Source organism: Acidovorax sp. NPDC077693, assembly GCF_044542805.1.
Lineage (GTDB): Bacteria > Pseudomonadota > Gammaproteobacteria > Burkholderiales > Burkholderiaceae_C > Acidovorax.
Window position 1 is genome coordinate 1 of sequence record NZ_JBITVD010000010.1, and the last position, 57,671, is coordinate 57,671.

At 62.4% G+C, this 57,671-nt stretch carries 52 protein-coding genes and 1 pseudogene (1 of these 53 running past the window's edge); 19 read left to right on the top strand and 34 right to left on the bottom strand.

Features of this window, described 5'->3' with window-relative positions:
* From ACIGHN_RS15125 to ACIGHN_RS15165, 9 genes are all read right to left on the bottom strand, one after another.
* Nucleotides 1-393 (bottom strand): 3-keto-5-aminohexanoate cleavage protein (locus ACIGHN_RS15125; protein WP_396505021.1); only part of this gene is annotated, 393 nt, incomplete at its 3' end.
* A gap of 239 nt (nt 394-632) precedes the next feature.
* Nucleotides 633-1,892: an acyl-CoA dehydrogenase family protein gene (locus tag ACIGHN_RS15130; protein WP_396505022.1), complete on the bottom strand. Its 1,260-nt coding sequence runs from the start codon at nt 1,890-1,892 to the stop codon at nt 633-635.
* Complete coding sequence (locus tag ACIGHN_RS15135) at nt 1,889-4,015, bottom strand: acetyl/propionyl/methylcrotonyl-CoA carboxylase subunit alpha (RefSeq protein WP_396505023.1); 2,127 nt, start codon at nt 4,013-4,015, stop codon at nt 1,889-1,891. The genes ACIGHN_RS15130 and ACIGHN_RS15135 overlap by 4 nt, the downstream gene beginning before the upstream one ends.
* Nucleotides 4,012-4,821, bottom strand: coding sequence for an enoyl-CoA hydratase/isomerase family protein (locus ACIGHN_RS15140; RefSeq protein ID WP_396505024.1), 810 nt, complete (start codon nt 4,819-4,821; stop codon nt 4,012-4,014). The genes ACIGHN_RS15135 and ACIGHN_RS15140 overlap by 4 nt, the downstream gene beginning before the upstream one ends.
* 1 nt (nt 4,822) lies before the next feature.
* Nucleotides 4,823-6,019: an acyl-CoA dehydrogenase family protein gene (locus ACIGHN_RS15145; RefSeq protein WP_396505025.1), complete on the bottom strand. Its 1,197-nt coding sequence runs from the start codon at nt 6,017-6,019 to the stop codon at nt 4,823-4,825.
* A gap of 53 nt (nt 6,020-6,072) precedes the next feature.
* Complete coding sequence (locus ACIGHN_RS15150; protein WP_396505026.1) at nt 6,073-7,203, bottom strand: DNA alkylation repair protein; 1,131 nt, start codon at nt 7,201-7,203, stop codon at nt 6,073-6,075.
* A gap of 32 nt (nt 7,204-7,235) precedes the next feature.
* Nucleotides 7,236-8,849: an acyl-CoA carboxylase subunit beta gene (locus ACIGHN_RS15155; protein ID WP_396505027.1), complete on the bottom strand. Its 1,614-nt coding sequence runs from the start codon at nt 8,847-8,849 to the stop codon at nt 7,236-7,238.
* Nucleotides 8,846-9,799 carry an SDR family oxidoreductase gene (locus ACIGHN_RS15160; RefSeq protein ID WP_396505028.1) on the bottom strand — a complete coding sequence of 318 codons (954 nt, stop codon included), beginning with the start codon at nt 9,797-9,799 and terminating at the stop codon, nt 8,846-8,848. The genes ACIGHN_RS15155 and ACIGHN_RS15160 overlap by 4 nt, the downstream gene beginning before the upstream one ends.
* Before the next feature lie 26 nt (nt 9,800-9,825).
* On the bottom strand, nt 9,826-10,557 hold the full coding sequence (locus ACIGHN_RS15165; RefSeq protein ID WP_396505029.1) for a TetR/AcrR family transcriptional regulator: 732 nt from the start codon (nt 10,555-10,557) through the stop codon (nt 9,826-9,828).
* 1,363 nt (nt 10,558-11,920) lie between these two features.
* On the opposite strand from ACIGHN_RS15165, the gene ACIGHN_RS15170 reads away from it, so the two are divergent.
* The gene (locus ACIGHN_RS15170) at nt 11,921-12,418 is read left to right on the top strand and encodes a heme-binding protein (RefSeq protein WP_396505030.1); all 498 of its coding nucleotides are present in this window, start codon (nt 11,921-11,923) and stop codon (nt 12,416-12,418) included.
* 129 nt (nt 12,419-12,547) lie between these two features.
* Nucleotides 12,548-13,252 carry an ankyrin repeat domain-containing protein gene (locus ACIGHN_RS15175; protein ID WP_396505031.1) on the top strand — a complete coding sequence of 235 codons (705 nt, stop codon included), beginning with the start codon at nt 12,548-12,550 and terminating at the stop codon, nt 13,250-13,252.
* 326 nt (nt 13,253-13,578) lie between these two features.
* Here ACIGHN_RS15175 and dbpA read toward each other — a convergent pair whose 3' ends face one another.
* Nucleotides 13,579-14,997: an ATP-dependent RNA helicase DbpA gene (gene dbpA / locus ACIGHN_RS15180; protein ID WP_056417150.1), complete on the bottom strand. Its 1,419-nt coding sequence runs from the start codon at nt 14,995-14,997 to the stop codon at nt 13,579-13,581.
* Nucleotides 14,998-15,130: 133 nt separating this feature from the next.
* On the opposite strand from dbpA, the gene ACIGHN_RS15185 reads away from it, so the two are divergent.
* Nucleotides 15,131-17,203, top strand: coding sequence for a putative bifunctional diguanylate cyclase/phosphodiesterase (locus ACIGHN_RS15185; protein WP_396505032.1), 2,073 nt, complete (start codon nt 15,131-15,133; stop codon nt 17,201-17,203).
* A gap of 596 nt (nt 17,204-17,799) precedes the next feature.
* Here ACIGHN_RS15185 and ACIGHN_RS15190 read toward each other — a convergent pair.
* The 24 genes and pseudogenes from ACIGHN_RS15190 to ACIGHN_RS15305 form a co-directional block, all read right to left on the bottom strand.
* Nucleotides 17,800-18,114 (bottom strand): hypothetical protein, encoded by a 315-nt coding sequence (locus ACIGHN_RS15190; protein WP_396505033.1) that lies wholly within the window; start codon nt 18,112-18,114, stop codon nt 17,800-17,802.
* Nucleotides 18,115-18,504: 390 nt separating this feature from the next.
* The gene (locus tag ACIGHN_RS15195) at nt 18,505-18,747 is read right to left on the bottom strand and encodes a hypothetical protein (protein ID WP_396505034.1); all 243 of its coding nucleotides are present in this window, start codon (nt 18,745-18,747) and stop codon (nt 18,505-18,507) included.
* A 315-nt stretch (nt 18,748-19,062) separates the two neighbouring features.
* On the bottom strand, nt 19,063-19,605 hold the full coding sequence (locus ACIGHN_RS15200) for a hypothetical protein (RefSeq protein WP_396505186.1): 543 nt from the start codon (nt 19,603-19,605) through the stop codon (nt 19,063-19,065).
* Nucleotides 19,529-19,750: a hypothetical protein gene (locus ACIGHN_RS15205; RefSeq protein WP_396505035.1), complete on the bottom strand. Its 222-nt coding sequence runs from the start codon at nt 19,748-19,750 to the stop codon at nt 19,529-19,531. The genes ACIGHN_RS15200 and ACIGHN_RS15205 overlap by 77 nt, the downstream gene beginning before the upstream one ends.
* 142 nt (nt 19,751-19,892) lie before the next feature.
* A pseudogene (locus ACIGHN_RS15210) lies at nt 19,893-20,580 on the bottom strand (RHS repeat-associated core domain-containing protein); the annotation flags it as partial.
* Between the two features lie 272 nt (nt 20,581-20,852).
* The gene (locus tag ACIGHN_RS15215) at nt 20,853-21,212 is read right to left on the bottom strand and encodes a DUF4150 domain-containing protein (protein WP_396505036.1); all 360 of its coding nucleotides are present in this window, start codon (nt 21,210-21,212) and stop codon (nt 20,853-20,855) included.
* A 24-nt stretch (nt 21,213-21,236) separates the two neighbouring features.
* Nucleotides 21,237-22,220: a hypothetical protein gene (locus tag ACIGHN_RS15220; protein ID WP_396505037.1), complete on the bottom strand. Its 984-nt coding sequence runs from the start codon at nt 22,218-22,220 to the stop codon at nt 21,237-21,239.
* Nucleotides 22,221-22,222: 2 nt separating this feature from the next.
* Nucleotides 22,223-22,432 carry a hypothetical protein gene (locus tag ACIGHN_RS15225; RefSeq protein ID WP_396505038.1) on the bottom strand — a complete coding sequence of 70 codons (210 nt, stop codon included), beginning with the start codon at nt 22,430-22,432 and terminating at the stop codon, nt 22,223-22,225.
* 367 nt (nt 22,433-22,799) lie between these two features.
* The gene (locus ACIGHN_RS15230) at nt 22,800-23,294 is read right to left on the bottom strand and encodes a hypothetical protein (protein ID WP_396505039.1); all 495 of its coding nucleotides are present in this window, start codon (nt 23,292-23,294) and stop codon (nt 22,800-22,802) included.
* A gap of 248 nt (nt 23,295-23,542) precedes the next feature.
* Nucleotides 23,543-23,902: a DUF4150 domain-containing protein gene (locus ACIGHN_RS15235; RefSeq protein WP_056164364.1), complete on the bottom strand. Its 360-nt coding sequence runs from the start codon at nt 23,900-23,902 to the stop codon at nt 23,543-23,545.
* A 25-nt stretch (nt 23,903-23,927) separates the two neighbouring features.
* A complete protein-coding gene (locus tag ACIGHN_RS15240; protein ID WP_396505040.1) occupies nt 23,928-24,917 on the bottom strand; it encodes a hypothetical protein in 990 nt (329 codons plus the stop codon).
* Between the two features lie 13 nt (nt 24,918-24,930).
* Nucleotides 24,931-25,497, bottom strand: a complete 567-nt coding sequence (locus ACIGHN_RS15245; protein WP_396505041.1) for a hypothetical protein — start codon at nt 25,495-25,497, stop codon at nt 24,931-24,933.
* Nucleotides 25,498-26,107: 610 nt separating this feature from the next.
* A complete protein-coding gene (locus tag ACIGHN_RS15250; protein WP_396505042.1) occupies nt 26,108-26,467 on the bottom strand; it encodes a DUF4150 domain-containing protein in 360 nt (119 codons plus the stop codon).
* A 34-nt stretch (nt 26,468-26,501) separates the two neighbouring features.
* Nucleotides 26,502-27,038 carry a hypothetical protein gene (locus tag ACIGHN_RS15255; RefSeq protein WP_396505043.1) on the bottom strand — a complete coding sequence of 179 codons (537 nt, stop codon included), beginning with the start codon at nt 27,036-27,038 and terminating at the stop codon, nt 26,502-26,504.
* Nucleotides 27,028-27,513, bottom strand: coding sequence for a hypothetical protein (locus ACIGHN_RS15260; protein ID WP_396505044.1), 486 nt, complete (start codon nt 27,511-27,513; stop codon nt 27,028-27,030). Before ACIGHN_RS15260 ends, ACIGHN_RS15255 begins: the two co-directional genes overlap by 11 nt.
* The gene (locus ACIGHN_RS15265; protein ID WP_396505045.1) at nt 27,510-28,091 is read right to left on the bottom strand and encodes a hypothetical protein; all 582 of its coding nucleotides are present in this window, start codon (nt 28,089-28,091) and stop codon (nt 27,510-27,512) included. The genes ACIGHN_RS15260 and ACIGHN_RS15265 overlap by 4 nt, the downstream gene beginning before the upstream one ends.
* 38 nt (nt 28,092-28,129) lie before the next feature.
* On the bottom strand, nt 28,130-28,540 hold the full coding sequence (locus ACIGHN_RS15270; RefSeq protein WP_396505046.1) for a hypothetical protein: 411 nt from the start codon (nt 28,538-28,540) through the stop codon (nt 28,130-28,132).
* Nucleotides 28,541-28,696: 156 nt separating this feature from the next.
* The gene (locus tag ACIGHN_RS15275; protein ID WP_396505047.1) at nt 28,697-29,056 is read right to left on the bottom strand and encodes a DUF4150 domain-containing protein; all 360 of its coding nucleotides are present in this window, start codon (nt 29,054-29,056) and stop codon (nt 28,697-28,699) included.
* Between the two features lie 26 nt (nt 29,057-29,082).
* On the bottom strand, nt 29,083-29,460 hold the full coding sequence (locus tag ACIGHN_RS15280; protein ID WP_396505048.1) for a hypothetical protein: 378 nt from the start codon (nt 29,458-29,460) through the stop codon (nt 29,083-29,085).
* A 219-nt stretch (nt 29,461-29,679) separates the two neighbouring features.
* Nucleotides 29,680-30,687: a hypothetical protein gene (locus ACIGHN_RS15285; protein WP_396505049.1), complete on the bottom strand. Its 1,008-nt coding sequence runs from the start codon at nt 30,685-30,687 to the stop codon at nt 29,680-29,682.
* A gap of 10 nt (nt 30,688-30,697) precedes the next feature.
* Nucleotides 30,698-31,888, bottom strand: coding sequence for a hypothetical protein (locus ACIGHN_RS15290; RefSeq protein ID WP_396505050.1), 1,191 nt, complete (start codon nt 31,886-31,888; stop codon nt 30,698-30,700).
* A complete protein-coding gene (locus ACIGHN_RS15295) occupies nt 31,885-32,997 on the bottom strand; it encodes a DUF2169 domain-containing protein (protein ID WP_396505051.1) in 1,113 nt (370 codons plus the stop codon). Before ACIGHN_RS15295 ends, ACIGHN_RS15290 begins: the two co-directional genes overlap by 4 nt.
* 9 nt (nt 32,998-33,006) lie before the next feature.
* Nucleotides 33,007-35,352, bottom strand: coding sequence for a type VI secretion system Vgr family protein (locus ACIGHN_RS15300; protein WP_396505052.1), 2,346 nt, complete (start codon nt 35,350-35,352; stop codon nt 33,007-33,009).
* Nucleotides 35,353-35,559: 207 nt separating this feature from the next.
* Nucleotides 35,560-36,042 (bottom strand): type VI secretion system tube protein Hcp, encoded by a 483-nt coding sequence (locus ACIGHN_RS15305; RefSeq protein ID WP_056409670.1) that lies wholly within the window; start codon nt 36,040-36,042, stop codon nt 35,560-35,562.
* Between the two features lie 682 nt (nt 36,043-36,724).
* Between ACIGHN_RS15305 and ACIGHN_RS15310 the strand changes: the two genes are divergently transcribed.
* The 16 genes from ACIGHN_RS15310 to tssF all read left to right on the top strand — a co-directional run.
* On the top strand, nt 36,725-38,827 hold the full coding sequence (locus tag ACIGHN_RS15310; protein WP_396505053.1) for a serine/threonine-protein kinase: 2,103 nt from the start codon (nt 36,725-36,727) through the stop codon (nt 38,825-38,827).
* A gap of 94 nt (nt 38,828-38,921) precedes the next feature.
* Nucleotides 38,922-39,677: a PEGA domain-containing protein gene (locus ACIGHN_RS15315; RefSeq protein ID WP_396505054.1), complete on the top strand. Its 756-nt coding sequence runs from the start codon at nt 38,922-38,924 to the stop codon at nt 39,675-39,677.
* Nucleotides 39,678-39,681: 4 nt separating this feature from the next.
* Nucleotides 39,682-40,158 (top strand): TssQ family T6SS-associated lipoprotein, encoded by a 477-nt coding sequence (locus tag ACIGHN_RS15320; protein WP_156370499.1) that lies wholly within the window; start codon nt 39,682-39,684, stop codon nt 40,156-40,158.
* 35 nt (nt 40,159-40,193) lie between these two features.
* On the top strand, nt 40,194-42,533 hold the full coding sequence (gene tagH / locus ACIGHN_RS15325) for a type VI secretion system-associated FHA domain protein TagH (protein ID WP_396505055.1): 2,340 nt from the start codon (nt 40,194-40,196) through the stop codon (nt 42,531-42,533).
* Between the two features lie 41 nt (nt 42,534-42,574).
* Entirely contained in the window at nt 42,575-43,318 is a 744-nt protein-coding gene (locus ACIGHN_RS15330) for a PP2C family serine/threonine-protein phosphatase (protein WP_235503832.1), read from the top strand.
* Between the two features lie 17 nt (nt 43,319-43,335).
* Complete coding sequence (tssJ, locus tag ACIGHN_RS15335) at nt 43,336-43,914, top strand: type VI secretion system lipoprotein TssJ (protein WP_235503833.1); 579 nt, start codon at nt 43,336-43,338, stop codon at nt 43,912-43,914.
* Between the two features lie 4 nt (nt 43,915-43,918).
* Entirely contained in the window at nt 43,919-45,253 is a 1,335-nt protein-coding gene (gene tssK, locus ACIGHN_RS15340; protein WP_396505056.1) for a type VI secretion system baseplate subunit TssK, read from the top strand.
* A gap of 96 nt (nt 45,254-45,349) precedes the next feature.
* Nucleotides 45,350-46,606, top strand: a complete 1,257-nt coding sequence (locus tag ACIGHN_RS15345) for a DotU family type VI secretion system protein (RefSeq protein ID WP_326938662.1) — start codon at nt 45,350-45,352, stop codon at nt 46,604-46,606.
* A 2-nt stretch (nt 46,607-46,608) separates the two neighbouring features.
* Nucleotides 46,609-50,241: a type VI secretion system membrane subunit TssM gene (gene tssM / locus ACIGHN_RS15350; RefSeq protein WP_056411473.1), complete on the top strand. Its 3,633-nt coding sequence runs from the start codon at nt 46,609-46,611 to the stop codon at nt 50,239-50,241.
* Nucleotides 50,223-50,966, top strand: a complete 744-nt coding sequence (tagF, locus tag ACIGHN_RS15355; protein ID WP_396505057.1) for a type VI secretion system-associated protein TagF — start codon at nt 50,223-50,225, stop codon at nt 50,964-50,966. Before tssM ends, tagF begins: the two co-directional genes overlap by 19 nt.
* Before the next feature lie 44 nt (nt 50,967-51,010).
* Nucleotides 51,011-52,012, top strand: coding sequence for a type VI secretion system protein TssA (gene tssA, locus ACIGHN_RS15360; protein WP_056409697.1), 1,002 nt, complete (start codon nt 51,011-51,013; stop codon nt 52,010-52,012).
* A 305-nt stretch (nt 52,013-52,317) separates the two neighbouring features.
* Entirely contained in the window at nt 52,318-52,866 is a 549-nt protein-coding gene (tssB, locus tag ACIGHN_RS15365) for a type VI secretion system contractile sheath small subunit (protein WP_056409698.1), read from the top strand.
* A gap of 26 nt (nt 52,867-52,892) precedes the next feature.
* The gene (gene tssC / locus ACIGHN_RS15370) at nt 52,893-54,392 is read left to right on the top strand and encodes a type VI secretion system contractile sheath large subunit (RefSeq protein ID WP_056409701.1); all 1,500 of its coding nucleotides are present in this window, start codon (nt 52,893-52,895) and stop codon (nt 54,390-54,392) included.
* A 371-nt stretch (nt 54,393-54,763) separates the two neighbouring features.
* A complete protein-coding gene (locus tag ACIGHN_RS15375) occupies nt 54,764-55,549 on the top strand; it encodes a type VI secretion system accessory protein TagJ (protein ID WP_056409704.1) in 786 nt (261 codons plus the stop codon).
* A 12-nt stretch (nt 55,550-55,561) separates the two neighbouring features.
* Nucleotides 55,562-56,089, top strand: coding sequence for a type VI secretion system baseplate subunit TssE (gene tssE / locus ACIGHN_RS15380; protein ID WP_056409707.1), 528 nt, complete (start codon nt 55,562-55,564; stop codon nt 56,087-56,089).
* A gap of 16 nt (nt 56,090-56,105) precedes the next feature.
* A protein-coding gene (tssF, locus tag ACIGHN_RS15385) for a type VI secretion system baseplate subunit TssF (protein ID WP_056409710.1) crosses the window boundary here: on the top strand, nt 56,106-57,671 show its 5' portion. It continues 309 nt past the right edge of the window; the window shows 1,566 of its 1,875 coding nt (coding positions 1-1,566); its start codon is at nt 56,106-56,108; its stop codon lies beyond the right edge, outside the window.

The window sequence follows — 57,671 nt, forward strand, 5'->3', positions numbered from 1 at the left end:
GGTGCCGTTGCTGCGCACCTTCAGGTAGTTGAGCGAGCCGGCGTTGCACGCGGCCATCTCGGGGCGGGTGGCGCGCAGGCAATCCAGCGGGCCCTGGTAGTGGGGGCCGACCACGCCGGTGGTCTGGTTGATGATCAAACCGGGGCAGGCATCGCGCATGGCCTGCACGCAGTCGAGCGCCACCTGCGGGTCCCAGCTGGGCAGGTGGCCCTTGCCGGGCTCCTGGTTGCGAAAGTGCACGTGGACCACGGCGGCGCCTGCGTCGCAGGCGCGGCGGGCTTCCTTCGCCAATTGCCCGGGCGTGACGGGCACGTGGTGCTGGCCGGGGTCGGTCAGCACGCCGGTGATGGCGCAGGTGATGATGGCTTTGTGGCTGGTTGCATGACTGGTCATGTGCGTCTCCGAATGGCGTTACTGCTCTTGCTTCGCAACACCCCGACCGTTCGGCCTGAGCCTGTCGAAGGCGGGTGCCCTGGCTTCGACAGGCTCAGCCCGAACGGTTGATGGTGGGCGTGCCATGGCTTCGACAGGCTCAGCCTGAACGGTCTGGGGCAGCGGAGACCTGGCTTCGACAGGCTCAGCCCGAACGGTGGGAACAAGGGTGGGCGTTTGGTCACGGGCAACGCTTCCATTCAAATACCCAACTGCTTGGCAGCCAGGTCTTTCATGATTTCTTCCGCACCGCCGCCGATCATCATGACCTTGACCTCGCGGTAGATGCGTTCGCTGACGGTGCCGCGCATGAAGCCCATGCCGCCCAGGATCTGCACGGCCTGGTCGGCGCAGAACTGCAGGGTCTGGGTGGCGTGGTTCTTGAGCAGGCACACGTTCGCCACCCACTCGGTACCGGTGTGGCCCGCATCGGCCTGCGCAGCCACGGACTCGCACCATGCGGCCGTGGACTGGATGCGCATCTGCATGTCCACCAGCTTGTGGCGGATGACCTGGTGCTCGACCAGCGCGGCGCCAAAGGTCTTGCGCTGGCGGGCCCAGGCCAGCGCTTCGTCGTAGCAGGCCTCGGCAAAGCCCAGGGCCGACACGGCCAAGCCGAAGCGCTCGCCGTTGAAGTTGGACATGATGATCCGAAAACCCGCACCCTCTTCGCCCAGCAGGTAGCGCGCCGGCACGCGCACGTTGTCGAAGCGCAGGTGCGCGGTGTCGGAGCAGAGCCAGCCCATCTTGTCCAGGCGCGTGCGCGAAAGGCCCGCGCTGTGGCCGGGGATGAGCAGCATGGAGATGCCCGCGCTGCCCTTGCCGCCGCCGGGCCGCCCCAAGGCGGCAAGCGCCCCCTCGGGGGGCAGCGACCCCTGCGAAGCAGGGGAGCGTGGGGGCTCATGGTCTCTGCCGGCATCCCCGGTCCTCACGGCCACGGTGATCCAGTCTGCACGCATGCCCGACGTGATGAACACCTTCTCGCCATCGACGACGTAGTCATCCCCCTCGCGCCGCGCGGTGGTCCTGAGCTGTGCCACGTCCGACCCGCCACCGGGCTCGGTGATCGCCAGCGCGGTGATCTGCTCGCCCGCCAGCACGGGCGGGATGACCTCGGCGCGCACTGCGTCGCTGCCGTGGGCCAGCACGGGCGGCAGGCCGATGTTGTGCGACAGCAGGCTGGCCAGCACGCCGCCGCTGGCACCGTGGCGGCTGAGCGCGCGCCACAGCGGCAGGCGCAAGGCGTAGCTGGCGGGCGTGCCGCCGTACTGCTCGGGGTAGCCCAGGCCCAGCAAGCCCAGGTCCGCTGCGCGGCGGTACAGGCTGCGAGGGAATTCACCGGCCGCGTCCCAGGCGCCCACGTGCGGGGCGATCTCGGTGCGGGCAAAACGGGTGACGGTGTCGGTGAGTGCGTTGCGGTCTTCGTCGCTCTCCGACGTCGTGTGCGTCGGGGCCGTCATGCGGGACCTCCTGGCAGGGCGGGAGCAAAGCGCACCAGCACCTGGCCAGGCGCCACCTGCTGGCCCGGCGCGACCAGCAACTCGGCCACGGTGGCGGCCACGGGGCAGGCCAGGCTGTGTTCGAGCTTCATGGACTCGATGACCACCACGGTATCGCCCGCCGCCAGCGCCTGGCCCGCGGCCACGGGCAGCGCGACCACCTTGCCGTTGAAGGGCGCGCGCAGCTCGGTGGCGCCACCGGCGGCGCCCGCGCGGGCTGCCGGCTCCCAGGATGCGTCTTCCACCCAGCCATCCACACCACCGGTCTGCCAGTGCCAGCGCAGCCGGCCCACGGGCACGGCGTGCACCGTGTGGTCGGCCACCGGCGCATCGCCGCCCTGGCCGGTGGCACGCACCGCACCGCCGGGCTGCGGGGTCAGTTGCACCGTGGTGGTGGTCGTGATGGTTTCCATCGACCCTGGCGAGGCGCTGGCAGGCTGGGCGCGCTCCACCTGCAGCCGCCCGGCTCCCAGCTCGCGCACCGACAGCGGCAGCACTGTGCCCTGGTGGCGCAGACGCAGCGGGCGCGCCAATGAGCACGGCAGGCTGGCGGAGGCTGGTGTGGGTGAATTTGAAGCAAAAATGGCCGCTACCGCGCAAGGGACCAGCGCCAACAGCTCCTCTTTTAATAGCAGATCCTGCAGACCCGCTGCATGCTCTGCCAGAAACGGCACCAGCGCCTGCCCGCCCCGGAACGCCGGGTGCTGCAGGCACGCCGCCAGGAATGCGCGGTTGGTGGGCAGGCCCAGCACGCGGGTGGCGTTGAGCGCACGCACCAGCGCGTCGATGGCCTCGGCCCGCGTGGGCGCGTGCACGATGAGCTTGCCCAGCATGGCGTCGTAGTGGGGCGAGACCTCGGCGCCCTCCTCCAGCGCATGGTCAAAACGCAACGCACCCTGCGCAGCGCGTTCAAAGGCCGTGGCCGCGGGCGCGCTGAAGTGCAGCACGCTGCCGGTGTGCGGCCGAAAGTGCGCGTCTTCGGCACACAGGCGCACCTCGATGGCGTGGCCTTGCAGATCGACCTGCGACTGCGTGATGGGCAGCGGCTCGCCGCGCGCGATGCGGATCTGCCACGCCACCAGGTCCAGGCCGGTGAGGGCTTCGGTCACCGGGTGCTCCACCTGCAGGCGGGTGTTCATCTCCATCAAGAAGAATGGCGCCCCTGCGCTCGCCGGGGACGGGGCCCCGGCTGTTGCGGGGCGTGGGTCTTTCGCGGCTTGGGACGTTGCAGCGTCGTCCCCATCGTTGCCATCCAGCAAGAACTCCACCGTGCCCGCGCCCACATAGCCGACAGCCTGCGCCAGGGCCACGGCGCAGGCGCCCATGCGCTCGCGCAGCGCGGCGCCTACCGCCGGGCTGGGAGACTCTTCGATGATCTTCTGGTGGCGGCGCTGCACCGAGCAATCGCGCTCGCCCAGGTGGATGCACGCGCCGTGGGCATCGGCAAAAATTTGCACCTCCACATGGCGGGGCTGCAGCAGCGCACGCTCGATCAGCAGGTCGCCACAGCCAAAGCCCGCCAGCGCTTCGGACCGGGCGCTGGCCAGTGCGGCGGGCAGTTGCGCCGCATCGGTGACGAGCCGCATGCCGCGCCCTCCCCCACCCGCCACGGCCTTGACCATGGCGGGGTAGCCGATGCGCGCGGCCTCTTGCGCAAAACGTTCATCGCTCTGGTCGTCCCCCGCGTAGCCCGGCAGGCACGGCACCCCATGCACCGCCGCCAGCGCCTTGGCACCGGCCTTGCTGCCCAGCGCGCGGATGGCTGCGGGGGGCGGGCCGATCCAGGTCAGGCCGGCATCGACCACGGCCTGGGCGACGTCGGCGTTCTCGCTGAGGAAGCCGTAGCCGGGGTGCACCGCATCGGCGCCGGTGGCACGCGCCGCGGCCAGCAGCTTGTCGGTGCGCAGGTAGGTGTCGGCACTGGATGCGCCGCCCAGCGCAATGGCCTGCGTGGCCTCGCGCACATGCAGGGCGTTGGCGTCGGGGTCGGAGTAGACGGCCACCGTTGCGATGCCCATGCGGTGGGCGGTGTGGATGATGCGGCGGGCGATCTCGCCGCGATTGGCGATGAGGATCTTTTTCATGGCTTCGCACTCCAAGGCGGCGTCTTGCGCGCGGCAAATGCAGCCAGCCCTTGCGGTGCCTCAGGCCCACGCAGCGCTTGCGCAAAAGCCAAGGCCGCGTCATCCAGCAGCGCGAGCAATGGCGTCTCGGGCTGGGCCAGCAACAAACGTTTGGTGGCGGCCACGGCCTGCGGCGCTGCGGCGGCGTGGCGTGCAATGGCAGCTTGCACAGCGGCCTCCATGTCACCAGCGACCACCTCATCCACCAGCCCCGCACGTTGAGCCGTCGCGGCATCCCAGCGCACGCCTGTCAACAAACACCCCCGCGCTGCCGCTGGGCCCAGGCGCCGCACCACAAACGGTGCGATCTGCGCAGGCACGATGCCCAGCGTGACCTCGGGCGTGGCGAACTGCGCGCCGCTGTGTGCGAGCACGCGGTCGGCACAGCACACAAGCCCAAAGCCGCCGCCCATCGCGGCGCCCTCCACCACCACGATGAACCACTGCGGCAACGCACACAGCGCCTGCAGCAGCGTGCCAAAGCGGCGGTTCAGCGGCACCAGCGGGTCAGCCTCGCCCGCAGCCAGGGGCTGTCCAATGGTCTTGGCAAAGCCACCCAGGCTACCCCCCGCGCAGAAGTGCCCACCGGCACCCCGCAACACCACGCCGCGCAGGTCGGTATCGGCCGCAGCCCGCTCACAGGCGGCTATCAAACCATCAACCATCGCCTCCGACAGCGCATTGCGGCTGGCCGGGTCATTGAGCGTCCAGGTTTCCACACAGCCGCTAGCCAGCGGCGCGCGGTCGATCAACAGCGAATCGGCCATGTCAGTGCGCAGGCCGCTTGGCGATGCCCATGAGCTTGGCGAGGATGCCCAGCATCACCTCGTCCGCACCGCCGCCGATGGACGCCAGCCGCCCGTCGCGGTACATGCGCGAGACCTTGTTCTCCAGCGTGTAGCCCATACCGCCCCAGAACTGCAGGCAGGTGTCGGGCACCTCGCGGTTCAGGCGGCCGGCCTTGAGCTTGGCCATGCTGGCCAGCTCCAGCACGTCCTGCCCGTTCACGTACAGGTCGCAGGCGCGGTAGGTCAGTGCGCGCAGCGCCTCGACCTCGGTCTTGAGTTCGGCCAGCTTGAATTGCACCCACTGCTGGTCGGCCAGCGTGCTGCCAAACAGTTTGCGCTCCTGTGCGTAGTCGATGGTCCACTGGATGCAGTGGTTCAGCGATTCGAGCGTGCTGGCGGCGCACCACAGGCGCTCTTCCTGGAACTGCTGCATCTGGTAGATGAAGCCCTGCCCTTCCGCGCCGATGCGGTAGCGCTGCGGTACGCGCACCTCGTCGAAATAGATGAGCCCGGTGTCGCTGCTGTGCATGCCGATCTTGCGGATCTTCTGCGCCACCTCGACGCCCTGGGTCAACCGGCCGCCGGGGCCATCGCGCAGGGGCACCATGACCAGGCTCTTGTTCTTGTGAGGACTGCCGCCCGTCACGCTCTGGCCGTCGCCCGTGTTCACCAGCATGCACATCCAGTCGGCCTGCAGGCTGTTGGTGATCCACATCTTCTGCCCGGTGATCACGTAATCGTCACCATCCTTGCGCGCCACGCTTTTGATGCCCGACACGTCGCTGCCCGCCGCCGGCTCGCTCACGCCGATGCAGCCCACCATGTCGCCCGCGATGGCCGGGGCCAGAAACTGGCGCTTGAGCTCTTCGCTGCCGTAGCGCGCGAGCGCCGGGGTGCACATGTCCGTCTGCACGCCAATGGCCATGGGCACGCCGCCGCAGTGGATATGGCCCAGCGTCTCGGCCATGGCCAGGCTGTACGAGTAGTCCAGGCCCGCGCCGCCGTATTCCTCGGGCTTGCACAGGCCCAGCAGGCCCAGCTGGCCCATCTTCTTGAAGACCTCGTGCGCGGGGAAGATCTCGGCCGCCTCCCACTCGTCCACGTGGGGGTTGATCTCTTCGTCGATGAAGCGCTTCAAGGTCTTCTGGATCTCGCGGTGCTCGTGCGTGAACTGCATGGTGCCTGTCTCCTGCGGTTATGTGTTGTGCCTGCGAACCTCGACCCGGAACATCACGACAGATCGAACTGCCCCAGGGGCTGCGGCCGCCCGTTGAGCACCAGCTCCACCTGGTGCGCGCCGGGGTAGTGGGTGCGTGTGGTCATCTGCTGCAGCGACAGCGTCTTGCCCACGGCCACGGTCGCCCCTGCGGGGATGTCCAGCGTCTGCAGCTTGAACACCTTGGCCGCCGCGCCACCGTGGGCCTTGACGTAGTGCACCTTCAGGTCGGCCAGCACGCGCTGCGGCAGTGGCGTGGGGTTGTGCAGCTCGGCCTCGATGCGCACCTTGTCGCCGATGCGCGCACGGGCGGGCACCACGCGAGCGGCCCGCACATCCAGCGCCACGGCATGTCCCACGCCCAGGGCATCGAGCGCGCCAGCGTCGCCGCGCTTGATGAGAAAACGCAGGCCGTGGCGCACCAGGGTTTCGCGCGGGACGGGTGCGCCCTGCAGCCAGGTGCGCGCGGTGCCCACGGCCAGGTCGGGGTGGTCCTTGGCGATGTCGCCCAGGTGGTTGGCCACCGAGCGGCGCACATAAGACGATGGGTCGTCCTTGAGCGCATCGAGCAGCGGCAGGGCCAGCTGCGGGTCCTTCTGGAATGCGGGCAGGCGCGGCGCCCAGGGGAGGCGGGGCCGCGTGCCTTCGCTCACCAGGCGGCGCACGTGGGCGTTGCCGTCCTGCGCCCAGTCCCGCAGCCGCGCGAGCGTGGCCTGCTGGTGGAGCAGCAGATAGGGGCGGATGCAGAACTCGGCGGTAAAGCGCTGGGTCAGCGCGTGCTGCGCGGCCATGGCCGCCTCGAAATGCGCCAGGCCCTGCGAGCCGATGTACAGGCTGTGCGGCAGGTACAGGAAGGCGCTGTAGGGGCGGTCGCCCGCATGGGGCTCGCCGGCGGCGTCCAGGCCCATGGGCGGGTCCATGGAATCGACCAGCACGGCCAGTGCGCGGGGTATGTCCTGGGGCAGGTGCGCCTGCAATGCCTGCGCAATGCGCTGGCCGCGCGCCATCAACTCCAGCGAGTCGTAGCCGGGCTCGACCTGCCACAGGAAGGCGGCCGTGTCGAACTTGCGCCAGGCGCGCTGCACCATGGCGGCAATGCGCGGCGGCACGGTGTCGTTCAGCAAATATTTGAGAGGTTCGGCCATGGTGTGTGTCTGTGTGCTTGCACCCTCGTCGCTTACATCCGCGCCACGCCAAAGCTCAGGGGCCGCAATGTGCGGGCCTGTGCCTCAGCGCAGGTATCGAGGCAAAAGGCCAGCACGGCGCGCGTGTCGCGCGGGTCGATCACGCCGTCGTCCAGCAGCAGGCCGCTGGTGTAGAACGCATCGGCCTGGGCCTCGAACATGGCGACGATCTTGTCGAACCGGGCTTGCGATTCGGCGGGGTCGGGCGTGACGCCTTTGCGCGCCAGTGCCGCCTCGGTCACGATCTGCATGGTGCGCGCGGCCTGCTCGCCGCCCATCACGGCCGTCTTGGCCCCGGGCCAGCTGAACAGGAAGCGCGGCGCATAGCCCCGCCCGCACATGCCGTAGTTGCCCGCGCCGAAGCTGGCGCCGCACTGGATGGTGATCTGCGGCACGGTGGCGTTGGTCACGGCCTGGATCATCTTGCTGCCGTGCTTGATCATGCCGCCCTGCTCGCTGTCCTTGCCCACCATGAAGCCGGTGGTGTTCTGCAGGTAGATGATGGGGTGGCCCAGCTGGCACATCCACTGGATGAAGTGCGTGGCCTTGTTGGCGCCCGCCACGTCGATGGGGCCGTTGTTGCTGATGAAGCCCACGGCATGCCCGCCGATGCGGCCCTGCACGCAGAGCGTGGCCATGCCGTAGCGGGCCTTGAACTCCAGCAGCTCAGACCCATCCACCAGCCGCGCGATCACCTCGCGCATGTCCACGGGCTGGCGCAGGTCGCCGGGCATCAGGGCCAGCAGGTCGTCGGCGGGCAGCGTGGGGCAGGGAGCGCTGGGCCGCGCGGGGGTGGTCCACCCCAGCTGCGCGATCACGTCGCGTGCCATGCCGATGGCCTCGCGGTCGTCCTGCGCCAGGTATTCGCCCAGGCCCGAGACGGCGGTGTGCATCTCGGCGCCTCCCAGCTCCTCTTCGGTCGCGACCTCGCCCGTGGCGGCCATGAGCAGCGGCGGCCCGGCCAGGAAGGCGCGCGAGCGGCCCTGCACCATGATGACCACGTCCGACAGCCCCGGCATGTAGGCCCCGCCCGCGGTGCCCGAGCCGTGCTGCACGGTGATGACCGGAATGCCCGCCGCCGACAGCCGCGCGAGGTTGCGGAACAGCGTGCCCCCGTGCACGAAACCTTCGACCCGGTAGCGCATGAGGTTGGCGCCTGCGCTCTCAACGAGGTGCACGAAGGGCAGGCGCTCGCGCAGGGCGATCTCCTGCACGCGCAGAATCTTTTCCAGGCCCATGGGCTGGATCGCCCCCGCCTCGATGCCGGAGTCGCTGGCCACCACCATGCAGCGCACACCGCTGACCCACCCGATGCCGGCAATCATCCCGCCGCCGGGCACGGACTTTTCGGGGTCCTTCACATCCTGCAGGTAGCCCGCCAGGGTGCACAGCGGCAGCCACGGCGCGCCCGCATCCAGCAGCAGCGCCACGCGCTGGCGCGGCAGCAGCTGGCCGCGTTTGTCGAACTGGGGCTGCGAGCGGGCCGATGCCGCCGCGGCCCGATCTTCCAGCGCGCGCAGGGAATCGAGGCGCGCAGCCAGGTCAGCGCGGCGCTTTTGCGCATCGGGTGCACCGGGGAGGAAGCGCGAAGCGAAGGCAGTGGTCATTCGTCGGAGTCCTTGGGTGCACAGCCCGCCGGTTCTGCGGACGCTGCAAACACACGCGGCACCTGCGCACGGTGAAAGCCCGCATAGGGCTTGACCGCAGCACGCTGCTGCGTGGCGGCATCGGGCACGCGCAGCGGCCAGCCCAGGCGCACCTGCGGCCGCGCGCCGTCCACACGCAGCGTGCTGCCGCTGATGAAACTGGCGGCCGGGCTGAGCAGGAAGACGATGGCCGCCGACACCTCGGCCTCGTTGCCGAAGCGGCCCAGCGGCACGGTCTGCGGCATGGCGCGCAGCGTGTGCGCGGCGGCGGGCGGGTAGTTGTCCATGCCGCTCGATGCGATGTAGCCCGGCGCGACCGCGTTCACGCGCACGCCGCTGCAGGCCCATTCGAGCGCAGCGGTTTCGGTGAAGCTGACCATGCCCGCGCGCGCCGCGCCGCTGTGCCCCATGCCCGGCATGGAGCCCCACATGTCGGCCACGATGTTGACTACTGAGCCGCCGTTCGGCGCCATCCACTGCCGATAGCATTCGCGCGCCACCAGGAAGCCACCGGTGAGGTTGGTGTGCAACACCGCCTCCCAGCCCTTGGCGCTGATGGATTCGAGCGGCGACATGAACTGCCCGCCCGCGTTGTTCACCAGACCATCGATGCGCCCGTGCGCGGCCAGCACCTGCTGCACCAGCACGACCACCGCGTCTTCGGAGCGGATGTCGCACGCATGCCAGGACGCTGCGCCACCATCCGCAGCGATCTCGTCGACTACGGCCTGCAGCTTCTCGGGCTTGCGCCCGACCAGCACTGCGTGCGCGCCCAGGCGCGCCAGCTCGTGCGCCGTGCAGCGGCCAATGCCCGAGCCGCCGCCCGTGACGATGACCACCTGGCCGCTGAACAGGCCTGGCGCGAACACCGACTGGTAGCCGCTGGGTGCATTGAGGGCCGTGGAAGCCATGGTGGGTGCGCCTTTTTATTTTGCTGTTATGTGCGGATGAACAGGGCCAGGGCCTCGTCGGTGAGTGCGTCGAGCGACTTGCCCTTCTTGGGCGAGAACCACTGCACCGCCCAGTTGAGCGCGCCAAAGATGAACAGCCGCGCCACGCCAGGCTCGGCCTGCAGCGCGCCCTGCTTGGCCAGCGCCTCGAGCGCGGGCATCCACGCGGCCTCGTAGCTGTCCTTGATGCGCGCAATGCCCTTGCGCTGCGCCGGCGTGAGCGAGCGCCATTCGTACAGCATCACCGGGATGAAGCTGCTGCGCGGGCCGAGCAGGATCTCGAAATGGTGGCGGATGAGCGTGTGCAGCTGCTCGCGTGGCATGGCCTTGGCCGGCAGCGCACCGAGCGCCTGTTGCTGGCTTTGCGTGGCCATGGTCATGCCCTCGCTCATCACGGCGTAGAGCAGCGCGCTTTTGCTTTCGAAATGGTAGAAGGGCGAGCCGCTGTGCATGCCGGCGGCGGCGGCGATGTCGCGCGTGCTGGTGGCGGCGAAGCCCTGGGTGCGGAACAGCTTTGCGGCGCCGTCCATGAGCTTGCGGCGGCGGTTGCCGTCGTCGAGTTCTTCGGCGGTTTTGCGGGGACGGCCGCGGGGACGGCGGGGTGGTTGTTTTTCTTCTTCGGCGGTGGAGATCTGAGACGTGGCGGCCTTGCGTTGGCGGGCTGGTGGGAGGGGTGCAGCGGGCGCGGATGCGCGGGGGCGTCGGGCTGGGGATTCCATGTTTTGCACGATAGCAAAATGGATTATTTTTAGCAAGCAAGTGCTTTGTAAAAATATGGATGCTTGTGGTGAGAGGAATGGAGTTCTTCAAAGGCGGGGGGCCTTTGGGGCTGGGTGCCCTGGCCGTCCTATACGTACGGATTGAGATGGCCTATGTTTGTACCAACCCGAACCGTTCGGGTTGTGTTTGTTCTCGCAACCGGGGTAGATTGAATCCCGCCCGTTCGGGTTGAGCCTGTCGAAACCAGGGCACATCGATTCACGTCCGTTCGGGTTGAGATTGTCGAAACCTGGGCGCTGCTCGCGAGCTCGCTGATGGGCCGCATGCCTAGTTGAAGGGCGGAGGCCGGGAGTCGCCCGGCGTGCGAGTAACTTTCTTTTGGTTCGCCAAAAGAAAGTCACCAAAGAAAAGGCGACCCTACAGCCTGCGTCCCTTCGCTTCGCTGCGGGCAACCTCCGGTGCTCGGTCATGGGGTGCGCTGCGGAACTCGCTGCGCGCTGCCGCGCTACGCTCAAACATCCGCAGCGAGTCAGTTCACGATGCGTGTGTCCTTCGGCACACGCTCACCCCACGCCCTGCGCTCCTCGGCGCATCCTGAAGGGATGGGGAGAGAACATCCACACGGGCCATCGCGTTGCTCGGCCCCGAACGCGCAGGCGCTTCGCGCCGCGACCGCGAGGCCGAGCGCAGCGATGGCCCGTGTGGCTGTTCGGCTGTCCACCCCCTGTGGCTGCGCCTGCGGCGGGGCGGTTGCGGGGTGAGCATGGGCGTCGGAGCGCCCATGCCTCGTGCTCTAGCTCGCCGTGGTTGTCTGAACGTAGCGCGCAGCGCGCAGTGAGTTCCACGGCGCACCCCGCAACCGCCCCGACGCAGGTTTGCCCCTTCGCAACGCGAAGGGGTCGCAGACTGGGGGTCGCCTTTCTTTTGGGTACTTTTCTTTGGCGAAGCAAAGAACAAGTACCTCGCCCGCCGGGGCGAACTCCCGGCCTCCGCCCTCGACACAGGCACGCCGTCCAAATTAGCAAGTGAGCCCAGGTTCCGACAAGCTCAAGCCGAACGGACATGGATCGATGCGCCCAAGTTTCGACAAGCTCAACCCGAACGGATAGGGGTAGTAACACGCACAGGCTTCGACAAGCTCAGCCCGAACGGTCGGGGCAGCCAAGGCCAAAGGCGTCGACACACTCACCACGCGACCGGCAGCAAGCCGCAGACCCCGGCAAGGCATCCGCCCATCACTGCGTAGTTCTACGGAGCCCTGCGCGTAACCGCACGAATGTGCAACAACACGCGCATTTCCTACAGTTCTCCCACGGCGCCACAACGGGTGGCACCGGCCCCAAACACCGGAGAACAAACACCATGCAAAAGACCATCGCCCAGACCGCCGCCGCCATCACCCTGGCCCTGATCGCCACCGCCGCCAGCGCCGAAGGCGTTCGCACCGAGAAGAACATCTCGCTCGACCTGGCCAACCAGATCGCCGCCCACACCGTGGCCGCCTGCACCGCCAACGGCTACAACGTGACCGCCACCGTGGTGGACCGCGCCGGCACCGTGCGCGCCGTGCAGCGGGCCGACAACGCCGGCCCCCACACCCTGGAAGCCAGCCGCCTGAAGGCCTACACGTCCGCATCGGCCAAGAACACGACGCTCGCGATCATGGAAGGCTCGCAAAAGAACCCCGCCGCCGCCAACCTGGGCCAGATCCCCGGCTACCTGCTGCTGGGCGGCGGCGTGCCGCTGAAGGTGGGCAATGAAGTCATCGGCGCCGTGGGCGTGGGCGGTGCGCCCGGCGGCCACCTGGACGAGCAGTGCGCCATGGCGGGCATCGCCAAGGTGGCAGACCTGCTGAAGTAAGCAAGCAAGTAAGTAAGTAAGTAAAAAGTAGTTCCGTACAACCTGCAGCGTCCGCGCCTTCTGAGCAAGGGCGCGGACGCTGAGCAGTCACCCGCCGCCGCAACCTCCACTGCAAAAGGGACACACGCCATGAACCAAACCACCACCTTGCCTTGGGCCCTGCTGGCCGCCGCCCTGCTGCTGGCGCACCCCGCCCAGGCGCAAGTGCCACCCACGGCCACGCAGACCGCCGCCTACCAGGGCCTGCACGCCGCCGCAGCGCGCGGCGACACGGCCAAAGTGCAAAAGCTCGTGGCGGCCCGTGCCGATGTGAATGCGCGCGACAGCTATGGCCGCACGCCGCTGCACGTGGCCACGTTTGCCCGCCAGCGCGATGTGATCCGGCTGCTGGTGCAAGCCCAGGCCGACATCAATGCGCTGGAAAACGACCGCTACGACGCGGTGACCATCGCCGCCGTGGCGGACGATGAAGACACTCTGCGCCTGCTGCTGCAACTGGGCGCGAGTGCGGCGCAGGTCACCAGCCGCTACGACGGCACCGCCCTGATTGCCGCAGCGCACCTGGGGCACAACGGCGTGGTGCGCCAGCTCATCGCGGCCGGCGCGCCGCTGGACCATGTGAACAACCTGCACTGGACGGCGCTGATCGAGTCCATCGTGCTGGGCGACGGAGGCACGCGCCACCAGGCCACCCTGCAGGCGCTGCTGAAGGCCGGTGCCAGCCAGGCGCTGACGGACCGCCAGGGCAACACGCCGCTGCAACTGGCGCGCCAGCGGGGCTACACCGCGATGGTGCAGATGCTGGAGAACCCGGGTGCGGGGCGGCCGCTTTGAGCTGTGCTGGTTCTGCCGGAGCCAGGCCTGAAGCTGTGGCTGCGATGGTCGCGGTAGGCTGCAGTAGCGCCAGTCATTGCGAATGCCAGGCAGGCAGGCAGGCAATTGCTATACAAAAATAGCTGCCAGCGCTTGACCAACAAGCGGTAGCGGCCAGTTTCACTTGAATTTCTACCCCACCAGCACCAAGCCAACCTCTGGTACCGGCGCTCGCAGTGGTGGACCCTCCTGACCAGCCACCTGCACGGCGTTTCGCAGGTCAGGGGGCAAGATGCTATTGAAACAATAGCTGCCAGCGCTCTACCAACAAGCGGTAGCGGCCTTTTTCATTCAAAGTCCTGCTCGCCCGTCACCAGGCGCGCCTTCACGGTCTTGCCCTTCACGCGGCCCTGGTTCAGGCGCTGGGCAGCCTGCGCGCCGATGGCGCGGTCCACCGCCACGTAGGTGGAGAAGTCGTTCACGTTGATCTTGCCGATCTGCTCGCGGGTGTAGCCCATCTCGCCGGTCAGCGCGCCCAGCACGTCGCCGGCGCGGATCTTTTCCTTGCGCCCGCCGATGATCTGGATGGTGACCATGGGCGGCACCAGCGGGCCGCTGCCCGTGGGGGTCAGGTCAGCCACCGGGTACCAGCGCGATTCGCGGCCCTGCAGCACCTCGATCTTGCCCACGCTGCCCATCTCGTCCAGGCTGGCCAGGTTCAGCGCCAGGCCCTCGGCATCGCCGCGGCCGGTGCGGCCGATGCGGTGGATGTGCACCTCGGGGTCGGGCGTCACGTCCACGTTGATCACGGCGGCCAGGTTGGCGATATCGAGGCCGCGCGCGGCCACGTCGGTGGCCACCAGCACCGAGCAGCTGCGGTTGGCAAACTGCACCAGCACCTGGTCGCGCTCGCGCTGCTCCAGCTCGCCGAACAGCGCCAGCGCGCTGAAGCCCTGCGCCTGCAGCACGCCCACCAGGTCGCGGCACTGCTGCTTGGTGTTGCAAAAGGCAATGGAAGAGTCGGGCCGGAAGTGGTTGAGCAACTGCGACACGGCGTGCAGGCGCTCGCTGTGCTTCACCTCGTACCAGCGCTGCTCGATCTTGCCTTCGGCATGCTGGGCCTGCACGGTGATCTGCACCGGCGACTTCATGAACTGCGCGCTCAGCTTGGCGATGCCTTCCGGGTAGGTGGCCGAGAACAGCAGGGTCTGGCGCTCCTTCGGGCACTGGCGCGCCACGGTGACGATGTCGTCGAAGAAGCCCATGTCCAGCATGCGGTCGGCCTCGTCCAGCACCAGGGTGTTCAGCGCTTCCAGGCTCAGGTGCTGGCGCTCCAGGTGGTCCATCACGCGGCCGGGCGTGCCCACCACGATGTGCGCGCCGTGCTCCAGGCTCAGCATCTGGCCGCGCAGCGGCACGCCGCCGCACAGGGTCACGACCTTGATGTTTTCTTCGGCGCGCGCCAGGCGGCGGATCTCGGTCGTCACCTGGTCGGCCAGCTCGCGCGTGGGGCACAGCACCAGGGTCTGCACCGCAAAACGGCGGGGGTTGAGGTTGGCCAGCAGCGCCAGCGCAAACGCGGCGGTCTTGCCGCTGCCGGTGCTGGCCTGGGCGATCAGGTCCTTGCCCAGCAGCGCGGGCGGCAGGCTGGCCGCCTGGATCGGGGTCATCTGCGTGTAGCCCAGCTGCTGCAGGTTGGCCAGCATGGCGGGGTTCAGCGCCAGCGTGCTGAAATCAGTGCCGGCTTGGTTTTCTTTGGAGGTCATGCCCCGATTATCCGGCCCAGGCCTTGCGGGCGGGGTTACCGGGCCCCTGCCATGGCGTGCAGCATCCGGGCAACTACCCGCGCGGCGCCGCAGGAGGATCGGCTATAACGGTCAGTCAAAGCACGGGTGGGACATGCCACATTCCAACAACGCCACAGCGAATGCACCAGCAGGCCAGGGGGGCGCAAGCGACTCGCTGCTGCGCCTGATCGCCGATTCGGTGCCCGCGCTGATGGCGTACTTCGACGTGCCCGCGCTGCGCTGCCGCTTTGCCAACCAGGGCTATGCCGCCTACAACGGCCACAGCACCGACTCCATCCTGGGCCTCACGGTGCAGGAGGCCATCGGCGACAAGGCCTGGGCGGCCATAGAGCCGCATGTCGAGCGCTCCACCCACGGCGAGCACGTGAAGTACACCCGCGAGCAGACCCTGCCCAACGGCGAGATGCGCATGATCGAGGTCAACCTGATCCCGCACTTCGGCGCCGATGCGAGCCTGCAGGTGGGCTCCTTCGTGCTGATCACCGACATCACCGAGCGCTGGCGCGCCGAGCGCACCGTGCGCCAGAGCGAAGAGCGCATGCGCAAGTTCACCGAGGCCACCGAAGAGGCCATCGTGTTCCACCGCGACGGCATCATCACCGACGGCAACGAGGCGCTCACCCGGCTGACGGGCTACGCACTGGCCGAAGTCACCGGTCTGTCGATCTTCAACTTCATCAGCCCCGAGTGGCGGTCCGTGGCGCTCGACTACACCCGCACCGGCCGCGAAGACCCGTACGAGGTGACCATCCGCCACAAGGACGGCCACGGCATCCCCGTGGAGGTGGTGGGCAAGACCATGCCGCTGCACCACGCGGACTACCGCATCGTGGTGGTGCGCGACATCACCGCCCGCAAGCAGGCGCAGGAGCGCGAGGCCTTCATCGCGCTGCACGACCCGCTCACGCAGCTGCCCAACCGCCACTTCCTGATGGAGCAGCTGTCGCAGGTGCTGTCGCTGGCGCGCCGCCGGCATGGCCGCGCGGCCGTGCTGTTCGTGAACCTCGACCACTTCAAGACCGTGAACGACTCCCTGGGCCACCGCGCCGGCGACCAGCTGCTGTGCCACGTGGCCGAACGGCTGCGCCAGGGCGTGCGTGACGCAGACGTGGTGGCCCGGCTGGGCGGCGACGAATTCGTGGTGGTGCTCACCGACGTGCAAGGCCCCGAGGACGCCATGCAGGTGGCCGACCAGCTGCTGGACGCCATGCACGGCGCCTTCACCGTCGAGCAGGTGCCGCTGACGATTTCGCCCTCGATCGGGATCAGCCTGTTTCCGGACCATGCCGACACGGGCGACGCACTGCTGCGCTGCGCCGACGCCGCCATGCACCACGCCAAGGACAACGGCCGCGGCAACCGCCAGGTCTACGCCCCCGGCATGGACGCCGGCGGCATCGACGTGCTGCGCCAGGAGCGCCAGCTGCGCGACGCCATCCTGACCAACGCCTTCGTGCTGCACTATCAGCCGCAGATGTGCCTGGCCGACGGTTCGCTCAAGGGCTTTGAAGCGCTGGTGCGCTGGCAGCACCCCGAGCGCGGCCTGGTCGGCCCCGACGAATTCATTACCTTCTCCGAATCGCGCGGGCTCATCACGCCGATCGGCCGCTGGGTGATGCGCGAGGCCTGCCGTCAGCTCAAGGCCTGGCAGGACCAGGGCCTGGCCATGGTGCCAGTGGCCGTCAACCTCTCGGCCCTGGAGTTCCGCCAACGCGACGTGGCCGGCGAGATCGCCGCCGTGCTGCGCGACACGGGCCTGGCGCCGCAGTACCTGGAGATCGAACTGACCGAATCGGTGCTAATGCACCAGACCGGCGACGTGCTGAGCACCCTGAACGCCATCAAGTCGCTGGGCGTGGGGATCTCCATTGACGACTTCGGGACCGGGTACTCATCGCTGGCGTACCTGAAGCGGTATCCCATCGACAAGCTCAAGATCGACCGGTCGTTCGTGGTGGATACCCCGGGGAATGCGGATGACGTGGCCATCGTCACCGCGATCATTCAGATGGGGCGCAGCTTGCAGATCATGACCGTGGCGGAGGGGGTGGAGACGCAGGCGCAGGTGGAGCTGCTGGCGGGGTTGGGGTGCGACATGATTCAGGGGCATGTGGTGGCTATGCCGATGGGTAGTGAGGCGGCACTGGACTGGCTGGAGCCGTAGCAGTCGAGCAAAGCTCAACCAGCCCCGTTTTCTCATCAAACTGCTGCGTTTGGAAGCGGAAGCGCTGACCTGTCATAGAACTGGCGCTGAGTTTGGCGTCCTCCTTTGGCGCCACGGAATTCCATCCCTTTCCAAAGCGCTATCCGTACCGGTGCGAAGCGTTGTGGCCCGCGCCCAAACCTCTCCCCACACCTTGCAATCGGCAGCCCAGGCAACGTGCCCGTGCTCACCGGTCAACTCCTACGATGTACTGGTCTCGTTCTATTGATACCAGTAGGTGCACTGGTTGCTCAATGCTCACTGCACGGTGGTCACGGTGACAAAGCCGCTTGGTTAGTAGATGACAGACTGCAGCACCCAACGCGCGCTGCGCACCTCAGATCTCCATTCCACACATTTCCCACAAGGAGCAGGAAGGCAACACACCTCAAGGACAAAAATCGTCTAAAAGTAAGCGTCAAGCTCAAAAAGCTTTGCGGAGAAAAATACAAAATCTTATTGATTGACGATCTGCAGCAGGAAATCGAAAAAAAGGGTTGGAAAAATTGACGCCAAAAACACTCAAATAGATCTAAACGCGAAGTTTGACTCCGCATTCAATATTTTATGTTGAAGTCCTTTAAAAGCTTCGACACGCAAGCGACGTCTATTTCATCAAGATCTGATTCATTGATTTTCCCCTCATTTATCAACCAATCAACAAATGATGCCCCAATAGAAGATATTCTATTCCCCATTCGCTTCTCTGCAAATAGGGCTGCAAAGTTCTTACTTACGTCGTCAGACGCCGCTACTGAATCGATCATCTCCGTCTGCGAGAATCGATACAAAGCAACATCTACAACCCTGATCTCGGCGATGAGATCTATAATTATGTTTTTTGGGATTGAAATTTTTTCTTCACCATTCATAGTTGCAATAATTTTAATTAATCGATTAATTTCATTCAGGGTTGGTGATCGTCTCTGCTTGGCTGCGTGCCAGCGCCCAGATTGCCACGAATTCGCTGGATGACGCTGCCATGCTCGGTCTATTCCAACGCCAAGTCCTTATAACCGCAGCGCGTGATGCGAAGTTGGTGACAAGGGCTTGGCGGTGCATGTTGGCGTCAAACAAGGCAGGCAGTCCACCCAGACGCCCTTGATCCACGTGCAGTTCTCTCGTAGACAAAGCGCAACCCCATGCCGCGGGCCACTCTCTCAGACAAGGCGACCCGCCCGCTCGAACTTAGATGGTCGCGAGTGTTGCGGTGCCGGTGTTTGCGAGCGAGGAGTCCAGTGGATCGTAGTACCTGGACCGGTTTAGTGCAGCCCCGTCTCTTCATCAAACTGCTGCCCTTGGAAGCGGAACGGCTGCTCGACTATCGGCGATGCAACCGCACCTCCATACGATGATGAACCGGCAGCGCCTACATGCCAAGCGCTGCCACCCCGCGCAGGTCCACCATCCGTGCCGGTTCTAAGCCAATCGATCGCTCTTAGTTTGGCCTCCCCCCACACCTTGTAATCCGCCGCCCAGACAATGCGGCAGCGCTCATCAGTCAACTCCTGCGGCGCTCCGATCTGGTCGCACTGGTATCAATAAGTTTGCTCGCAGGCCAAGTCATTCCCAGCCCCTTGCACTGTCGCCAACGGAATGAAGCTGTCAGGCTCGTAGACATACAGAGCTTGCTTGACCCCGCGCTGGCTTGGTAGAAACGCAGCCGATTGTCAAAGATGGCGCCTTCGCCAGTCTCGTCTCAGCCACGCGGTGTTGTCCCCGTGCGGATTGATAATCTTGAAAAATTATGACAGATAACCACAAAAAAGCCTCAATTTCAAAGCATCTGTTTGCAAAAAAAACAGGCAAGCAGACCAATGTCAGAGTTTTCCAATTATATTTTTATATTTTTCCTCGGAAATTTTTTTCCCCCACCCTCTCCCTCTAGGTAACGCTTCCAAAATCTCGTCTTCCATCGGAATTTCCTCAAAACCAGTCCATTTCAACAGCGATCCAAGAAACAACAAAGACTCAGCATGGTCATCTGTATAAAGAGCGCAAAGCCCAATTTCTGTCGATGCATCAATTATTTTAGAGGGAACCTGTTCCAACTGCATGTCGATAATTGAAAAATATTCGGGATTTGGATCGCCCCTTCCATTTATGGACAACGCTGCCCCACTCCGCTCCCATTTAAGCAAGCTCTCTTCGACCAGAACTGATATTTGATGAAGAGCTAATGCTTGAATTTCAGCCGTGAGTTTATTACGACTCTTAAAATAGCGATATAAAACTATTCCACCCAATGCCTGCATTGAACGCGTAGTCAACGATTCTAGACAATTTTCATTCAATAACACATTTGACTCCAAATGCTTTGAGCAACTCACCACATACATCGCAAGGGCATTTGGCTTTGCCATGCCGACCACTCGTGCTTCCCTTGCCCCGAACATCTACCACAGTAATCACAGCACCTTCTAGACTGCTGCCTTTATTCTTAGCTCTGGCTATAGCATTGACTTCGGCGCATTCGCCTCCATAAGCATTTTGGGGTATATCCTTCAACTTGTTTGATACATCATCATTTGATTGCCCCCCTGATTTCTACCCGCCGTTATTGTGCCGTCGTTGTGGCGAATAACTGCAACCGTATTGGGCCTTAAGGATGCCGGGAGGTTTTGCGCCCTATTTGCGAGACTGCCTGCCGTAGCTGCTAGACCTAATGGATCAATCCATGTCAAAGAATTTGGAGAGTAGTTGAAAAGGTTTTCACCGCCTTTCAGCCCAATCGGATCTTGAGAAACAAACCGACCCACCGTAGGATCGTAGTACCTGAACCGGTTGTAGTGCAGCCCTGTCTCTTCATCAAACTGCTGCCCCTGAAAGCGGAACGGCTGCTCGACTCTCGGCGATGCAACCGCACCCCCATACGATGATGAACCGATAGCGCCTACATGCCAAGCGCCGCCACCCCGCGCAGGTCCACCATCCGTGCCGGTTCTAGGTCAATCCATCGCTCTTAGTTTGGCCTCTCCCCACACCTTGTAATCCGCCGCCCAGGCTATGTGGCCTTGCTCATCGGTCAACTCTTGCGGCACTCCGATCTGGTCGCACTGGTACCAATAGGTTTGCTCGCTGGCAGAGTCGTTCGCAGCCCCTTGCACTGTCGCCAACGGAATGAAGCTGTCGGGCTCGTAGACATACAGTGCTTGCTTGACCCCGCGCTGGCTGTGGATCATCAGGTCGCCATCCCACAGGTAGCGGGTGCTACCGAAGGCGTCGCTCTTGGTCACTCTGCGGCCCAACGCGTCGTAGGCATACCGGGCGGTTTGGCTCACGCCGTGGCGCGTGCTCGTCGATTCGATCAGCTGGTGGTCTGCATTCCAGCGCAGCACGACCAACCACTTCCTGGTGGCCTGCTTTTTGGTTGCCCCGGGTGCGACGGGTCACGTTGCCGTGTGCGTCGTATTCAAAGTGCAGGTCTTGATAGACGCTGGCGTCGGGCTCATGCAGGCACCCGCCCGCATCACAGCTCCAGCACGCGCATGCCAGACTGCGCAGCCACCACAGCTTGGCGTGCTTATTTGCTGAAGTCGAATTGACATCTACTGCCTCATTTACAAGTGTAAATAGCTATCAATTTAGTAGTAAACGGACCACGTATTCGTCACGGCTTGCGCCAGTTCATCCACATCTTGTCGCCCGTGCGCACGATCTGTCGCCCGTTCACAAATACCGTCGCGCTTTTATCGATGTTGTGGCTGATCTGTACGTGGGTGTCGCTGACCACCCCCTTGCCCGCGCCCGGCTCATCGCCTCGCACGTTATCCACATAGCTTTCGTTATGAAGGTAAGCAGCCTTGCCACGAAAGAAAACGTTGGGCGAGCATTGCTCGCTTTGGTCCATCTGGTGTGTGATGACGTAGGGCACTGGGTAGCCCTTTTTAGATGGAGTAAGGCACACGTCCGGTACCAGATTGACCAATACGAACTGGGCATCTTTAGCGGTGGCGGCTTCGTCGAACATATTTTGATTTTCTATTTTTTTGGTTTAACGGATTGGAGGGTTATCAGGATCTTGGATACGTTCCCACTTATTACCGTCAAACCGCGCAATATCCTTGGGACCAATCGACCAGAGAACCTTGTCATAGCTATCCACGATGTTGGCGTCCTGCAGTTCAGGCTGTAGCCCGGTCACGACCTTGCGAATGCCTGCATCTGAATTGGTGGGGTCATAGGCGAATAACCCCATATTCGATGCCAGACATATCTTGTCTTTAAACTTGCACACCGAAGTGAACAATTGGTTGTCGTCTATGGTGGACAGACTCTTGAAGCCATCCTGCGCATTCCCCAGCAACAAAGTGCCGTTGGAGCCGCACATCCAAATGCGAGATTCGGACTCCACGTACATGTTAACGATTCGTTCTGCCACTGCAGGCAACTCTAGCTCGCGCCATTGACTGCCATTGAAAAAATATGCCTTCGGCGGCAACCATTCGGCGTGTTGATAGCCCGCTGCATAGATGGCATTTTCATGTGGTCCATTGATGACGGAAAGGGCTATCGTATCCTCCATCGGAGTTTTCGGATCCTGCAACAAGCCTGAATCCATATGCACCCAGTCGTTAGGCCCCCATCGTTTGTAGACTTGCCCGGAATATCCGCAAGCATAAAGATGGTCGCCAATTTGCTGAATATCCGATAAATATCCCCAACCCACTGAGTCTTCTCCATTCACACCAGCGCCAAGAATTTTTTCCTCCAAAAAATTCTCAGTCATGATCTGCACCTCTCCATCCTCTGATAGATTGGCAAAGTATCGAGAGCCATCTTGCGTATCGCGAAATATACATACGCTGCAAATTAATCTATCTTCCTCATGAAAAATCCATGTTTCATGGTCTTGCTCATCGTAAGTTACGACACGCGAGTAGCGCTCAAAATCGTCGTATTCATCCATCGCTACTGATGCGCAAAAGCAGTCGCTAGCAATTGCAGCGCCAGTACGATATGTTCCTATAGGTTTCATTTTTATCTCTTGGTACCGTTTCGACGAGGAGCCTTTTGACCTTGCTCTAAATGTTCTTTGGACTCACCCTTTGGCAAAGAGTCTGTGGTCCGACCTGACTGGTTCTTGTCAACATTCCTAAAACCCTTTTTCACTGCATTTTCGAGCTGATCTTTGCAGTCAGGGCGCGCAGCAATTGCCGCTTTCTCATAAATCTTGATGATTTCACCCATGGGTACAGTTCCTTGAGGCCCATTATCTTTCTGATCACCTAACACTTTGACCTTTGCGTCAGCTTGATGTGCAGTGTTATGTTGGGTTCCCGCTGTTTTTGCATTTCCCTGCAGACAGATTGACGGAGCATCGAAGTTTTGAGCGGATACGCCTCCCTTACCTGGAATGCGGCCTATATCCTGCTCTCTCGACTTGCGTGCTGTCGTCCCAAAGGTTTTATCCGCAACAATATGATGGGTTTGCCCGCCCTGCGCAACACATGCATCTTTGATCGTCCGGGATGTGACACCTACTAAGCACGGGCCGAGAACTCCAGGGATGTACCCACCTCCGGAGCCCGAACCGCCTCCTTTATCTTTGTTGCTTTTACCGCCTGCCCCCAAACCCGGGCACTTTCTTGAGTACCATGTTCGTAAGCAACCTCTCTCCCAACGCCAATGCCGGTTGCACCAAGTCTGGCGCCTTCCCCTCGGTGATCCACGTCGCTGCTGCATCCAGAGCTGTCGCTGCCGTGTCGGTGCCTGCGCCCACTGCACCCACCACGCCTCCAGCTGCTGCCGCTGCGCCACCCGCCGTGGCCATGCCCTCACCCACTGGCGCTCCGATACCCGTCGCCGCCACCATGCCACCAGCAGCCGCAGTGGCCCCCCCGGCCATGGCCACCTTACCCCCGGTGTCCATGGCGTTGGCGCCGAACTCGTGCATCGACTCCGAGATGTTGTCCTTGTAGTACTGCGCTGCGTCCTTGGCTCCTTGCTTGAACTTGTCGAACCAGCCTTCTTCCTCGGTCTCGGGGCGATTATTGGGCGGGCTGAGCAGCGGGCTGGTCTTGGGCAGAACACAACCGACGCAGTTACCCATGTCGCCTGGGCGCGGGTAACTGTTGGGCTTGACCTGCGCTTTGGCTGTCCCAGCGTTGCTTGCGGGGATGGACGCTGGCGTCGGGCTCATGCAGGCACCTGCCCGCGTCGCAGCTCCAGCACGCGCACGCCAAACTGTGCAGCCACCACAGCTTGGCGTGCTTATTTACTGAAGTTGAATTGACATCTACCGCTTTATTTACAAGCGCAAATAGCTATCAATTTAGTAGTAAACGGACCACGTATTCGTCACGGCTTGCGCCAGTTCATCCACATCTTGTCGCCGGTGCGCACTATCTGGCGCCCATTCACGAATACCGTCGCACTTTTGTCGATGTTGTGGCTTATCTGCACGTGGGTGTCGCTGACCACCCCCTTGCCCGCACCTGGCTCATCGCCGCGCACGTTATCCACATAGCTTTCGTTATGCAAATACGCTTCTTTACCTCGAAAGAAGACATTGGGTGACGTTTGCTCACTCTGGTCCATCTGGTGAGTGATCACGTAAGGTACTGGATAACCCTTTTTGGACGGCGTCAAACACACATCGGGCACCAAATTGACAAGAACGAACTGAGCATCTTTGGCAGTTGCTGCTTCATTGGCCATAAATCAATATGTAATTCGTGTCATATTAGTGCGAGAGAACCTCATCCCACTCTCTTGCCCAGTCTTCGCGATTTCTCACACCTTCCCTAATCGCTGATAGTATTGCAAGCTTTCGATCATTATCCAAAGAATCGAAAATCACCGATAATTCAATTACTTGATCTTTATCGAGATTACCCCAAGGACTCAAGATTTCACTCAGAGATCCAATCTTATTGAGCCGCATCGCATCTTTGAAAATGGCATTAATTGCCACTTCAAATGGAAAATTTACCAAGGAATTTCTGACAGACTCCCATACGCCGTCGCCCAGATCCTTACCCGTCTGTGCGACTAATACCGAGGCCACTTTTTCGGATGCGATTTCTGCAGAATGATCAACCAGCGCCCAAAACTTATTTAAATCTTGTCGCCTACCCTGCTCTGATACGGGGTTAATTATATTCAATTGGCTCATTGCATTGAGCCAGCCAGCCTCCGACCTCTCCCACTCCTCCAATTCTAACTCTACATATTTACTTTCTACGAACTTCCACCGAGCATCTCCGGAAGCATACAAAGCATATCTTTGATTAATAATATTTGCGACAATCTTGTAAGTTTCCTTATCATCAGGTATGAAATCCCCTATATTTTTACCCGCTTTAACAATAGTTATCTCTTCAAAATCCGCAGGATATAGCGCATCATTTCTAACGTAGTCTGCCACAAACGTCTTCAAATTCTCGCCAACATCGTCCATCCATATCTCGCCATCGAGATATTTCTCAGACATGGCGCCAGGGTTTATCTTCATGACGTCATCAACCATTTTTTTGTGCTGCTGTTTTATATGCATACCAAAAACCAATGCCTTTCTCTCCAGAAGCCACAGCGCCAGGCATCCCACATAAATATGTCCGTTATTTCCCCTCTTGTGAGAATGAACATCATCCGAGGACACCAATGGCGTATTCAACTCCTCGCTGCTAGCATCTTTCAACAAAGAAGAGAGCAATGAATCCAGGTTACTCATAAAAACCTCAATATTATTTCTTACCGATACCTATATAACCCATGCATGCAGCGTACAACAACATCCATTCTATTGCTGCGTTGTATTTTCCATCTTTATTGACCTTCTGAATATCATTGATTTCCTCAAGAATTGCGGCCGCAAAACCCTTAGGTCCAGAATGCGCTAAGCGTTCTTGTGCTTTTGAAGCCGCACTATTCAGACGCCTGCCAGTACTATTAAGCGCCCGGTGATCTTCATAGTCCATTGATATTGCTGGACCATCAAGCGCCCCATGAGGGCTGACACTTTTTGGCGGTATATGGTGTGATTCACGCACATATTTCTGACTATCTTCCTGAACTCTCCGGTGGCTACCACCTTGGTATTTGGCTCCGGGCGGGCCTTTCTCTAAATGCTTGCACCCCTTGGTGTACCCGCCGGAATTGCTATTAGATTTTTTGGTCGGGGGCTTACCCCCACCCAATCCTGGCACCTTCTTCAGCACTATGCTGGTCAGAACCCGCTCTCCCAAGGCTACAACTGGCTTCACTATGTCTGGCGGCTTGCCCTCAGTGATCCAAGTGGCTGCTGTGTCCAACACGGTCGCCGCTGAGTCAGTGCCCACCCCCACTGCACCCACCACGCCTCCAGCTGCTGCCGCTGCGCCACCCGCCGTGGCCATGCCCGCACCCACTGGCGCTCCGATACCCGTCGCCGCCACCATGCCACCAGCCGCCGCAGTGGCCCCCCCGGCCATGGCCACCTTACCCCTGTGTCCATGGCGTTGGCGCCAAACTCGTGCATCGACTCCGAGATGTTGTCCTTGTAGTACTGCGCTGCGTCCTTGGCTCCTTGCTTGAACTTGTCGAACCAGCCTTCTTCCTCGGTCTCGGGGCGATTATTGGGCGGGCTGAGCAGCGGGCTGGTCTTGGGCAGAACACAACCGACGCAGTTACCCATGTCGCCTGGGCGCGGGTAGCTGTTGGGCTTGACCTGCGCTTTGGCTGTCCCAGCGTTGCTTGCGGGGATGGACGCTGGCGTCGGGCTCATGCAGGCACCCGCCCGCATCACAGCTCCAGCACGCGCACGCCAAGCTGCGCAGCCACCACAGCTTGGCGTGCTTATTTACTGAAGTCGAATTGACATCTACCGCTTTATTTACAAGCGCAAATAGCTATCAATTTAATAGTAAACGGACCACGTATTCGTCACGGCTTGCGCCAGTTCATCCACATCTTGTCGCCGGTGCGCACTATCTGGCGCCCATTCACGAATACCGTCGCACTTTTGTCGATGTTGTGGCTTATCTGCACGTGGGTGTCGCTGACCACCCCCTTGCCCGCACCTGGCTCATCGCCACGCACGTTGTCTACATAGCTTTCGTTGTGGAGGTATGCAGCCTTACCCCTAAAAAACACGTTGGGCGAGCATTGTTCGCTTTGATCCATTTGGTGAGTAATCACATATGGCACTGGATACCCCTTTTTGTTGGGTGTCAGGCAAACATCTGGAACAATATTAACCAAAACAAACTGAACATCTTTAGCGGTAGCAGCTTCGTCAGCCATGTTTTTTTTGCATGTTGAATAGAAATTTCAAGAACTAACGCTTGCTATTTTTAAGCAACTCAAACTTCCTCCATTCAATCAACCTTCTGTCGATGATTTTTGCAATTGCGTCATAGTTTTTCCATGTAGGTGGCACATGCCATCGAGTTAAATATCCATTTTCGAACAACAGAGGGTCATTGTATTCGCCAACGAAAATCCTATCAAAATCTTCTTCATACCTATGAACCCAACCCGGCCAATCGTAAGTAAGCAAAAAACTCTTAAATTCAGGCTTTAAATGAGCTGGCATGAATCCAAAACCAATAAGTTCAAACAACTCTAATGGCGACTTTTCTCGCTTCTTCACAAAACCGATAACAGATCGCAGCCCTCCCCCCTCTTCAATATCGTCAACGATGGCATCTCGGTCTAAACTCCAGACAAAAAGATACGCCTTAGAAGTTTTGTGATACGAAGCAGGAACATCCTTGGGAAAATTAGCCGGAAGAAAATCGAATGATATTCCGAAAGGCTCCTGATTGCGCGCAACGATTGCGTCTCTTAGTAACTTTTCAACATCAGATTCCATTTTTTTCTCGCTTTCTAACCAATTTAATAAACTCTGCAGGCCAAGAGTGGTCGTGAAAAAAAGCTTGACTCAGGATTATTTTTAAAAAAGATTCTTTTTCCTCAGCCGTACTATCAAAATATGCCCTCAATAGCTCGCCCAAATCACCATCCTGCAAATCTCTCCCCCAATAATCAGCAGCACTGTAAGGCCAATCATTTACCAAACACTGCTTGAGCATTTCGGGAAGTGCCAACAACAACGATCTATAATATTCATAAACGGGATATCCGCTCAGCAAACACACTACGTGCTGTTTAACGCCATTATCCTCGCCATCAGTAAATAGATGAAATAAGACATATCCAACTTCTATACTAACGACCTCATCGACCTCATATAAAAGCTCAACAAATCGCTGTGTTTGAGTAAAATTTAAAGGCTCACGTGCTGCAATAATTTCAGCCGCCCATGCATCGAAATACGATTTCTTCATATATAACCCATGCACTTTGACCACGCCATCATTTGAGCAATCGCAGATGTATATTTTCCCGGGAATTTGCTTTTCACATCTTGGATATCCATAGCCAAAGCACTAGCGAAGCCGGCTTTTCCAGACATCATAAGTCTTGCTTGTGTATCTCGATACTGCGCAGCCCCCGGCTTATTATCGTAACTGGCGGTATTTTTATGATCTTCCAAGTCCATCTGTATAGTGGGCTTATTATCTGAACTTACCGGATTTCCATTAATGGAACCATAAGCAGAATCCGCAGGTACATGATGTGATTGCCTTTTGGGGCTGTAAGAGTTTCCACCTTTTTTTATATCGCTGTGGCGCCCCCCCCGATAGCCAGTGCCGGGCAGACCATTTTGCAGTGCTGCACAATTTTTCTTTATATGACCACCACCGTTGCTGGCGCTCTTTTTCGAAGGCCCCGATTGGGATCCCAAGCCCGGTACTTTCTTGAGCACCGTGTTGGTCAGGACTCGCTCCCCCAAGGCCACAAGAGGCTTAACTAAGTCTGGCGTCTTGCCCTCAGTGATCCAAGTGGCTGCGCTGTCTAACACTGTCGCGGCAGAATCAGCGCCTACTCCCACTGCGCCCACTACACCTCCAGCTGCTGCCGCTGCGCCACCCGCCGTGGCCATGCCCGCACCCACTGGCGCTCCGATACCCGTCGCCGCCACCATGCCACCAGCCGCCGCAGTGGCCCCCCCGGCCATGGCCACCTTACCCCTGTGTCCATGGCGTTGGCGCCAAACTCGTGCATCGACTCCGAGATGTTGTCCTTGTAGTACTGCGCTGCGTCCATGGCACCTTGCTTGAACTTGTCGAACCAGCCTTCTTCCTCGGTCTCGGGGCGATTATTGGGCGGGCTGAGTAGCGGGCTGGTTTTGGGCAACACGCAACCCACACAGTTACCCATGTCGCCTGGGCGCGAGTAGCTGTTGGGCTTGACCTGCGCTTTGGCTGTCCCGGCGTTGCTTGCGGGGATGGACGCTGGCGTCGGGCTCATGCAGGCACCTGCCCGCGTCGCAGCTCCAGCACGCGCAGACCGAACAGCGCTAATCAAAACAGCTTGGCGAGCCTATTTACTGAGTCGAATTGACCTCTACCGCTTTATTTGCAAGCGCAAGCAGCTATCAATTTAGCAGTGAACGGATCGCGTTCGTCACGGCTTGCGCCAGTTCATCCACATCTTGTCCCCTGTTCGAACAATCTGGCGCCCGTTCACAAATACCGTCGCGCTCTTATCGATGTTGTGGCTGATCTGTACGTGGGTGTCGCTCACCACGCCTTTTCCGCCGCCCGGCTCATCGCCGCGCACGTTGTCCACATAGCTTTCGTTGTGAAGGTACGCAGCCTTACCGCGAAAGAAAACGTTGGGCGAACATTGCTCGCTTTGGTCCATCTTGTGTGTGATGACGTAGGGCACTGGGTAGCCCTTTTTAGATGGAGTAAGGCACACGTCCGGTACCAGGTTGACCAGTACGAACTGAGCATCTTTGGCGGTGGCGGCTTCGTTGGACATACATAGCTCCAAATGTTTGAATCATTTCATCTGCAAGGCACGGATGACCCTACGAAACCAACATTTATTAGCGCTATTGTTCGTAGATTTGCTTCATAAACAATTTCTACACTGCGCCCATCTGCAAGAAAAAAAGTAACGCGTGCATCTTTTGATTTTGGTGGGCCAGTGTGATCGTTCCCCAACAGCAACTGTGCGTGCTCAAAACTGCTGCTCCAAAGCAGTCCGAACGGCAAATCGCCACAATATCGAAAATGGCCACCTCCGAAGATGGAAATATTACGCAATACCCAGCGATTATTGCCAATCAGCACGTAACCACGACTATCCACAGCCCCAGCATCAGCATCAGCATCAGCAGCCATCCACTCTAAAGCCAATCCATCTTCATGCAGCGACTGCAAACGAATCAGTCTGTCATTTCTCTTAATAGCACCTTCTCGCTCGCTCGGCTCTTGTGACAGAAATGAATATTTTTTGCATTGCTACTAGCGAGAAACTGCCAGGAGGAACCGCAGCCGTGTTTGCCAACCAACACGACCAGCCCTTGCAGCAGTTTTGAAGAATTTATTTTCGAGCCTGAACTGGGAGTTGTCATTGGAAAGACTGTCAAATAAAACCTACTACTCCTCAACTGGAGGATTGTCAACATGATGAATGCGCTCCCAATTGCCTTTATAGAAGCGGACAATATCCTTCTCGCCCATCGACCATAAAGCCCCCTCTTTAGCATCTAAACGGTAAGTATCTTCAACCTCTGGTTTAAGGCCGGTGCTGACGCGTGCAATTTTTGTACTCGTCGAATCAAATCGAAATAATCCTGATGTCGCAGATAGATAAACTTCTTCTTCATGCTTTACTAAACACCACCATGTGTCATTGTCGTCAATACTGCTAACATCTTTAAAGCCTGAAGTCACACTACCCTTGAGCAAGGTCCCGTTATAGCCGCAAGCCCAAACTTCATTTGCACCGTAACAACGAATCCATTGTAAATGCTCATCGGTTTGCAACTCTATTTGGCTCCAGGCTTTTCCGTCATAATGAGCCATATATCCAGAGTCACCCACTACGTAAATATCCTGCTCGCTATTGCCATCAATGCAGTTAAGGATGCGTTTATTCATAATCGCATCCAACATTACTTGAGCACGCACTTCAGCATCGTCGCTGTCGGAATACTCCGCTGCTTTGTATACGCCTTCATCAATAGCGCACCAGTCAGCGCTACCGTTGCGCTGATAAATCTGCCCATTGTGACCACATGCAAACAAATGTGCTCCAATTTGCCTGATATGGGTCATCCGGCCGCGTGTTCCTAGGCGCACACCGGCTTCAGGAATTTTCTCGGTGCGCCAGACATAATCTCCTTTTGCAAAAATATCAATTTCACCTTCGGTCGAAAGTGATATGAGACGACGATCCTCAGAATCATTTGCATGATTAATCTTTACGGCCACCGAAATAGCATTCATCTCAACATCGTGAGAAAACCATGTTCCATCCTTCGAAAAATACGTACACATGCGTGTATGTGCAACTTCCCGTGGATCCACATCATCCAGTTGTGAGGCAACGTACAAAAAATCCTGCGAGATTGCACACGCATCCAAAAAGTGAACTTCAGCCATTTCTTCTCCTTTAGTTTGTCCCGTGACCGCCAGCAGAGGTACCTGTTCCCATCTGTGATGGATCGAGATCACGCACCTTGCCATCAGGATCAGCTCGCACCTTCATGTCCGCTGGAAGTCCATCTGCGTTATGTTTGGCACGAAGATCTGTCAACATCTCTTTCGCGTCGCAGCCGAGCACTTTGGCTGCTGCCGCCACCCCCGCTATTTCCATTTCACCGAGAGATGTAGTGCCCTTGGGGGTACCCTTTGTGCGGAGAATGATTTCCTCTACGTCGAGAATGGCATGTATCTTTCCATGCTCATCCAACGAGTTGAACCAATCTTTAGGGTTTGAAAACAGCCCTTTTTTGGTACGAGTTCCGTCTGGCTTTGAACTCTTAGTCTTACCACTCGCGCACACCGTCCAACCATCCGCATGCTTGAATCCGGTGGGATGCTGCTTCCCCGCGGGATAATACGCGCCATTACCAGGTTGCTTAAAAACGTGATCGGGCACGACGTGGTGCGGAGTTCGCCCGTCCTTACAACCTTCACTGTATCGCCGCAATCTGCAGCGCCCCCCGCCCGTCAAATAGCCACCAGAACTACCATTCGCATTTGAATTATTTGATTTTTTCCCACTGCCCCCCAAACCCGGCACCTTCTTAAGCACCATGCCGGTCAGCAACCTCTCTCCCAACGCCAATGCAGGTTGCACCAAATCCGGCGCCTTGCCCTCGGTGATCCACGTCGCTGCGCTGTCCAACACGGTCGCCGCGGAGTCAGTGCCTGCTCCAACCGCACCCACCACGCCTCCAGCTGCTGCCGCTGCGCCACCCGCCGTGGCCATGCCCGCACCCACTGGCGCTCCGATACCCGTGGCCGCCACCATGCCGCCAGCCGCCGCAGTGGCCCCCCCGGCCATGGCCACCTTACCCCCCGTGTCCATGGCATTGGCTCCGAACTCGTGCATCGACTCGGAGATGTTGTCCTTGTAGTACTGCGCTGCGTCCTTGGCACCTTGCTTGAACTTGTCGAACCAGCCTTCTTCCTCAGTCTCGGGGCGATTATTGGGCGGGCTGAGTAGCGGGCTGGTTTTGGGCAACACGCAACCCACACAGTTACCCATGTCGCCAGGGCGCGGGTAGCTGTTGGGCTTGACCTGCGCTTTGGCTGTCCCGGCGTTGCTTGCGGGGATGGACGCTGGCGTCGGGCTCATGCAGGCACCTGCCCGCGTCGCAGCTCCAGCACGCGCACGCCAAACTGTGCCGCTACTTGGATACGCCAGACGCAACTGAGCGTCCTGGCCTTGAAATCGACGGTGACGGTGTCCAGACGCATGGGCAGAGGCAGCACCGGGCCGACCTTCAGGCGGGCCACGGCGTGCACGGCCGGTGGAGGCAATTGGCACTTAAACACGCGTTGACCGGGAGTCAGGCCCACCAGAAGGATTTCTTCACCGCCTTCCGGGTAAGGTATTTGTTGATCTTCGGGGGCGCAGTTCCAGTAGCCGAAGTCGAAGTCCTTGGGCAGCCTGGGCCATCGGCTTTCCTTCCAGGCCTGGTCGTAGGTGCCGCCCTTTGCGCGCCTGGGGGTCCACCATTTGCCGACAGGGCCCACACCCACAGGTGTGTACCGCATGGCATTGGCTGCGTTGGCATCGAAAGGTTGGTTGAAGGCCTCGATCTGTGGCGCAGGGAATTCGTCCAATCGGCTTTTCTTGTGCCACGCTTTGTCGACCCAACCGCAGCCTATGGGGTTCGCTTCGTAGGGTGCCCATATCTCAGGCTCTTGGTCGGCAGCGGGATGCAGGGGCCATTGGCAGGTGCCTCCGTAGGCCAGCTCCCAGCGCAATGGGACTTCGGTGGCTTTTTCTGGCTCGGTAACCTTCCATCCAAGCACTCCTTCGTGCATTCGGCGCGGGCCGGTGACTGCCAGCACTTTTTGCCAATTGCCGATGCGCGCACCTACGGGCCAGCGGCGTTCAGGCTGGCCCTCTGGCGAGTAAGCGGTGGCGTTGGCCAGCAGGATGTCGCACTGCGGCTTGTAGGGCGCGAAGTCGCTTTCTTGAATGCAGCTGCTGGTGGTGGGCTGTGCGTAAAACTGGTCCGCATCGACCAAGGGCACCTGATGTTGCGCCAACTGGGGCGTTCCATCGGCGTCAAGGCGCGCAAGGTCATAAGTGACGCGGCAGGCAATGACGTGGAACACCTCGTCGCCCGTGTCCATCATTTGAAAGTACTGGCTTTCAAAGCTGGTGTGGTTGCGCATTTCCGCCAAGGGTGCTGCCTGCACCGGCGCGGGCATCAGCAGGTCCGGTCCGTTCATGGTGCCTGCTCAGTTCAAGTCGATGCGCTTGGATTCCACACCAACGTGTTTGGAGCCCACGATGTCGATTTCCTGGCCGTTGATGGTGATGGTGCCATCAGCCTTCATCACCATGACGCTTTGCCCCACCTGGAGGGTGATGCTGTCTGCCTCCATGGTGATGTTGGATTTATTTCCTCCGCCAGCGCCATCTCCTTCGCCTCCGGATGGCGCAACGATGTTCTTCACCCCCGCTGCTCCGGCCGCCCCTCCACCAGCACCCGCGCTACCACCGCCCACCGTCAACGTGTACTTGGTTCCTACCGTGGTGCTTTTGTCGCTGCCTACCTTCGTGGTCTGGGTCTTGCCCACCAGCGTGGCCATCATGGCGCCCACGTTCAGGTTGTAGGCAACGCCCACGTTCTCCATGCGCCCCACGCCCACGTTTTGCAGGTAGGCGATACCGACGGTTTCGGTCTTGAACTTGCCCACCTTGATGGACCAGTTGCTGCCGATCTTGTCCTTCTCGTTCTTGCCCACCGTCTTGGTGCGGTTGATGCCGATCTTGAAGGTCTGGTTGTCGCCGATGTCCACGGTCTCGTTGTGGTCCACCCGCTCTTTGCAGTTGCTGTGGATGGTGATGGTCTCGTCGCCATCGACCTCTTCCGTGCGCCAGCCGTGCACGGTGATCTTCTCGTTGCGGTCCACCGTCTCGGTGCGGTCCCGGTGGATGGTGTTGGTCTCGTCCCGGTCGATGGTCTTCTCGCGGTCGCGGCCCACCCACTTTTCTTCATCGTTCTCGACTTCGGTCAGCTGGTCTTTCTGCGCGTGCAGCCACAGCTGCTCCTGCCCCGCCTTGTCTTCAAACCGCAGGGCGTTGGCGTCGCCCGGGCCGTTTTTCATACCCGCGCCCGCCGCGCCGCCCTTGCTCGATCGCGTGAGGATCCCGCTTTGCGTGGCGTTGCCCGGCAGGCTCCACGGGGGCATGTTGACGGCGTTGTAGACGCAGCCCGTGAGGATGGGGTAGTCCGGATCGCCGTTGAGGTGGTCGATGATCACTTCCATGCCGATGCGCGGGATGAACACGGCGCCGAACTGCGGGCCCGCCCAGCTGGTGGATACGCGCACCCAGCAGCTGGAGTTCTCGTCCATCGCGCCGATGCGGTCCCAGTGGAATTGCACTTTGACGCGGCCGTACTTGTCGGTCCAGATTTCTTCTCCGGGCGGGCCCACCACCACCGCGGTCTGCGGGCCGCGGGTGCGCGGCTTTTCTGTGGTGCGCGGGGGGCGGTAGTCGCTGCTGGTGGGCTGCGCCCGCATCACGAATTGTTGGATGGAGCCGGCCTCCTGCGTGTTCTTGGTCGCCGTGGCGCCCCCTGCCTTGGCGCTGCTCACTTCGGGGTTTTCTTCGAAGTGGTAGTGCACGCTCAGCACCAGGTACTGGCGGTTTTGGTCTTCGCGCGGGTAGTTTTCCAGGTTGATGGTGTAGCCGGGCGCCAGGTTGCGTTTGTTGGCGCGGCCCAGCACGCGGTTTTGCTTGGCCAGGTGTTCCTGCAGGCGCAGCCGGGCGTAGGTCTCGCCGTCCGGGAATTCGGTGTAGCCGCCGGGCCATTCGTAGATTTCGTACTTGTCGTGCTCGTGCCCCGGGGGGTTTTGGCGCATGTTGGACAGGTCGGCCCGGGGTTTCTTGAAGTCGTAGTCGTCGTTGTAGTGGCGCCCGGGCTGCACTTCCTGCGTGAGCTCCCACGCATGGAAGTGCTCGCGCTCGGCCACGGCCGCCTTGCCCGGTGGGTAGAACGGGATGACGTGCCCGCCCGGCAGCGGGCTGTGCGAGCCCACGATGTCGTCGGCCAGCACCAGGGTGTGGCTGCCCGCGCTGTGCGTGAAGTAGTAGTAGGCGCCTTCGTGCTCGAGCAGGCGCGCCACGAATTGGTAGTCGCTCTCGCCGTACTGGGTGCAGTAGTCCCAGGTGCGGTAGGTGCGGGTGAGCTTTTTTTCGATGGGATAGCCGTATTTGCCCAGCACTTCCATGATGATGTCCGGCACGGTCTTGTGCTGGAAGATCTTGAAGTCGGTCTTGCGCGTGGCCACCCACAGCCAGGGGCGAAGGCGCATCCGGTAAGACCCCCACCGGTGGTCCTGCCCCTGCATGCCAAAGTGCGTCACCAGGCCGCTCAGGTAGCGTTTGCCCAGGCCTTCTATCTCGACCTCCACCGATGCCGCCTTGCCCAACAGCGCCTTGGGGTCGATGCTTTTGCTCGCGCTCACCAGGTCGATCTCTAGCGAGTACAGCTCGCTCAGCGCCTCTGTGCCGTCGAGTTTGCGAAACTGCAGTTGTTCGCCCAGCGGGGTTTGGATCTTGACGCGGCGGGTCATGGCAAAGGGTTGGGTATGTATCTTGGCGCTCACCCGTCAACAGTCGCACTGGGGCAGTGCAACGCGTGGCGCCGGGCAAACGGGGTTCAGGTCGATGGGCCCGCCGTCCAGCGGACAAAAAAGAGCCGCCTCCGTAGACGCGGCTCTTGGGATGCGCAGCGAACGTGCGCACCGAAGAAAGCAGCCAGGGGGCAAAAGCCCCGGCTATCAGGCTTCCTTGTTTTCCTTGATGCTGAAGCCCATCTGGCTCGTAGCACCCTTGCCACCCTGAGCGGTCTGCTCGGAGTACTCGGTCTTGATCTTGGCAGCCTGGAACGCGTAGTTCACCACCACGGTGTCGCCAGAGCTGGTGCCGCTGACGGTGACGTTGGTCACCATCACGTCGGTCAGCGTGATCTTGCCAAACTCGATCTGCGTGCCGCCGGCCTTGCACATCGAGATTTCCACTTGGCCCAAATGCTTACCGGTGGCGCAATGCTTGAGCACGGCGGGGTAGCACTTGTCGATGTTGGCAACGATGTTCAGGTTCTGAAAATCGGCCTTGCCCGCGCCGGCACCGCCGCCGCTGGCCATCGAGTGAGGCTGGGTCACGCCCCAGGTGAAAGACTCGACATCGGTCCAGTCCTTGTGCGCAGCGTCTTTCGACTCACCGCTGGCACCTTCCACTTTCATAAAAATTGCGACAGTCATCACGTACCTCTTTTTGGTTCAAAAAATGCGAGAACAAACCCTGCTGCGGGCAACGCGCCCACGATCAAGGCATCGCAAGGGGATGCGATGCCTTTCACAGACAAGCTGCCTGAGAGGGACCAGCCTGCGATGTGCGTGATTCACAAGTCGGGAGTGCGTCTTGGCTACACACTCTCCCCTGCGCACACGGCGCCGATCGATGGCGCATCGCTGGCGTGCCTGCATTGATTCCCCTCCCTCGCAAGCTCGTTTGCGGGCGGATGTTACGGGGACGGCGTCAAAAAAAGGGTTTCAAGTGACAGCAAATGAACGCACCTGGGCAACATTGGAAACAGTGTGTTTCCGCGTTCAAAAAGCCGCATTTCGTGACGCATTTTGTAATGGCTTCACGTTAGACTCGCCCGCGCTTTCGCACCTCTATAGACCTCTGTGTGAGGCCTCCAATTTGTTGCGAAATGTTGCCCAAACCTTCTCCAGACAGCGAGTCATGCCGTTCATACGGTGTTGCGCCAAGACGTCAACCACCGCCAATCAGCCATGGTGATGGTGACTGGATCTGTGGAGTGAACCACGACGATCTGGCGCCGATTCGTTCTTCGTCCGGTGCCACCAAAGAATTGTCTTTGTCAGCAAGCATATTGAGTAGAGCTGTAACCGAGAATGAAAGCAGAGGCGTCACCTCATGATTGACACCGTTGGAGGATCAGCCAATTGCTTGGCGCCTGGCGTGCAGGTCGGTGAATATCGGCTGCTCGACGTCATTGGCGAAGGCGGGTTTGGCATCGTGTACCGCGCTCGGGATATCAGCCTGGACCGGGTGGTGGCCATCAAGGAATACATGCCTGCCACCTTGGCGGGGCGCAAGTCTTCCAATGAAATCCACGTTCGCTCCCAGCACCGGGGTGCGTTCGATGCCGGGCTGCGCAGCTTCATCAACGAAGCACGCCTGCTGGCCAAGTTCTCGCACCCTGCCCTGGTGCACGTGTACCGGTTCTTCGAGTTCAATGGCACGGCCTATATGGTTATGCGCCACTACGAAGGGCAGACGTTCCGGGAGTTTCTGACCGCGCAACAGGACCGGATGAACCAGCGCATGTTGGCCGCCATCGTCGGGCCTGTTCTTGACGTGGTGGAGATGCTGCACGCGGCGGACTGCTACCACCGCGATATCGCACCGGATAACGTCTTCCTGCAGAACTCGGGGATGCCCGTGCTGCTCGACTTCGGGGCTGCGCGCCGCATCATCGGTGACATGACGCAGGCCCTGACGATGGTGCTCAAGCCCGGCTTTGCCCCCATCGAGCAGTACGTGGACGACGGCGCGATGCCACAAGGGGCCTGGACGGACATCTACCAGATCGGCGCCATGCTCTATCTGGCGATCACCGGCAAGCCGCCCGCCACCTCGGTGGCCAGAATGATCAACGACCCGGTGGCTGCGCTGTCGACCACGGCCTACCCGGGGTACTCGGCCCAGTTCCTGCATGGGGTGGACCGCGCATTGGCCGTCAAGCCGCAAGATCGCCCCCAGACCATCGCGGCGCTCAAGGAGCTGCTGGGCATCACCACCTTCACGATGCCCATGTCTGCGCCGTGGAAGGACGCGGGAGCCCCGGTTGCAACGGCCGCCTTGCCGCCTTTGTCGCCGGCCGTACCTGCCGCCGCAGCGCAAGGCGCAGTGGCACCGGGCGAATCCGTGCGCACGGCGGTCCCTGCCGAATTGCTTGCCGATGCGCCCGGCGCGAATGCGGCGTGGGATCCTCTGGCACAGGCAGCAGCGTTCAGCGCACCGTCTGCATCGAGCGCCTCGCCCGGCCACCCCGCCAATGCCGTCTTCGGGGTGATGCCACCGCTGCCCGACGCCATGCAGCAGCAAGACCTGCCCACGGCAACCCCGCTCCCCCCCGCTGAAGGCCCCGCCATGGGCCTTGCCCCCGGCAGCGACGCCGCTTCGGCATCTGCCCGCACTTCGGCAGCGACACCATCAGCAATGGGTGCAGCGGCTGCCGCGGGCGCTGCGGCCAATACGGGCGCACCTTCGGCACCCGCGACCTCGCCCAAGCCAGCGCGCCAGCACAGCGGCGCAACGGCAGATGGCGCGACGCGGCCACGGGTGTCCCGCGTGCCCACCACCATGCGCTGGGCTGCCGTGGGCGCGGCATTCGTCGTTGCAACGGCGCTGGCCGTGTGGTGGGGCACCCAAGACAGCTCTTCGGAACGACCTGCGGAAGAAGTGGCGCTGACGCTCGACGATCAGCACTGGCGCGAAGCCCAGGCCGCAGGCACGGTGGGAGCGCTGGACGCGTACCTGGGTGCCCACCCACAAGGCAAGTACCGCAGCGAGGCCATGGCGCTCATCAGCCGCATGGAGATCCAGGAGCCCGCGAAAAGCACGGCCCCCGCAGCGCCCGCCGATACGGTGGCCCTCGCGCCTTCCGCACCAGAGCGCCCTGAATCGCCTCCTGCTGCGACATCAACCCCTGCCACCACGGCGCCAACGCCCCCCGCGGCCAACCCAGCCAGTACCCCGGCAGAGCCTGTGGCGACGCCCAAAACCCCGCCCAAGCCCGTGGGTGACATGGGCCGCGTGGTACTGCGCATCAGCCCATGGGGCCGGATTTCCGTGAACGGCAACCCGGTGGGCACAACCCCTCCAATGACCTCCGTCGAGCTTCCGGAAGGCGCCCACCGCATCGAGGTGAGCAACCCCGCCGCCGCCACCGTCGTCAGGACGGTGCAGGTCAAAAAAGGTGAACCGGTGGTGATCAGCCATCAGTTCGAGTAGTGCAACCCCATCGCCGACGCCTGCCGACATGCCAATGAACGCTTTACCGCGATGGGTCGCATTTCTGTGCCTGTGCCTTGGCGCAGGATCATCCGTGGCGTCCAACGACTGCAACGAGCCGCCTGCGCCTGAGGTGCGCGGCCCGGACTCTGCAGCAGGCCGCCAGTACCTGGGACAGGGCATCTCGCTCTACGATTCGCGAAAGCTGGATCTCGCGGAAAAGGCATTGCAGGCATCCTTGTTCGCAGGCCTGCCGGACCGGCGCGAAAGATCCACTGCGCACAAGTACCTGGCGTTCGTGTACTGCACCAACAAGGAATGGGCCCGGTGCGATGCCGCCTTCGATGCGGCATTCGAAGCCCGGCCCTCTTTCGCGCTGGAAGAGTACGAGCTGCAGAACACGCCGTGGCGCGACGCCTATGTCAGGGTGCAAGGCAGGCGCGGCTGGCAGTGCAGCCGGCCCCTGGGGAACCAGGGCGGCCAGGCGCAGGGTGCGCCTGCCAATCCGCTGGTCTTTTCGCTCAACAGTTCGGTGATCACGGCCATCACGCCGCTGCTGCCCGCAGCGGGTGGCAACTTCCTGTCGTCCCCTGCAGGGGCAGCGTCTGCTCTGGGCGCCCGCAGACCCCTGAGCACGGAAAACAATGTTCAACTGCGTGTGTCCCCCTGGGCGAATGTCACCCTCAATGGCAAAAGACTCGGTGTGACCCCTCCGCTGACCGAAATCAAACTCCCACCGGGGTCCCACAGCATTGACTTCAGCAATCCCGGCTTTGAGACCGTGCGCAAGACGCTGAAGGTCGAGCCGGATCAAACGATCACCATCACCCATGACTTTGACGCGAGATAAATCCATGCGAAACCGTTTCTGGAGCGCCCTGATCATCGGGTGCGCAAGCCTTTTCCTCACTGCTTGCGAGACCACCCCCAAGGCACCCGAGCCCAAGGTGGAAGCCCCTCCGCCCGCGCCCCCCATCCCCGAACCGGTCGCCCCGGTGGACCCACGCGCACAGAAAGAGGCCCTGCTCACAGAAGCGCTGAGTGTTTATGCAGAGGGTCAATTCGACGAGGCGATTGCCAAGCTCACGCCCCTGGCCGATGCCCCTGAATTGCCCCTGACGTCGCAGATCAAGGCACGCAAGTTCATGGCCTTCAGCCACTGCGCTGCGGGCCGGCCGCGTCCTTGCAGGCAACAGTTTGAACTGGCGCTGGAGCAGGACCCGACGTTTCAGCTGACCGAAGCCGAGAAGGGCCACCCGGTGTGGGGACGCGAGTTCATCAACGCCCGCAACGCGGCGCGCAACAAGCGCGGCGCACGCAAAACGCCCTGACCAGCCAGCACAGAGACAACGCGAGCGCGAACGCAATGGACAAGATTGAACTGGTGGTGACGCACCAATCCGGCGGCCCGGTGGACCGCCATTGGTCTGCCATCTTTGGCATGGCCGGGGGAACCGTCGGACGCGCGGGCCAGAACAAGCTGGTTCTGCCCGACGACGATGCGATGGTGGCGCGCGTGCACGCCATGGTGCGTCTCGACTCCGACCAGGCCTACATTGCCAACCTTTGCGAGCGTCGCTCCGTGCAGGTGGACGGACTGGAAGTGCTGTCGGGCCAGGAGGTACCACTGCTGCCCGGCGCGCACATCGGCATCGGCCCCTACCAGCTGCGGGCCGTGCTGCCGGGTCAACAGGTCCAGGCGCAGGCGCAGGCAGCCAGCAGGGCCGCACCCGCAGTGGCCCCTGCGGCAGCTCCCGCTCCCGCTCCGACTCCGGCTCCGGCTCCGGCTGCGATGGCGCCGACCCCAACCGACGCGCAATGGCCTGCAGCCCCAGCGCAGCCCAGCACGTCCGTGGCCAACAAGTCCCTGGATCTGGCCTCGCTGCCCAACCCATGGGCGGATATCGCGCCCATCGTGGGCGGCGACCCGTACATGCCGGACCTGGTTCTGGCATGCCTGCCCGACGCCCCCCCTCCTTCATCGGCGGCCAGTGCTGCGGCAGACAGCAATCCATTCGCGATGCTGGGCCGTGTGGAAGCGCCCCAGGTGTCGCCGGCCCCGTCCGCGGAGCCCGTGGTGACTGCACCAGCACCCGTGGCCCCGGTACCGGCCCAGCCGGTCCTCCAGAGCGCCGTGGAGCCGGTACTGCCCAACCCGTTCGACAAGCAGCCTGCGGCCAGCAAGCCCTTGCCAGCACAGCCGGTCGCTCACCGCGCCATGGTGATACCCGACGACTTCGATCCGTTCGCGGCCGACCCCAAAGAGATCGACAACCGCCGCGACCCCTGGAGCGGCGACCTGGTGGCGCAGAGCCTGTCCGAAGTCGCCCAGCTCAAGAACGACGACCTGCTGCAATCCTTGCCGAAGTCGGGCCAGTTCGCGGGAGAGATGGACAATGCCGCGCACACGGGCCTGCCGGAACGGCTGGACCCCACCATCGAGCTCAACCCGCTGAAGCTGTTTCGCGAACCCGGCGAGTCGATGTTTGTGGAATCGCAGGACCATGGCATGTCGCGCGGCTCCGACCTTGCGCAGGTTTTCAGCATGCCCCGCGACGCGCAGCACCGCCAGGCCAAACCCATCCCCGATGCGGCGCCCGCAGCGCCCACGCCTGCCGAGCCGGTCGTCCAAGCGGGTCTGCACGCCATGCAAGGCCTGGACCTGGCCCTTTTTGGTGGCGGCTCGCTGGATACCCTGCCCCCGGCGACAGATTTGCTGGGTGTGGACGATGCACTCCAGGCGCCCAGCGGCGCGCCCGGCACGCAGCACGCGAAACATGCTGCAGCCACACAAGCCACCCCGGCCACCGTGCACGGCGGTGCGCACACCGACTTGCCCGGACTCGGCGCTGCCGCGCCGCTTCCGCTTCCGCTTCCGCTGCCGGAGAGCGCGCTGAACCCCGAGAGTCTCCTGAACCCGGTATCGCCGCTGCCGGTGATGCCGCTGCCGCAGCCTATTCCACTGCCCCTGCCGGTGGCGCAGGCACCCACCCTCGCGGATGTGCACGTGGCGGCACAACCCCCCGCACAGCCAGCTGCTGCGCTGGCCGCTGCTGCGCCGGCCGCTGCGGCGCCCCAGCCTGCACCCGGCACGCCCGCTGATTTCTCATTGGACGCGCTGGCTGCAGCCTTTCTCGAAGGTGCAGCGATCGAGCCGGGGAAGGTGAATGTCAACCTCACGCCGGACTTCATGCGCGGATTCGGCGAAGCCCTGCGCGTGGCGGTGCAGGGCTCCATCGACCTGCTGTCCGCCCGCTCGGAGATCAAGCGCGAGTTCCGGGCCGACGTCACCATCATTGCCTCGGGAGCGAACAACCCGCTCAAGTTCCTGCCCACCGCAGACGGCGTGATGCTGCAGCTCGCGGGCCAGACCTTCCCCGGCTTCATGAAGCCCGTGCCGGCCATGCAGGAGGCCTACAAGGACCTGGCGGTGCACCAGATCGCCTTGATGGCCGGAATCCGTGCCGCCTACGCTGAGGCTGTGGCGCGCATGAGCCCTGCCGAGCTGGAAAAGAACGCCGCCGCAGCGTCCGGCCTGTTGTCCAAGATATCGTCCGTCCACCGCAAGGCGGCCCTCTGGGATGACTTTCAACAGCGCTACGACGCCATTCGCCGCAACGCAGAAGACGACCTGATGGCGTTCTCGGGCCAGACTTTTGTGGATGCCTACGAAGCTGCCGCGCAGGCTGCAGGAGAGAACCTTTGATCGCTCACATTGCCGGAGACGCGCACCGATTGCAGCTGTCAGTGTCTGCCATCACCCAAAAGGGAGGGCGCGCTTCCAACGAAGACTACCTGGGCATGATCGACCTGGGTCCCAAGGGCTTTTGCTGCACGCTCGCCGACGGTGCCGGAGGCCACGGCAACGGTGCGCTGGCAGCGCGCCTGACCGTGGACGCGGTGCTGGGTGGCTACCGCGAGAACCCGATGTTTGCGCCCGCGAGCCTCGCATCGTTGATTTTTCGCGCGGAACATACGGTCTCCGAAGAGCAGCCCACCTCCATCTCGCGGATGCACATGAGCGCGACGGTGGTGCTGCTGTGCATCGAGCCCGTCACCGGCCGGGCCCTGTGGGCCCACTGGGGCGATTCGCGGCTGTATTGGTTTCGCGGCGGCAAGGTCCACCGCATGACCGAAGACCACAGCGTGGTGCAGCAACTGCTGCACGCCGGCATGTACGCCAACGGAGACCCTCGCTCACTGCCCAATCGCAGCGTCCTGGCCGGGGCGGTCGGTGCCGAGTCGCAGGTGCCCCCCACGGTGCTCCATGAATCCATGGAGCTCATGGAAGGAGACGCCTTCCTGCTGTGCTCGGACGGGCTGTGGGAGAACCTCCACGAATCCGCCATGGAGCAGGCGCTCCAGGGCTCGGAGCGGCCCGACGTCTGGCTGCAGAACATGGCCGATACCGTGACCTCCAAGGGTCGCCCTCACCAGGACAATCTCAGCGCGTTTGCCGTCTGGGTGTCTGCCAACCACACCGTCAATTGAACCCGAAGGATGCTGCCATGCGCATGACCCAAAACGCCATTTCACGGCGCACGATCCTGAAGACAGCCCCTCTTGTCTCGCTTGCGGGGGTTTCGCTGTCCGGCTGCGGTGTGGTGAACACGCTCAATCGCCCGACGGAAGCGCCCACCGCCGTGCCGCCCGCCATCATCGAGATCATCGCGGAGCGCAGCCTGAACCCCGATGTGGACGGCATGCCCAAGCCGGTCTTGCTGCGCATATATGAACTGCGTACGCCGGTGACGTTCGAGCGCTCCAGCTTCTTCGATCTGCTGGACAAGGACGAGAGCCAGCTCGGAGGGGATTTCGTGCGGCGCGAGGAGATCCTGATCGCCCCGGGCGAGCGCCGCATCATCGAGCGCAAGGGAAACCCCGATGTGCGCGCCTTCGGCTTCTTTGCCAGCTACAGAGACCTGGAGCGCAGCACGTGGCGCGCCTCTGTGGATGCACCGAACTCGGTGGAAATGCGCCGCCGCTGGTGGGGCCTGGGAGAAACAGAGCGGCTCAAGCCCGTTCACTACCTCGTCACGGTTTCGCGGGAAGCCATTCGGGTGCAGCATCAAATAACTTCAAGGTAGAACCATGGTTTGGCAACGCAAGGTGGTGTGGGCCGAGGGCATGTTCCTGCGCCCCCAGCACTTTCAGCAGCAAGAGCGGTACGTCGATTTTCTGGTGCAGGGGCGCGCACTGCCCGCACAGCCGTTCTACTGGGGATTCTCCGAACTCACGCTGGACACCCAGATGCTGGCACTGGGAAAGATCGCCGTGATATCGGCGCACGGCGTGCTGCCGGACGGCACACCGTTCCGTATCCCGCAGGTGGACGATGCCCCTGCGCCGCTGGATGTGGGCAAGGACACCAAGGACACCCTGGTACACCTGTCCCTGCCGATGCGCCGCCGCAGCGGCGCAGAAGTCACGCTGGGCGAAGGGGACCTGGGGATGACGCGCTATCAGGCGCAGGTGCTGGAAGTCGCCGACGTCAATGACGTCGGCGCGCAACCCGCCGAAGTGCAGCTGGGCATTGCCCGCTTCAGCCTGCGCGCATCGCAGGACCTGTCCGACGGATGGGTCTCCCTGCCCGTCGCCCATGTGGTCGAGCGCAAGTCCGACGGCTCGGCACTTCTGGACAAGACCTTCATCCCCACGGTGGTGAACAACTCCGAGACCTCGCCGCTTTTCGCCTTCTGCCGGGAGCTGCATGGACTGCTGCGCCAACGGGGCGCTGCGCTCGAAGAGCGGCTGATCCAGCCGGGCCGCGGCGGCGTGGGCGAGGTCGGTGATTTCCTGATGCTGCAGTTCATCAACCGCTGGGAGCCCGCGGTGGAGCACTGGGTGCGGGTTCGCACCATCCATCCCGAGCGGCTTTTCGATGACCTTCTGAAGATGGCCGGAGAACTGGCCACCTTCACCCGCGAGCAACGGCGGCCCGCGCCCTTGCCGGCCTACGACCACGACGACCTGCGCAGCTGCTTTCCACCGCTGATGCTGGAGCTGCGGCGCGGCTTGTCTTCGGTGCTGGAACAAAACGCGATCCAGATCGAACTGCAAGAGCGGCAGTACGGCGTGCGCGTGGCGCTCATCCCGTCCACCGAGCTGCTCACCACGTGCGACTTCGTGCTCGCTGTGCATGCGCAGACCACGGTGGAGTTCCTGCGCACCCACTTTCCGACCCAGACCAAACTGGGCCCGGTCGAGAAGATCCGGGACCTCGTCAACCTGCACCTTCCGGGCGTCGTCCTGCGGTCGCTGTCCGTCGCACCGCGCGAGATCCCCTACCACGCCGGGTATTCGTATTTCGAGGTCGACACCACCCACGACCTATGGCGCCAGTTGAACAGCTCCGGCGGCCTGGCCATGCATGTCTCTGGCGAGTTCCCGGAGCTCCAGCTGGAGTTCTGGGCCATCCGCAGATAACAACAACCCATGACGATGCAAATGACGGACAACGTCTTCGCCTTCAGCGCCAGCGACCACACCGCGCCGGTCGATCCAGGCCTGCTGGACACGTCCATGCCCGCGCCTTCCGCCAACGCCGCGCCCCGCACCAGCCTGCCCGATGTGGTGAGCGGTGGCAACCCGCTGGTCGCGTCGGCCAACGTGCTGCTCAATCTGATTCCGCAGATTCGGGCGATGGCCTCCAACGCAGACCCTGAAGGTTTTCAGCGCCTGCTGCTCACGAACATCCGCGAGTTCGAGCGCAGTGCCGGCGTGGCCGGGGTTCCGATAGAAACGGTGATCGGCGCCAGGTACTGCCTGTGCACGGTGGTGGACGAAGCCGCTGCGCAAACCCCCTGGGGTGGCTCGGGCGTCTGGCCCAAGTTCAGCCTGCTCGTGGCGCTGCACAACGAAACGTGGGGTGGTGAGAAGTTCTTCCAGCTGCTGGCCAAGCTGGTGCAGACACCCCACCAGCACATCGACCTCATCGAGCTGATGTACTTTTGCCTGATGCTCGGCTTTGAAGGCCGCTACCGGGTGATCGAGAACGGCCGCAGCCAGCTGGAGACACTCAAGGCGCGCCTGCTTGCACTGATCGAAAGCACGCGCGGCGACCGCAGTGGCGCGCTGTCTATCCACTGGAAAGGCGAAGAGCGCAAAGCGGCGCCCCCCTGGACCATGGTGCCGCTGTGGGTGGCAACTGCCCTGGCCCTGCTGCTGGCCTTCGCCCTCTTCCTGTGGTTCAGCTACCGGCTTGCCGCACAGTCGGACGACCTGTTTGCCACCATCAACGCCATCCGGTTCCCCAAGGCCATCGCGGCGGTGGCCACCGTGGACAAGCCCCGGCTGCGCCAGTTCCTCGAACCCGAAATCCGGGAAGGCCTCGTCGAGGTCATCGACCAGGCGGACCGCAGCACCATCATTCTTCGGGGCGACGGGCTTTTCGACCTCGGCTCCAATGTGGTCAAGCCCCGCTACGTCCAGGTGATCGAGCGCATCGCGACCGCGCTGAACGAAGTGCCCGGGAAGGTGGTGGTCAATGGCTACACCGACAACTCGCCCATCCGCACGGCCCGCTACCCGTCCAACTGGCACCTGTCCCAGGACCGCGCCAAGTCGGTGTCCGACATGCTGCTGCGCACGGTGCGCGACGGCCAGCGCGTGCACGCAGAGGGCCGCGGAGAAGCGGACCCGGTGGCGCCCAACACCACCAGTGAAGGCAAGGCGAGAAACCGGCGCGTGGAAATCGTCCTGCTGGTAGCGCCCCAGGTGCGCGACAACGAATTGCAGCTCAGCGGCAATGCCCCCCGCACCGAAGGCATCAGGAAATGAGCATGCTGAGAAATATGGCAGCCCTGCTGTTCAACCGTTACACCCTGGCCTTCATCGGCCTGGTCCTGCTGAGCCTGGTGATCTGGTTCATCGGTCCCCTTGTCTACATCAAGCCCTATCAACCGCTGGAGAGTGAGAGCGTCCGCTGGGCGCTGATCGCCGCGCTGTTTGCCATCTGGTTCATCAAGCTCCTGTTCCACTGGTGGCGCGCCAAGCGGATGAACGACAAGCTCATGGGGCAGCTTGCGCGGCTCACCGCGGGCCGCGATGCCCCCGATCAGCTGACGCCGGGCCAGGAAGAAGTGGTCGAGCTGGAGGGACGGTTCAAGGAAGCTGTCGAAGTCCTGTCCAAGACACGGTTCGGCGCGACGGAAAGCGGGCTCTTCGGCCGCTTCACCAAGCGCTACGTGTACCAGCTGCCGTGGTACCTGATCATCGGCTCGCCAGGTTCGGGCAAGACCACCGCGCTGGTCAATTCCGGGCTGGACTTTCCGCTGGCCGAGCAATTCGGCAAAGGCTCCATCCGGGGCGTCGGCGGCACGCGCAACTGCGACTGGTGGTTCACCGACCAGGCCGTGCTGCTCGACACCGCGGGCCGCTACACCACGCAAGAGAGCGATGCCGTACAGGACAGGGCCGCATGGTCCGGCTTCCTGCAGTTGCTCAAGCGATTCCGGGGGCGGCAGCCCATCAATGGCGTGATCGTCACCCTGAGCGTGCAGGAGCTGTTGAGCAGCACGGAGGCGGAACGCGCCCGGCTGGCCAAGACCATCGGCACGCGCCTGGGCGAGCTGTGCGACGAACTCGCCATCAAGTTCCCCGTCTACGTCCTGATCACCAAGGCCGACCTGCTGGCAGGCTTCAACGAGTTCTTCGGCCAGATGACCCGCGACGAACGCTCGCAGGTCTGGGGATTCACGCAGAAGTACCAGGAGAACGCGCCGTCGACCGATCCGACCGCGCAGTTCACGGCGGAGTTCGATGCGCTGGTGGCGCAGATCAACCGCTTGCTGCCCCAGCGTTTGCTGGCAGAGCCGGATCTTGCACGCCGCGGGCTGATCTACGCCCTGCCTCAGCAGTTCGTGGGCCTGCGGGAGGTCGTGAACCAGACCTTGCAGGAAGCGTTCTCGTCGTCCCGCTTCAAGGAAAAGCCGCTGTTTCGGGGCGTGTACTTCACCAGCGGCACCCAGGAAGGCATGCCGTTCGACCGCGTGCTGTCGGCACTCAAGCGGCGCTTCTCCATCGCCAGCCAAGTCAAGCCCGGCGCGGGCCAGCAAGGCAAGAGTTTCTTCATCGAGACGCTCTTCAAGGGCGTGATGTTCAACGAGGCGGGCCTGACGGGGCGCAACGCGAAGAAGGAGCGGCAACTCAGGTTGCTGCAGGCTGGTGGCTTGATCGGCCTGGCACTCGCACTGAGCGGCGCGGCCTTGGCGTGGAGCATCAGCAACCAGAACAACCTGGCCTACCTGGATGAGGTCAAGGCGAGCGCCGCCACCCTGCGCCAGGCCGTGGAAGAGGCCAAGACGGGCGACCCGGAAAACCTGGTGGCGCTGCTGCCCTTGCTCGACCACGCGGAATCGCTGGCCGCTAGCGAGCGGTACACGGGCTCCCCTCCCGTGAGCTGGCGCTGGGGCCTGCTGCAGGTACCCAAGGTGGAGACCGCCGCCGACACGACCTACCTGCGGCTTCTGGAAGATGCATGGCTGCCTGGAATCGTTCGGCAACTGCGGCGTTCGCTGCAGCAGACCTCGACCAATAATCCCGAGGCCAGCTACGAGGCGCTGAAGGCCTACCTCATGATCCACGACGCCGACCGCTTCGACGCGCGCACCGTGAAGGCATGGATCCGCCACGAATGGGACGCGAGCCTGACGCCCCAGCTGGTGCAGGCGGGTGTCGGTGACAGGCTGTCGCACCATCTGGATCGCTTGATGGACGAACGCATCGTGCTGTCGCCCACCCCGATCGACACGGCGCTGGTGGCCGAAGTCCGGCAGCGCCTGGCGCAGATGTCGCCCGCCCAGCGGGCCTACAGCCGGCTCAAGCAACTGCTGACGACGGGCAACAACCTGCCCGCCGACTTCAGCGTCGTGCGCGCCAGTGGCCCCGAAGCACCTCAGGTGTTCAGCCGCCGCAGCGGAAGGCCGCTCACGCAGGGCATATCCGGTCTCTTCACCTACGACGGATACCACGGCGTCTTCCTGCACGAGCTTCCCAAGGTGACCACCCTCCTGTCCAAGGAGGAAGGCTGGGTGCTGGGGCAAGCCGACGGCAAACGCAGCACCACCCAGGAAGTGCTGACGGGACAGGTGGCCAACGAGGTGAAACGGCTGTACCTCATGGAGTACGCCAAGCTGTGGGAGGACTACCTGGCCGATGTCCGCCCCACCCGCATCGGTTCGCTCGACCAGGCCGGTGAACAGGCGCGCCTGTATTCCTCGGCCAATTCGAGCCTGGAGCAATTCATTCGCGCTGTAGCCAAAGAGACCACGCTGGCGCGCCGCCCCGATGCGGATGCCGACAGCGGTGCCAGCACCAGCAGCTGGCTGGGTGAAAAACTCAACCGCATCCGGGAAGAGCAGCGGCAGCTCAGCCGACTGACCGGCAAACAGGTCAACGTGGGCGGTCTCACGCCCAGCGGAACGCTCGAAGCAGACATCGTGGATTTCCGATTCCGCGAATACCGGCGCCTGGCGACCAGCAATGGATCGGGTCCGTCGCCCCTGACGCAAAGCCTGCAGGTGCTGAACGAAGCCTCGGCCGTGATTGCATCCGCGCGGCAGCAGGTGAAATCCGGCGGCACGATTCCGCCGACGCTGTCCTCGACACTGGAGCGGGTGCGCGCCGAAGCCAAACGCCTGCCTCCGCCGCTGAACCTCATGTACACGGACCTGGCCGAAGCGACATCCACCATGGTGGGACGCGACGTTCGCAGCACCATCGGCGGCAACCTGAATGCCACCATCGGCGACTTCTGCCGCCGCGCGATCCTCGGCAGGTATCCGTTCACCCGCAGTGCGGGGCGCGACGTCACCGCGGACGACTTCGCCAAGCTGTTCGCAGTCGGTGGCGTGATGGACGAGTTCTTCCGCAGCAACCTGCAGCCCATGGTCGATATTTCAGCCAACACCTGGACCTTCAAGCAAGGGGTGGACGGAACGCCGGTGGGGGGATCCGCATCGCTCGCATCGTTCCAGAAGGCTGCGACGATCCGCGACGTCTACTTCCGCGCGGGCGGCAAGGCGCCGGGCATCCGCCTGGACATCAAGCCCATCGAGATGGACGCGAACATTTCCCAGATGGTGCTGGATGTGGACGGCGATGTGCTCCGCTACCAACACGGCCCGCAAATTCCCAAGTCGATGAACTGGCCTGGAACGCGGGGCACGGGCCAGGTGAGGCTCCAGATCACCAGCGCTACCGGCGAAAACTCGGGACTGGTCACGGAAGGCCCCTGGGCGCTGCACAGGCTGTTCGACCGGGCACAGATCCTTCCGGGCAATGCGCCGGAGAAGTTCACGGCCGTCTTCAATGTGGACGGTCGCAGGGTCCGGTTCGAGGTCACGACCAGCAGCGTCTTCAACCCTTTCCGGCTCAAGGCGATGGAAGAGTTCGAATGTCCGAGCAACCTGTAGGCATGGAGGTCCGCGGCATGCAGGCGCAGTCGTCCGTCGCCTGGTACGGAAAGCTGCCGAGCCTCGGCGACTTCGCGGGCCGCCGCATGTCGCACGCGCTCACCACCGAGTGGGACAGCTGGCTTCGCGCGGGCATGGACGAGCTGCGCCGCACGGACGACACCGGCTGGCCGGACACCTTCGTGAATGCGCCCCTGTGGTTTTTCATCGCCCGTGTCGCCGCGTCGGGCTCGCCGGTGATCGGGGCCCTGGCCCCGAGCATGGACCGTGTGGGCCGCTACTACCCGCTCACCGTGATGGCCACTGCGCCCCGGGCCGGCTGCGCATTGGCAGACGATGCAGCGGTCAAGGCCTTCCTGGCCGGCGCCCGTGCGGCCATTGTGGACGCCCGGCGCCGAACGCTGTCGGTCGACGAACTGGACAGGCGCGTCAACCAGCTGCCCAGCCCGTTTGAGGCCGGCCCGGCCATGGAACGCGAACCCTCGCTCATCCACGACATCCTGTCGGACCTGAGCGAAGCCTCTCGCGCCCACCAATCCGTGGCGAACGAGCAGCAGGCTGAAAACGTTCTGCTCCCTGCGGGAGACTGGAGAATGCGCGCCGCGAATCTTCGGGAGCAAAGTCTCTGGTGGGTCTCTCCCACCATCCGCGTGGGCTACCAGGAACTGCTGCACGAAGGCGCTTGCGACCGGTGGCTCTTCACGCAACTGTTCGCCAGAACCTGACCCGCCCGCCGATCAGCGGCTCGCCATTCCCACAAGAATCCACCATGACCGACATCGACGAACTCCTGAGCGAAGCTCCGTCCAGCCCTCCCTGCGGCCCTGAAATGACCTACGCGGCGGAGTTTCTGGCGCTGGAGCAACTGGCGCGCGGAAAGATCGAACAGCAGTACGGCGACACCATCATCCCGGCGGAGGACCCTGACTGGCAGGCGGTGGAGAACAGCGCCCTGCAACTGCTGCGGCAAAGCAAGGACATGCGCATCGCCGGCCTGCTGTGCAGATCGTGGACCAATACGGAGGGATTCGTGGGGCTGGCACGCGGGCTGAGCCTCATGAGCGCCCTGCTCGAGAACTACTGGGATCTCATCCATCCACTGCCGGAAGACGACGACTATTTCATGCGGATGAATGCCGTCGCCATGCTCAATGATGTGACCGGCTTGCTGCGGGAACTGAGGCAAACCGAGTTCCTGGCCTCCAACTTCGGCAGTTTCACGGTGCGCGACGCGGAGGCGCTGGCGCGCGGCCAGCGTGCGGAGTCGAACGCCCAGCTCACCGTCGAGCAGCTGCGGCTGGGCATGGGCAGCGCACTGGAGCAAGGCTACCCGCTGCTGCTGGCAGTGCCCCGGGCGAAGGAAGGCCTGGAAAAGCTCACCCGGATCTGCGCCGACAAGCTGCCCCACCACCAGCAGCCCGACCTCGGAAACATCCAGTCCCTGGTGTCGCTGCTCAATGCGCTGCTGCCCAAAGGAGAGAAGGTCGCCGAAGCCGCGGCTGCGGGCCAGGCCCCCGATGCGGCGACGGTCACCATCCAACCGCCGGCCGCAGGACTGGAAATCAGGACCCGGGACGACGCCATCAAGCAGCTGGTCAAGATCGCCGAGTTCCTCGAATCCACGGAACCCACCAATCCGGCCTCCCTCCTCATTCGCCGGTCCGCGAAGCTGATGGGCATGAGCTTCATCGACATCCTGCGCGAGCTCGCACCCCAGAGTCTTCAGCAGATCGAAGTGATCACCGGGGTGCAGCCCGACCACCCCTCCTGAAGAACGAACTGTAACAGTCACTTCATAGGCAGATTGGATACTGGAGCACCGAAGTGACATAGCTTTTGGGCGCGCAAAACAGGCATGGAATCGTGCTTTGTTCCGCCGCCGAAGAGAGATTCTGCGCAGCAGGTGTCATTTGTTCATGCTCCGGACGCGGTGGTCGGAGCATGGCACCCAGGAACGATTCGTTGCGGCGACCACAAACCGTAGCGAATTCACACAACTTTGTAAGCATTTGAACCAAATGGCCGTCGTAGCGCTGGCCACGGGTTTATCGGCCAGCCAACTTGAGAGAGGTAAGCATGTCAATCACCAAAGTGGGAAAAAGCGGACAGAAGTTCATCGCCAGAAACCGCGCGCCGCGTGTGCAGATCGAGTACGACGTGGAAATCTACGGTTCGGAAAAGAAGGTGCATATCCCGTTCGTGATGGGCGTGATGGCCGACCTCTCCGGCAAGCCGCTGGAGAACCTGCCCGAGATCGCTGACCGCAAGTTCCTGGACATCGACATCGACAACTTCGATGCCCGCATGAAGTCCATCAAGCCCCGCGCGTCGTTCCTGGTGCCCAACACGCTCACCGGCGAAGGCTACCTGAGCGTGGACCTGACCTTTGAGAGCATGGACGACTTCTCGCCGGCGGCGGTCGCCCGCAACATCGGCCCGCTCAACACCCTGCTGGAAGCACGCACCCAGCTGCACAACCTGCTTTCCTACATGGATGGCAAGCAAGGCGCCGAAGAACTCATCCGCAAGGTGCTGCAGGACCCCGCACTGCTCAAGTCACTGGCTGCCAGTGCCAAACCCGCCACTGAGCCCGCCCAGGGCCCAGTTCAAAACGACGCCGCCTGAGGCGCCACAGCGAACGGAGATTACCCATGAGTGCAGTAGCAGCCACCACCGAATCATCCACCGCCCAGTCGTTGGAAGGCCACGACTTCGCGGCATTGCTGAACAAGGAGTTCAAGCCCAAGACCGACCAGGCACGCGACGCGGTGGAAGCCGCCGTGCAGACCCTGGCGCAGCAGGCGCTCGCTTCGGTCACCACCATCTCCAACGATGCGTACCAGACGGTGCAGGCCATCATCGCGGAGATCGACCGCAAGCTGTCCGAGCAGGTCAACCTGGTCATCCACCATGCGGAGTTCCAGAAGCTGGAAGGCGCCTGGCGCGGCCTGCAGCATCTGGTGACCAACACCGAAGTGGACGAGATGCTCAAGATTCGCGTCATGAACATCTCCAAGAAGGAACTGCACCGCAACATGCGCCGCTACAAGGGCGTCGGCTGGGACCAGAGCCCCATCTTCAAGAAGGTCTACGAAGAAGAGTACGGCCAGTTCGGCGGCGAGCCTTTCGGCTGCCTGGTGGGCGACTACCACTTCGACCACAGCCCGCCCGACGTGGAACTGCTGGGTGAAATGGCCAAGGTGGCTGCGGCGGCCCACTGCCCGTTCATTTCCGGCGCGTCCCCCGCGCTGATGCAGATGGATTCGTGGCAAGAACTGGCCAATCCCCGCGACCTGACCAAGATCTTCACCAACACCGAGTACGCCGCCTGGCGCAGCCTGCGCGAGTCGGACGACTCCAAGTACATCGGTCTGGCCATGCCACGCTTCCTGGCGCGCCTGCCCTACGGTGCCAAGACCAACCCGGTGGACGAGTTCGACTTCGAAGAAGAAACCGCCAGCGGCAACCACAGCAAGTACTGCTGGGCCAATTCGGCGTACGCCATGGCGGTGAACATCAACCGCTCGTTCAAGTACTACGGCTGGTGCACGTCCATCCGCGGTGTCGAATCCGGCGGCGCGGTGGAAAACCTGCCCGCGCACACCTTCCCGACCGACGACGGCGGCGTGGACATGAAGTGCCCCACCGAAATCGCCATCAGCGACCGCCGCGAGGCAGAGCTGGCCAAGAACGGCTTCATGCCGCTGGTGCACCGCAAGAACTCGGACGTGGCCGCCTTCATTGGCGCCCAGTCGCTCAACAAGCCTGCCGAGTACTACGATGCAGACGCCACGGCCAATGCCAACCTGTCGGCACGCCTGCCCTACATGTTCGCCTGCTGCCGTTTCGCCCACTACCTCAAGTGCATCGTGCGCGACAAGATCGGCTCGTTCAAGGAGCGCAGCGACATGGAGCGCTGGCTGAACGACTGGATCATGAACTACGTCGATGGAGACCCATCGAACTCGTCGCAGGAAACCAAGGCACGCAAGCCCCTGGCCGCTGCCGAAGTCGAAGTGAACGAGGTGGAAGGCAACCCGGGGTACTACACCTCCAAGTTCTTCCTGCGCCCGCACTACCAGCTCGAAGGCCTGACCGTCTCCTTGCGCCTCGTGTCCAAGCTGCCATCCGTCAAGGAAGCGGGCAACTGATCCCCCTGTGTGCCTGCGGTCGGTGCGGGGCTGCCTTGCAGCCTTGCAACGACCGGCGCAACGCGCGCTGTCCTGGGTGCTGTGGCACCGAAAGGCAGCCTGCGTAGCCTCCCGGCGTCCGGCATGGACTGCGACGCCCGGGCATTGCGCACAGGTGCTGGACCAGGGCCAGCGCAGACAACGCAGAGGCCCTGGACATCGCCTGCAACGCACGGACATCGGGTGCCGCACAAGCACCGGCCAGGGAGCAGGGTTGCAACCGAAGGCAAGCGCGCTGGACACCGCCGGTTCTGCCGGGGCTTGCCCGGACCCGACAGTTCGTACAACCACCGTGGACGCCTCGGCGCCACAGACCTCCATGAGCTTTCAACGTGACTGCTGCCCTTTTTGACTCCCAAAGCCCCCTCGACCTTCAACTGAGCAGCGTCAAGGATGCGATCCGCGCGGAGCCTGCCAAGGCATCCCTGCGCACGTTCTACTTCCAGCTGCTGGCAGTCCTTGGCGATTGGGACAAGGCGCTGGCACAGCTGCAGGTGTGCGGACAGCTGGATCCCAAGGCCATTCCCATGGCCCATGCCTACCGGGAAGCCATGCGGTGCGAGCTCCTGCGCGCCGAAGTGTTTGCAGGGCGCCGCACGCCCTACATCCTGGGCGAGCCACCGGCCTGGATGAGCTACATGGTGGACGCGTTGAAAGCCCAGTCGGAAGGGTCCCAGGACGCTGCGTTGAACCTGCGCACCCAGGCCCTGGACATGGCCCCTGCATGCCCCGGCGAGATCAATGGCGAGCCGTTCGAATGGCTGTGCGACTCCGACTCGCGGCTCGGGCCGGTGCTGGAGCTTCACGCCAACGGCTGCTACTACTGGGTGCCTTACTCCGCAGTGCGCAGCCTGGCATTCGAAAAGCCCCAGGACCTGCGCGACCTGGTCTGGCAACCCGCCGAAATCACGCTGGTCAACGAGAGCACGCTGCAGGGTCTGGTCCCTGCGCGCTATCCCACCCAGGCCGGCGACGACGACAGCCTGCGCCTGGCGCGGCGCACCGAATGGGCGGACATCGGCGGCGAGCATGTCGCAGGCCGGGGACAGCGGGTGCTGATCTCCGACCAGGGCGACCATGCACTGCTGGACGTGCGCACCATCGCCTTCAACGCCTGACGCGGACCCACCATGCTGCCCAGCAGGCGACTGAGCGGGTTCGGGACCGAGAAGGACCGCTTGCAGCCGGCGCTGCTGGACCGGCTGACCGACCACGAACCCACCAAGAGAACGGAGCAGGCCGAAGCGGTGTACGTCACCGAGTCACGCCTGCGGACCGCGCTGTTGCGCGATCTCGGGTGGCTGCTGAACGCGAGCAATGCATCGGGGCACATCGACTTCGACGGCCTGCCGCATGCGGAGCGGTCCACGCTGAACTACGGCATGGCGCCACTGGCGGGCAAGCTCCTGTCCGATCTGGACTGGAAGGATGTCGAGGCCAGCGTGAGCCGCGCCATCCTTGCGTTCGAGCCCCGCGTCCTGCCGGATTCGTTGACGGTGACGCTGCTCCCATCGTTCGACTCATTGAACCATCACAACACATTGCAGTTCGAGATCCGTTGCCAGTTCTGGTCGATGCCCTACCCGCTGGAGCTGTTGCTCAAGACCAGCCTGGACCTGGAAACCGGGCAGGTCGTGGTCTCGGACCTGAGAAGCTGACCGTGAGAGAGCACCGATGAATCCGCGCCTGGTGGAGTACTACAACCGCGAACTGGCCTACCTGCGTGAGCTCGGGGCCGAGTTTGCCGCGGCGTTTCCCAAGGTGGCCAGCCGCCTGGCCCTGCGCGACCTGGACGTTGCCGACCCGTATGTCGAGCGCCTGCTGGAGGGCTTCAGCTTCCTGACGGCACGGGTGCAGATGAAGATGGACGCGGAGTTTCCGCGGCTGTCGCAGCGCATCCTCGAGATGGTGTGCCCGCACTACCTGGCACCCACCCCTGCGATGGTCGTCGTCCAGATGTCGCCCAGCGACACCGAGGGCAACGTCGCGGACGGCTACTGCCTGCCGGCAGGCAGCATGCTGCGGTCCCGCAAGACCACGGACGATCAGACGCCGTGCGACTTCCGCACCGGGCACGACGTCACGCTGTGGCCGGTGTCGCTCGCGCGGGCCGCACTGGGCGGGCCGCCGCTGGACCTGCCGCTGGCACGCTTCGGACTGCCGCATGAGCCCGCAGGGCATCTGCGCCTCGAACTCGAGACCCAGGGCGCCACCGACTTCGCGCACCTGCCGATGGACCGGCTGGACTTCTACATCCACGCGACGGACGCCGTGGCCTCGCACCTGCAGGAGGTGCTGCACGAGTCGCTCCTTGGCATCGTGCTGCACGATGTGCAGGACCCCACCCGCGTGTACGGATACCTGCCGGCGCAGGCGCTGCAGGCCGAGGGCTACGAACAGCGCCAGGCGCTGCTGCCCTACTCGCACAGGGCGTTCCAGGGGCACCGGCTGCTGCACGAGTATTTCGCGTTTCCGCCGCGCTTCCGGTTCTTCTCGATCCAGGGCCTGTCCGCCTCTCTGCGGCAGGTTCCGGCAAGGCGCCTGGCCATGACGCTGCTGCTGCGCAAGGCCAGCCCGGAGCTGGAGCCCGTGGTGGATCGGCAGAACTTCCTGCTGCATTGCACGCCCGCCATCAACCTGTTCGAGCGCATGGCAGACCGGATCCACGTGTCCGCGGACATGAACGAATACCACGTGGTGATGGAGCGCACCCGTCCGCGCGATTTCGAGGTCTACAGCGTGCTCAGCGTGACCGGCCACCAGGAAGGCCAGGTGAACGACCGCGATTTCGTTCCGCTGTACGCATCGGTGCACGGCATCCGCTCGGACGACCAGGCGTACTTCGCCATGCGGCGCGAGCCCCGCCTGTTCTCGGAGCACGCGGTGCGCTTTGGCCCGCGCACCCAGTACCTGGGCAGCGAAGTGTTCCTGTCCCTGGTGGACCAGCGCGCCGCGCCGTTCTCGGACGACCTCAAGCAGCTGTCCGTGCGCACGCTCTGCACCAACCGCGACCTGCCCCTGCTGATGCCCACCAACCAGCCCGAGGGGGACTTCATCACGCTCGACTCCGCGCCCATCGGAGCCATCCGCACCATCGCCGGGCCCTCGCGCCCGATGGGCAGCGTGGCGGAGAACGAGATCACCTGGCGATTGATCTCCCACCTGTCGCTGAACTACCTGGCCATGACCGACCTGTCCGACCAGGAAGGCGCCGCCACTTTGCGCGAGTTGATGAACCTC

Coding starts and splice junctions, on each gene's coding strand:
- ACIGHN_RS15140 (WP_396505024.1), bottom strand. CDS start 4,821: ATGGCCGATTCGCTGTTGATCGACCGCGCGCCGCTGGCTAGCGGCTGT.
- ACIGHN_RS15190 (WP_396505033.1), bottom strand. CDS start 18,114: ATGAATGGTGAAGAAAAAATTTCAATCCCAAAAAACATAATTATAGAT.
- ACIGHN_RS15250 (WP_396505042.1), bottom strand. CDS start 26,467: ATGGCTGACGAAGCTGCTACCGCTAAAGATGTTCAGTTTGTTTTGGTT.
- ACIGHN_RS15130 (WP_396505022.1), bottom strand. CDS start 1,892: ATGACGGCCCCGACGCACACGACGTCGGAGAGCGACGAAGACCGCAAC.
- tssB (WP_056409698.1), top strand. CDS start 52,318: ATGTCAATCACCAAAGTGGGAAAAAGCGGACAGAAGTTCATCGCCAGA.
- ACIGHN_RS15270 (WP_396505046.1), bottom strand. CDS start 28,540: ATGAGCCCGACGCCAGCGTCCATCCCCGCAAGCAACGCCGGGACAGCC.
- tssC (WP_056409701.1), top strand. CDS start 52,893: ATGAGTGCAGTAGCAGCCACCACCGAATCATCCACCGCCCAGTCGTTG.
- ACIGHN_RS15175 (WP_396505031.1), top strand. CDS start 12,548: ATGAACCAAACCACCACCTTGCCTTGGGCCCTGCTGGCCGCCGCCCTG.
- ACIGHN_RS15260 (WP_396505044.1), bottom strand. CDS start 27,513: ATGAAGAAATCGTATTTCGATGCATGGGCGGCTGAAATTATTGCAGCA.
- ACIGHN_RS15345 (WP_326938662.1), top strand. CDS start 45,350: ATGCCCGCGCCTTCCGCCAACGCCGCGCCCCGCACCAGCCTGCCCGAT.
- ACIGHN_RS15145 (WP_396505025.1), bottom strand. CDS start 6,019: ATGCAGTTCACGCACGAGCACCGCGAGATCCAGAAGACCTTGAAGCGC.
- tagH (WP_396505055.1), top strand. CDS start 40,194: ATGGACAAGATTGAACTGGTGGTGACGCACCAATCCGGCGGCCCGGTG.
- ACIGHN_RS15230 (WP_396505039.1), bottom strand. CDS start 23,294: ATGGGTAACTGCGTCGGTTGTGTTCTGCCCAAGACCAGCCCGCTGCTC.
- ACIGHN_RS15300 (WP_396505052.1), bottom strand. CDS start 35,352: ATGACCCGCCGCGTCAAGATCCAAACCCCGCTGGGCGAACAACTGCAG.
- ACIGHN_RS15310 (WP_396505053.1), top strand. CDS start 36,725: ATGATTGACACCGTTGGAGGATCAGCCAATTGCTTGGCGCCTGGCGTG.
- ACIGHN_RS15155 (WP_396505027.1), bottom strand. CDS start 8,849: ATGACCACTGCCTTCGCTTCGCGCTTCCTCCCCGGTGCACCCGATGCG.
- ACIGHN_RS15255 (WP_396505043.1), bottom strand. CDS start 27,038: ATGGAATCTGATGTTGAAAAGTTACTAAGAGACGCAATCGTTGCGCGC.
- ACIGHN_RS15305 (WP_056409670.1), bottom strand. CDS start 36,042: ATGACTGTCGCAATTTTTATGAAAGTGGAAGGTGCCAGCGGTGAGTCG.
- tssK (WP_396505056.1), top strand. CDS start 43,919: ATGGTTTGGCAACGCAAGGTGGTGTGGGCCGAGGGCATGTTCCTGCGC.
- ACIGHN_RS15165 (WP_396505029.1), bottom strand. CDS start 10,557: ATGGAATCCCCAGCCCGACGCCCCCGCGCATCCGCGCCCGCTGCACCC.
- ACIGHN_RS15320 (WP_156370499.1), top strand. CDS start 39,682: ATGCGAAACCGTTTCTGGAGCGCCCTGATCATCGGGTGCGCAAGCCTT.
- ACIGHN_RS15275 (WP_396505047.1), bottom strand. CDS start 29,056: ATGTCCAACGAAGCCGCCACCGCCAAAGATGCTCAGTTCGTACTGGTC.
- tagF (WP_396505057.1), top strand. CDS start 50,223: ATGTCCGAGCAACCTGTAGGCATGGAGGTCCGCGGCATGCAGGCGCAG.
- ACIGHN_RS15160 (WP_396505028.1), bottom strand. CDS start 9,799: ATGGCTTCCACGGCCCTCAATGCACCCAGCGGCTACCAGTCGGTGTTC.
- ACIGHN_RS15220 (WP_396505037.1), bottom strand. CDS start 22,220: ATGAAACCTATAGGAACATATCGTACTGGCGCTGCAATTGCTAGCGAC.
- ACIGHN_RS15185 (WP_396505032.1), top strand. CDS start 15,131: ATGCCACATTCCAACAACGCCACAGCGAATGCACCAGCAGGCCAGGGG.
- ACIGHN_RS15240 (WP_396505040.1), bottom strand. CDS start 24,917: ATGAGTAACCTGGATTCATTGCTCTCTTCTTTGTTGAAAGATGCTAGC.
- ACIGHN_RS15290 (WP_396505050.1), bottom strand. CDS start 31,888: ATGAGCCCGACGCCAGCGTCCATCCCCGCAAGCAACGCCGGGACAGCC.
- ACIGHN_RS15200 (WP_396505186.1), bottom strand. CDS start 19,605: ATGGCAAAGCCAAATGCCCTTGCGATGTATGTGGTGAGTTGCTCAAAG.
- tssA (WP_056409697.1), top strand. CDS start 51,011: ATGACCGACATCGACGAACTCCTGAGCGAAGCTCCGTCCAGCCCTCCC.
- ACIGHN_RS15135 (WP_396505023.1), bottom strand. CDS start 4,015: ATGAAAAAGATCCTCATCGCCAATCGCGGCGAGATCGCCCGCCGCATC.
- ACIGHN_RS15170 (WP_396505030.1), top strand. CDS start 11,921: ATGCAAAAGACCATCGCCCAGACCGCCGCCGCCATCACCCTGGCCCTG.
- ACIGHN_RS15150 (WP_396505026.1), bottom strand. CDS start 7,203: ATGGCCGAACCTCTCAAATATTTGCTGAACGACACCGTGCCGCCGCGC.
- tssE (WP_056409707.1), top strand. CDS start 55,562: ATGCTGCCCAGCAGGCGACTGAGCGGGTTCGGGACCGAGAAGGACCGC.
- tssJ (WP_235503833.1), top strand. CDS start 43,336: ATGCGCATGACCCAAAACGCCATTTCACGGCGCACGATCCTGAAGACA.
- ACIGHN_RS15285 (WP_396505049.1), bottom strand. CDS start 30,687: ATGGCTGAAGTTCACTTTTTGGATGCGTGTGCAATCTCGCAGGATTTT.
- dbpA (WP_056417150.1), bottom strand. CDS start 14,997: ATGACCTCCAAAGAAAACCAAGCCGGCACTGATTTCAGCACGCTGGCG.
- ACIGHN_RS15295 (WP_396505051.1), bottom strand. CDS start 32,997: ATGAACGGACCGGACCTGCTGATGCCCGCGCCGGTGCAGGCAGCACCC.
- ACIGHN_RS15225 (WP_396505038.1), bottom strand. CDS start 22,432: ATGGGTGAAATCATCAAGATTTATGAGAAAGCGGCAATTGCTGCGCGC.
- ACIGHN_RS15235 (WP_056164364.1), bottom strand. CDS start 23,902: ATGGCCAATGAAGCAGCAACTGCCAAAGATGCTCAGTTCGTTCTTGTC.
- ACIGHN_RS15215 (WP_396505036.1), bottom strand. CDS start 21,212: ATGTTCGACGAAGCCGCCACCGCTAAAGATGCCCAGTTCGTATTGGTC.
- tssM (WP_056411473.1), top strand. CDS start 46,609: ATGCTGAGAAATATGGCAGCCCTGCTGTTCAACCGTTACACCCTGGCC.